A 57,671-nucleotide genomic window follows, 5' to 3' on the forward strand; every position below is an offset into this window, starting at 1 on the left:
ATTATCAGTTTTCTTGAGTCGAGGGACTCTTTTTTATCCCAATTTGTCGCACTTGTAATTACAATTCACAGTATTCATCATTGGCATAAAAGAAAAGATTTCACCGCAGAGACGCTGAGACCGCAGAGAAAGGAATGATAGGGCCTAAAAGCCTAAAAGCCTAAAAGCCTAAAAGCCTAAAAGCCTAAAAGCCTAAAAGCCTTAAAGCCTTAAATGCCTTAAATGCCTTAAATGCCTTAAAATTAAATTTCTCAGCGAACTCAGCGTCTCTGCGGTGAAAATGGATATTTTCTTTGCGTAAAGGCAGGCTTTGCGGTATATTTCTGGGATTAATATTCCGGGGCGATACATGGGATCGTTGCGGAGAGTTATTCAATTTTCCGTATGAACAGGAAATTTCATGGCCAAAGATAAACAAGTTGCCAAAACAGCGGGTATAATTTCAGGTTTCACCATGATTTCACGCATTTTTGGATATGTGCGTGATGGTCTTGGGGGCGCGATCCTGGGTGCCGGATTTGCCAATGATGCCTATCTGGCGGCTTTTCGAATCCCCAATTTACTGCGCGATCTTTTTGCCGAGGGTGCGCTTTCTTCCGCTTTTATCCCTACATTTACATCCACAGCAGAGAAAGAAGGGGCCAAGCGGGCATGGCAACTGGTTTCCATTGTCATCAATGTGATTGTTTTGATCATGCTCGGTTTGGTGCTTTTGGGGGAATTGGGAGCGCCGCTATTGGTACGCGCGATTGTACCGGGATTTGCCGCTATTCCCGAAAAAATGGAATTGACCGTCCACTTAACCCGTATATTACTCCCGTTTCTTTCATTTATCAGTATGGCGGCTGTGTTCATGGGTGTCCTCAATTCCAGGGAACGCTTTGGGGTTCCGGCTTTTGCGCCGGTCATGCTTAATTTGACCATGATATTTTTTGGTTTTATTCTTTGTCCCTTGTTCGGAGATTTGCCGGAAGAACAGGTTGTGGGCTGGGCTTGGGGTGCGCTGGCCGGTGGATTGATGCAGATGGTGATCCAAATTCCAGCCGTGTTTAAACAGGGGTTTCGTTGGCAGCCATTGATCCGTTGGAGAGATCCTGGATTGCGCCGGATTATTAAATTGATGATACCTGCGATTGCGGGTCTTTCAGTGACCCAGATTAATTTATTTATCAATACCATCATTGCATCTTTTTTAATGGAAGGTGCAGTAACCTATTTATATTATGGGAACCGAATTATGCAATTGCCGCTGGGTGTTTTCGGTGTGGCCATTGCCACAGCCCTGTTGCCATTGACATCCAAGCATATTGCCCGGGGAGAAAAAGACCAATTCATAGAGACCCTTTCGTTTGGTATGCGGCTATTGTTCATTATCACGATTCCGGCTGCCGCAGGGATTATCGTATTGGCCGAGCCGATCAACCGGCTTTTGTTTGAGTACGGCCGCTTTGATCCTTTGGCAATTAAAGCGGTGGCCAAGGTCTCGATCTTTTATACTTGCGGCTTGGTCGCGTTTGCCGGCGTAAAAGTTATCGTGCCGACATTTTATGCACTCAATGATGCCAAGACACCGGTGATTGCGGCGGCAATCGCGGTGGGTGTGAATATTGGATTGAATCTATTATTGATGAAACCCATGGGATATACCGGGCTGGCGCTGGCGACCACCGTGGCGGCATTTGTGAATTTTGCGATACTTGTCATAAAATTACGCAAACATACCGGACAGCTGGATGCGAAAAGAATATTAAACTCTTTTATCCGGGTTTTTCTGGCAGGTGCCATGATGGGTTTTTTGGTTTGGTCGGGTGCACAGGGATGGCTGCCGGATGGCGGTGCCGGTATCGCGCGTTGGGAATTGGCTTGGAAGGTTTTTACACTGATTTTTACCGGGGTTTTTGCCTATGCAGCATTTTGCTGGTTTTTTCAGGTTCCGGAGCAAGAACGTGTATGGGGAATGGTGAGAAGCAAAATCGGCCTGGGGGATACCGGGAAATAATTTATGTAGGGGCGAATCCACTTGTCCGGCGCATGCCGGATGTATTCGCCCAATGGGGTTAAAAATGGAAAAATTACGTTTTAATATCATTCAAACTGACTGGGGTTTTGTCGCGGCGGCGATTAGCAAACACGGACTGCGTCATTTGCTCCTGCCGAAGGAAACCAAAGAGAAAGCATTTGAATCACTCTGTGCCAAAGTCAAGGATGAGAAATTGGTGCCGGATAACAAGGACCTGATTTTAAAAAAACTCACCGGTCAATTAAAAAATTATTTTATGGGACGGCTGGTGGAATTCACGTACAAGCTGGATTACAATACTGCTACGATTTTTCAACGTCAGGTCTGGTGTGTGACCCGGACAATCCCCTATGGTGCGACTCAAACCTATGGGTGGATTGCTGAAAAAATCGGTGATCCGGAATCCAAACGGGCGGTAGGACAGGCGCTCAATGCCAATCCCATTCCGATTTTAGTGCCCTGTCACCGGGTGATTGCCGCTCGCGGCAGACTGGGCGGTTTCGGCGGCGGGACGGAGATGAAAAGCCGTCTGCTCAAGCTGGAAGGTACTATTTTGGCATGAAGCGTTTTCACCGCAGAGACGCTGAGGACGCAGAGGAAGATTCAAAAACTATAAAAAATCAGGATATAAGGAAAAGGAAATACTGAAAGCATTAAACTATAAAAAGATTTTTTCTGCGTACTCAGCGTCTCTGCGGTGCCCGCTTTTTGGGTGTGCGGTGAAATGAATTTAATGAAAGTGTGATAATGATTTGAAACATAAAATAATTTTAAGGTTAATTCCGCTCGCCGCTTTTGTAATCCGTCTAATCGGGTGGAGTATGCGGATTCGACTGATAGACCCGAACAAAGTTTCCCCACAAGCGCGAACTGAGGAAAAATTCATCTATGCGTTTTGGCACAATCAGCAGATTTTGTCGGCTTTTTTTTTCCGCAATTTCGGTATCCGCGTATTGGTATCCCGCTCTAAAGACGGCGATTATATTACCGGGGTTTTAAAACAATTCGGGTTTGGTGCGGTGCGCTCCTCGTCGAGCAGCGGAAAAATAAACGCGTTGCGCGGATTGGTTAAGGAATTACGTAAAGGCGCGCATACCGCCATCACCCCCGATGGCCCCCGGGGTCCGGTTTATCAGGCGCAGCCGGGGGTGGTTTTTTTAGCAGCACTTTCCGGTCATCGGGTCGTACCTTTTGGGTGTGCTGTTAACCGGGTCTGGTCGCTGCGGCGTGCCTGGGACCGGTTCGAGATTCCCAAACCGTTTAGTCGCGCGGTGATTTTTTACGGCGACCCGATCAGTGTTCCCAAGAAACTTACGGATGAAGCGGCAAAAAAAATAGTGCAACACGTGGAAAACGAAATGAACCGTTTGCGCACGGCCGCGCAGCAACAGGTTGAAAACCCGGATGAAAGCAGGCATGGCTAATGGTGTGGAAGGATGTGCGCAGTAAAATTAAAAAGACATTTGGTGAACAAGAAGTCGCTAAATTGGAGAAAGCCTACCAGTTTACGGAGAAATGTCATTTTGGGCAGAAACGTTTGTCCGGCGATCCTTATGTGACCCATAGTATTGAAACTGCGGCGATTTTGTTTGAATTGCATTCGGATTCCGATGCGATTGCAGCCGGATTGCTGCACGATTGTATCGAAGACACAGACGCCACTTATGAAGAAATCGAGAAGGTATTCGGCAAAGAGGTTGCGGACCTTGTTGACGGGGTTACCAAAATCGGGACCCGGGTTTTTCGCGATTCGGAAGAACAAAAAGCGGAAAACCTGCGGAAGATCATGTTGGCCATGGTTCGGGATATTCGGGTCCTGGTGATCAAGCTGGCCGACCGCTTGCATAACATGCGCACCCTGGAATATTTGCCGGATGATAAGAGAATGCGTCTGGCCCGTGAGACCATTGAAATTTATGCCCCCCTGGCACACCGGCTCGGTATGGCCAAGATTAAAAATGAACTGGAGGATTTGGGTTTTAAACATCTTCATTTTAGCGAGTATACCGAGCTGATTTTGCAGGTGAAGTCTTTTGAAAAGCAGCGGGAGGCGGATATCGCCTCGGCGCAGGAACAGATTGTGAAGCTGCTGAGTGATATTAAAATTAAAGCCTCGGTAAGCGGGCGTATGAAACATTTATACAGTCTTTGGAATAAAATGCGTTTTCAGAATAAAAACCTGGATCAGATTTTTGATCTGATGGCTTTGCGTATTATTGTTCCGGCCATCAAAGATTGTTACGCTGCATTGGGCATTGTGCACGCCCACTGGAAGCCCATGCCCGGACGATTTAAAGATTTCATTGCCATGCCCCGTTCCAATATGTATCAGTCATTGCACACCACGGTGATTGGTCCTTCCGGCGAGCCTTTGGAAATTCAGATCAGAACCATTGAAATGCATAAGACCGCCGAAGAGGGGATTGCCGCCCACTGGTCTTACAAAGAGGGTGTGAGTGCCGGCGAGGCCTATACTGCCAAGCTGTCCTGGTTTGGACAATTCCTTGACTGGCAGAACGATCTGCGTGATTCCAGGGAATTTATGGAAGCGTTGAAAATTGATCTTTTTGAGGATGAGGTGTATGTCTTTACTCCTAAAGGAGAGGTCAAATCATTGCGCCGCAATGCCAATCCCATTGATTATGCCTATCTCATTCATTCGAAGCTGGGGGATACATTGGTAGGCGCCAAAGTAAACGGCCGGTTGGTCCCTTTAAGATATGAATTAAAAAACGGCGACATTGTAGAGGTCATCACGCGTGCGGACGGGAAGCCTTCCCGCGACTGGATCAAGGTGGTCAAGACGACCAAAGCGAAGAACCGTATCCGGCATTATTTCCGGCAAATCGAAAAGGATGATAAGGTCAAACACGGCAAAGCATTGCTGACCGTGGAGCTGGAGCGCTGCGGCACCACACTCAATGAGATGATGAAAAAGGAACGTTTGCTGGAAGTCGCGCAAGGGATGAATCTGAAAAGCGTGGAAGAGTTGCTGCTGCAAATTGGGGATGCGAATATCGGGAGCCGGACGATTGCCGGACGATTGGGACTGGATCTTCCCAGCACACAGGCACCGGCAACAGCGCAGCCGGCGGCATCCAAAGCCGACAAAGCTGAAGCGAGCGGCGTACGGGTCAGCGGATTGGCCGGGATGGTCATTCGCTACGCACAATGTTGTCATCCCATTCCCGGAGATGCAATCACCGGATATATTACCCAGGGTCGGGGTGTCTCGATTCACCGGCAGGATTGTTCCAATGTAAAAACATTTTTAAACGAACCGGACCGCTATGTGCAGGTTAGCTGGGATGACATGAAAGATGCGGTGCATGATATGCAGATTTTTTTACGAGCTGCCGGACGTGAACGTTTGCAGACCGACCTGCTGCGTGTTTTTGATGACATCCGTGTGCATGTCAAGGAAAGCACAACGCGCATCACACAGCAAAATCATTTTGAAGCAATTTTTACGATTCAAATCAAGGGGAAGGACCATCTGCGCGAAATTATCACTGCCTTGCAAAAAGTTAAGAGCGTGATTTCAGTTTCCCGCCGATGAAGGAAAAATAGGAGGTACACCGATGCAATCAGTCATGAGCGGACGTGCGCCCAAACCCATTGGGCCTTATTCACAAGCGATTAAAACTGAAAAATGGCTTTATCTCTCCGGGCAGATATCGCTGGACCCGATTTCCGGAACCGTGGTAGGAGATAATATTAAGGAGCAGACCCGGCAGGTTTTTGAAAATCTCAAAGCGGTTTTGGCTGCCGGCGGTGCTAATTTTTCCCAGGTTGTGAAGATGACAATATATATGGCGGATCTCAAGGAATTTACTGATTTAAATGAGGTCTATGCCGAGTACTTTACCAAACCGTATCCTGCCCGGTCAACGGTCCAGGTGGCAGGGCTGCCCAAAGGTGCGCGGGTGGAAATGGATGCCGTCGCCTGGGTGGGGAAAGTAGAATAATGTTCACCGGGTGGATACGCGTCGATGTTTTTGCTTTTTACGGTAGGGAACGGTCGCGACCGCTCCCTACTACAATGTGGTGAATAAAAAAAAGCCCTGGGATGAAATCCCAGGGCCATACAGCATGCGGTCGGATTAAGAGACCACCTTTTTCACCTTGTTGGAACGCAAACAACGCGTACAGACATTGATGCGCCGGATCGTGCCGTCAATATTGGCACGGACTTTTTGAAGGTTAGGTTCCCAGCGACGCTTGGTATGCCGCATCGAGTGGGAAACTTTAAATCCGACTTGGGATGTTTTACTGCAAATTTCACATTTTATTGACATGTTGGTTTCACCTCTATAAAAAATCAGGGGTAAATTTATCATGTTCATTGACTCTTGACAAGGAAAAAAATGAAAAAAAACGAAAAAAATAATAAAAAATTATCCAATCCGGAAGCAATATTGTGGCTGCTTAAACCGCTCCGCCTGGAGATGAAGCAGGGGTGTACTGACCGGGCAGTTGCCGGAGGTATCGGGAAATGGCTTCCGCTGGTACAGGAAAAGCTGATTGCACAGGCTTTTCTTCCGGAAAAGGAGAGTGCCGCGCTTTTAAAACCTTTGCAAGGGTATGTGACAGATTCGCCGGAGGAGCGGAAGGTTAAAATTTCAGCGATTTTTTCAAGTGTGGAAAAATTGGGGACCCCGACGGCGCAAAGCCCATCTGAGGCAGCGCCGGCGGTAGAGGAACAGCCTAAAGAGGATGAGCGCGTGACTGAGTTGGGCATGCCGGTACAGTATCTCAAGGGGGTAGGTCCCAAACGGGCGGGGTATCTTAGAAAAATTAATATTGATTCAGTTATGGATTTACTTTGTCATTATCCCCGGGAGTGGCAGGACAGGACCCAACTGAGTAAAATTCATCAGGTGAAAGAGGATGAGCATGTCACCATCTGCGGGAAAGTACGCGCCAAACAAACGTTTACCATCCGCCGGGGACTGAATATCACCAAGGTTATTTTAGATGATCAAACCGGTCAGATTGCCGCGACATGGTTCAACCAGCCTTATATGCGGGAGCGATTTGAAGAAGGGCAATGGGTGTTGGCCTATGGCAAGGTCAGCTTCTCCCGCAGCTGGCAGATTATGAATCCGGATTTTGAGATTTTAGAAGGTTCCAGTGAGGACCAGATACATACCGGCCGCATTGCTCCCATGTATCCGCTGACAGAGCGGATTTCGCAGCGCGTGATGCGCAGCATGTTGTATTCACTGGTTCAGCATTTGCCAACACACTTTCCTGATGTTCTGCCGGATGCAGTTGTAAAAGATCAGGCTTTTCCTGCAGCGAAGGTAGCCTATCAGGATATTCATTTTCCACCGGATTTTCCGGCATTGGATCAGGCGCGTCGCCGCTTGGTTTTTGAAGAACTGTTTTTACAGCAAATTGCCGTCGCGCGTATGCGGGTTACTTATGGACGTGTTTTGGCCAAAGCATTGCAGACCCAAGGAGCGAAGGTGACCGCCTTTTTGGAAGCGCTGCCGTTTTCACTGACAGAGGCACAGGACAAGGCACTTAAGAAAATTTTTGAGGATCTCGGGAAGCCGCATCCCATGCACCGGCTGCTGCAAGGTGATGTGGGATCAGGGAAAACCGTGGTAGGGGCTGCCGCCATGTTGGCGGCAGTGGATAGCGGTGTGCAAGCTGCTTTGATGGCGCCGACTGAAATTTTGGCAACGCAGCACTATCTTGTGTTGAAAAAGTATTTTGAACCGCTCGGCATAACCCTGGAACTTTTAACCTCCGGTGTCAAGGCGGTGGAAAAAAAACGAATCCATGCAGGACTGGCGGACGGCACAGTGGCCGTTTTGATCGGCACCCATGCATTGACCCAGGAAATAGTTGCTTTTAAAACATTGGGATTGGTGGTTGTGGATGAGCAGCATCGCTTTGGGGTTGAGCAGCGGGCGCTGTTGCGCGCCAAAGGTGAGCAGCCGCACACACTGGTTATGACCGCCACGCCGATTCCGCGCACCCTGGCACTGACTGCCTATGGTGATCTGGATGTTACCGTATTGGATGAATCACCGCCAGGCCGGATGCCTATTTCGACTCAGGCATTGGCGCATGGTCAAAGCCGTATGGCCTACGAAAAAATGAATCAAGCGGCGCAGGCCGGACGTCAGGGATATATTATTTTTCCACTGATTGATGAGTCGGAAAAACTGGATCTCAAAGCATTAACCAGGGAATATGCCCGGCTGGAAAAGCATGTTTTTACAGACAAGTCTCTCGGCCTGTTACACGGCAGGATGACAACGCCGGAAAAAGAAATAATTATGGCGGCGTTCAAATCCGGCAAGATTCAAATACTCGCGTCTACCACTGTGGTGGAGGTCGGGGTGGATATTCCCAATGCTACGGTGATGATTATTGAAAATGCCGACCGTTTTGGACTCGCAACTTTGCATCAGCTCCGCGGGCGAATCGGCAGGGGGCGTCACGCATCCTATTGTTATTTAATTGCGGACCCTTCAACTGAGGAGGGCAGGGCCAGATTGCGTATTATGTGTGCGGTGAAGGATGGATTTCAACTGGCTGAGGAGGATCTGGCATTGCGCGGTCCGGGAGAATTTTTTGGTTTGCGGCAGCACGGGCTGCCTGATTTAAAACTGGCGAATTTGATTCGTGATGCCGCTCAAATTGAGATCGCCAAGGAACATGCTGATCGTATTATTGCCAAAGACCGTGAGCTTGAACTGGATGAAAATCAGGCTTTACGTGAAGCTTATTTTGCGCTTTATCAAGATAGGGAATCACGCGCAAGGGTTGGGTAGTCAGCTTTCTTTAATAGTCGTTATTCTAATTATTTTGTGATATATTTTTCTGTTTATTTATAAGCTTTTTTCAAAAATCCACGTATAAATAAAAAATTATGCCATCCATAGCTTCAAATTGAAACGAACTCGATTTTATCTTTAAAATTAAAGAGTATTATTGGATAATGAATTTGATATCATTCTGTGAATATGCTATATTAATTGTAAATTAGTTCCAGTCATATAATATAGAAAATATTTTTAGAATTCATGGTGGCTTACGTGATTAAACATAAAAAAGCCAAATACACTCAAAGCGGTTCAAAGCAACAAACGCTGCTATCCAGTTGGTATTGTCCGGCGCGGCTTGCTTTAGGTAAAGTGATTAGTCTGCTTATCTCTTTGACATTTATTCTTCCCTCCATTTCCTGGGCATTTGAGACCCAGACGTTTATCAACCGCAATGCCATTCAGTTTAAAAACCATTCCATTGCTGTACCGGTATCCAATGGGAAAATTGTCCAATCTTTTCAAGGTGAGAAACAGCTGGTGATTCATATCCAGGATTTGCACTGTCATCACGAAGTGCAAAAAAATATTGCTGAGATCATTGATCACTTTTCAGATAGTTTGAATTTGAAATTGGTTGCGCTCGAAGGTGCAAGCCGGCCTGTCAATGTAACCAAACTCTCCACATTTCCTGATGTTAAAACAAAAAGATTTACCGGTGATCAGTATATGCGCCAGGGGAAAATATCCGGCGCCGAATACTATGCCGCGACCGGACGGTTTCCCGTGGTGCTGGAAGGGATTGAAAATGCCGAACATTACCGGCAGGGGCGTGAGCATGTTCTTTCTTTTCTTTCTGATGAGAGTCAGGGGTATGTCTGGGACATCCGGGATACTCTCCAGCAGTTAAAACCGAAAATTTATAATGAAGCCCTCAGGGCATTTGACCGCAAGCGCTCCGCTTTCCGCGAGGGGAAGCTCTCTTTATTTCAATACTGCCGTTTTCTTTACAAAGATGCCCGCGAAAACCGCTATGATCTGGATTCTTGTCCACAGTTGGCCGGCTATGCCAAGGGGCAGTCCGACGTTTTTTCGCATACAATTGATTCAGACCGGCTTTACCGCGAAATGGACCGCGTGGATGCGGACCTGCGTGAGCTGCGTTATACACATACTGATCAGCGTAATTTGGACCAGCTTTTTCACCGGTTGGATATCATGGAAAAAATGCTTTCCATCTCGGTCTCTACCGGAGAATTTGCCGAGTACCGTTCCCAACCGTATCTTTTTAAGATCAATACATTTCAGAAATTTATTGAGCGGCATGATTCGCAGGGCGATCTTGCTCTGGAACCGGCGGTATATCAGATTGAGGGATATTTAAAAAAAGTTGAGTTGTTTTATGCCAATGCCGATGTACGCAGCCAGGATTTTGTAGAAAATGTTTTAACTAAAATGGACCGTCACAGCACGTCAGCTGCGATTCTGATCACCGGCGGCTATCATACGCAACATATTCTTGATTTGTTAAAGATGCAGAATATTTCTTTTGTTTCGATCAAACCAAAATTGACCCGGGCGGATGTGGTGAATCCTTATTTTAGCTTGCTGCGCAAGCGCCGCACACCGCTGGAAAAATTACTTGCAAAGAATCAGACGATTTTTGCCTTGGAACCTTTCTTTGCACAGTTTGATCAAGCCAACGCTTTGGTGAGTGAGACCAACCTGCCCGAAGATGTTCGTATCGGCTATCGCATGCTGGAACTAAGTCTTAAACTCAATACGATTCATTTCATGCGCCAACAAGGTATTTCGAATCTGGATAATTTACAGGAACAGTATCAAACCCTGCTGGACAAGTATGCAGCGGACAGCCGCACCGTGCAGCCGGATTTTTCGAGAGCGATCCAATCCGGGAAAACGTTTATGGTTCCGGTGAACAATGATTTCTTTGCCGCCATCTATCCGCGCAATCAGGCGCGGATGCTCGGCGGTACTGTGCTCCAGAGTTTTCTTTTACAAAATTTTGAAATAGGTTTTTTTGATCAAAGCGAGTGGACACGTATGGCAGGGATGCTTCAAAAGCGTGGTCCGGTGGCAACTGTGGGAGGGTTGGTCCGGGCCCAATTGGTTCAGGCATTGTTGCCCGGGGGCGCTGTGATTATGAACGGTGCACTGATTTTGACCGCACGTCCGGCCGGTGCGCTTGTTTTGCAAGTGGGTTTGGGACGGCAGTTGCGTACGCGCTGGCGGAATTCGGGCAGTGCATTGAAAAAGGCGGTTGTCAATCTGAACGCGCGTATTCGTACGATTGATTTGAATACAATGATTGCGGATCTGCAATTGCGCCGTGCCTGGATGGTGCCATTGGGATTCGGTATGGTGGTGATCGGAGTTGCTCTGGGCTGGGGTGCGGAGGCTTATTTCCGCATCAATGTGCTGACCCACATTTTTCAGGGAACCGGCACATTCGCCATGGCAGCCGGTATGTTCGGCATGATTAAAACGCCGAAATGGAATTTGGATAATACGGGCCGGGTCCAGGTTATGGAGCACCACCACTATATTCTTGATGTTTTGCGTGGGATCGCCAAACGCGGTCCGCCCGCTTTGGTGGTTAATTTTGACGCCCATCGCGATGCCGACGGTGCCGCACCCGAAGGCCGGTGGATCAATGACGCAAAAAAAGAAAATATTGTCGATAAGGTCGCGACATGCCCTTTGCGGCCCCGGCATTGGTCTTTGCAAAAGGATGTTATCAGCCAGGTGCTGATGCAGGCAAAAAAACAGGGCAGGCCCGTTGTGCTCTCCTTTTGTCTCGATTATTTCTCCTTGGGAAACAGATATCCCATGGGGGATCAAAATCCCTACCATCTTTCTCCCAACCAAGTCCGCGAGGAAATTTTGGAAATTTTGCAGTTTTTTCAAAAAAACGGCATTACACCGGAACAATTGGTTATCGCCCGTTCGCGGGATTATTTAAATGCTCAAGCTGATGAAGCGTATATTGCCATGTTGGAACAAAATTTGCGTAAACATCTGGCGCAGGCAATGCCGGCACCTGCGGAAGATGTTGATCGGGCTGATTCGGCAATTATGCGGAGTATTCGCGCGATGACCATGGCTGCCGGGCACAAGGGGCTGTGGTACCGGTTTAAAAAAATGCAGGACAAAAAAGCCAAAACGGAATTGATTAAAATTTATCAGGTACGCATTCGGAAAAACGCAATTGTCTGGAAGGCGCGAAGGAAAATCACGCTTACTGAAGCCAACCGCGACAAGTTAACGAATGAAAAATTTATTGCTGTGGGCATGCAGGCCCTGACGGCATTTATCAATGCATTTGATCCCTGGCAGGAGACGAATTTTTTCCCGGCATTGGATGAAGCGGTGCGAAAAGCCCTGGAAAAATACATTGCCGAGTTTGAAGGTGCAGGTCGTTCTACAGTTGCGGACAGCCGGGATGTTTTGGCAGTTGAACCGTTACGGCCGTCTCAGGGACTGAAAATTTATGACAGTTTGAAAAAAACGGGAGATGTGAAATTAATCGGCGGGCACAAGAATTTATGGCTGCGTTACAAAGGAAAGGGCGATGTGGCGGCCCGTGATTTACTGGCGGAAAAATATCAATACCGTGTCAATCGCCTGGCAGACAACTGGTTGACCTGGCTGGATACGCAAGCTGCCAAGACCGAAGGATTGATCAGCCATGAAGAACTCATCCAGGTAGGTCAATTGGCCTTATTGGAAGCGCTTGAGAGTGTGGATCCGCTCAAGGTAGTGAATGCCTATGAAAAGATGGATACAATGATTTACCGGGCCATTGAAAGTTATTTGGAACAGTATACAAAACTGGATATTCAATTTTGGGGCGCCGTCAGTACACCTGAGCATGATATTTTACAAAGTGAAAAAGGGAGGCAGATCCAATCAGTACTGGATAAATATCTCGATGCGCGCGAGCAGGAGATGTTGGCCATGTATCTCATAGATGGGATGACCATGGAACAGATCGGCGACGCCTATGGGATGAAAAGCGGCCGCAGCCGGCCGCATCAAATTATTACGAAAGCTTTGCGAAATTACGGCGGGAGGATTCGCAAGGAACTTAATACCATAGGAATCGATCTGGATGCCTTGTTGCGCGGGCCGGTTACAGGCGGTATCATGCCCTGGTTGAAAACCGGGCTGGTTCGTCTTGGGTTGCGGCCGCAGACGTATGATCGCTGGGTGGCAGGTGGTTTGGAAAACGGCTTGGCAATGCTGGGAGGATATGCGCTGGCACCTTTGGCGATTTTTGCCGCAGCCGGTTTGGGATTGGATGCAAATGTACTGACAACCGCGCACGCGGGCTGGGTGGTGTTTTTCGGTCTGCATTTTGTACAAATGCTTGCCGGTCTGACGTATAAATTCCGGGGGTTGACTATACCGGAAAGTTTACGCGCTCCTCATTGGTCAACCGGCGTTTTGGCCGGTTTGATGGCTTTGCTTGGGATTTCGTTTGGGTTTTCTCCACTGACCTGGCAGGGGTTGTTGGTTCATTATGGCATTAACTGGACCGCGGCGGTTATTCAAAGCGGTGTGGCGGATCGATTCCTGGCATGGGCGGGGATGGATAGTCATGCCGCGTTGCGGCGTGAAATTCAACAGCGGTTTCAATTGGTGTTTTCAGACAAGCAGCGTTTATCCCGCACGGTGCTGCAGGCCTTTGCACGGGGGGTAACATCCGGCAGTCTTAGTCTGACACATATCAGCCGCAAATTCACTTATGACCTGACAGTTCATCGTAATCCGGATACATACACCCGGGAGGAAGTGGAACAATTTACCTTTAAAGGGGCACTTTTTGATTATATGGATACCTGGCCCAATCGGCTGCGCCGTTCGGATATCTTGGTGGGTGATATGCTGGATCAGATTGCGAAGAATAATCCCGGCCGCCGGCTGCGTTTCCTGGAAGTGGGCGTGGGTATGGTGCCGGTGACTTTGAAGCAGACGTATAAAAATTTAAAAAAACGCATGGATGTTTCCGGACATGAGATTGATCTGATCGGTGTTGATCGGGCGGAACCAGGTGCTGTTGTCATGCTGGAGGACTGGGATTTAATTGGTATTTTTGACAAACAAGGCGAATTGCTTTCCTTGATGCGGATGGATGATACGGTCCCGATAGACCAACTGGTCGGAAATATGGGGAGGGTCTTGGGACGGCTCCGCGAAAAACGGCAGCGCTTGATAGATCAAGCCGGGCAGGCAGGCCGCACACAACATGAGTATTATACCAGGGAGGGAAGTGAATTCCTCAACCCCTGGGAAGAGATTGCGCGTGATTTTGAAAATATGACTATGCTTCGCGCCGATGCCCGTCACCTGGTATTGCCGGAACCGGTGGATGTCATCCGCGCCCCCAACATTCAGATTCACTTTTCGCCCCAAGACTGGGAACAGGTGCGCCTGCAGATGACCTCCAATTTGCGCGAGGATGGATTTTTTCTCGAACTTTCCAACAATGTTGCCGGGGACATGGATATGTATGCGGTTTATCAGAAACGCAACAACCAGCTTGTCCAGTTGACACCGGTTGAAGTTTACAGAGCGGGATTGCTGCAAGGAACTGCTTTGCAATCGGTTTCTATGGCGGTCTATGATCGGATGATTGCGGCACAACCCGGGGTCTTGAATGTGATACGGCATCTTGCCGAGGCATATGGGGCGGGTTTTACGGAATGCTTTATCCTCGGACAATGGGGACGTGCTGATTTGGGTGCGATCCACGCCGATGCAGCGATTGAGATCGGCATTGCCAACCGTTCCCTGCCCAGTGCTGAAGTACTGGCGCGATGGAAAGAACAATTTAATATTAGTGTTAAACGGATTGATGATCCGGTTGCTGCCAACCGCCGGGGAATTTCCATTCCGGTAGCCTACTTTTCCGTGCGCGGTGGATCGTTTATTGGCCCATTAATTTTGAAATACCATCAATTGTTGAAAAAACGCAATCAAGCGCAACAGGTTCTTTTTACGCCCGCCACCGGTTTGCAACAGACAGTACGCGCGGTTGAGGGAAAATCTGTTCGACCTATTGATACCGGCGGCGCGCTGGGGAAATTTGAATTCAAGGAAATATCCGTCATCACGCCTGAGTCGGTTACGATTTCCCGGGCGGAGCGCGACATGCTCTTGGGAAAAGAGAGCGCCGATGAGACCGTGATCAGTGTGCTGGCATCTCCTCGAATCAGGATTGTGGCCTATCCCATTGATGCGCAAGGCAAGGTTAACCGCAATGAGGAACTGGAATTCCATGTTACGTTGCGCGAATTAAACCAAACACAGATTTCAAAAGTCGAGCAGTCGCTGCGAAGATTCCGTCATATCAGGGACACCAAGATCGGCTGGTACGGGCGGGACCGCCGGGCACTGAATGCCATGAGTACACAGGCGGAAACATTACTCCAGGCTAGTGGGGATGCGGTCAACCTTACCTCCGGCTTGAATGGATTTTATATTATCAGCCATGTGGAAGTAAAACGCGGGCCGCCGGATGCCGTGTTTAACGGCATGGCAACTGCACAGGCGGTTTTGCTGGATGCAAAACTGTTTGACACGTTGAAGGTTTTTGACGCTGCTTTGATTCATGAACTGGGCGAGTCTCTTGGTTACAAGCATACCTTCTTACGCGGTCTGGGCCACAAGGCGAGGATTGCCAAAGGCCGCCTGCTCAAACCCAAAGAAAAAGGGTTCGTGGGCCGCATCTTGGGGAACTGGACACAAAACCGGCTTACTCAATGGCTAGCTGTTAACCGGCCGCAATCCAAAGCTGCCGGCTTGACAACACCGCTGCTGTCGCAAGGCGAGCTTGATGCGCTGAATCAGATGCTGCAGTCGGAAAAAGCGGACACGGGATTGGATGTCCTGGAAAGTATGACAGAAGACCTGCGGCTTTATCCCAAGGAACTTTATCATAAACGTGAATTAGGAGCGCATCTCGATGCGTTTGACAAAGTGCATTATGAATTTGTGGAGACTGATTCCCAAATGAAAGAGGGCTACTGGCGTTTCAAAGATTCCCGCGCGGTCGGGGTTGGTCAGGTTGAACTCGTTCTCGGAAGTTGGCAGGATGTTCAAAAAAAATCACCGGTCAATCATCAGAAAATGGATGTACATGTTGTCGAACGATTCAAACATCCCGATGGTTCGATAGTGAGCTGTTATTATTTTGATGATCACGCTTTTTCAGTTCCCTATGCAATGGAAGCGGTTGCCAGAGGGGAAATGCCCCGTAACGGTAACACGCAGTTGTTTCTTGATGAGCATTATGATTTTATGGATATACTGACAGCATCGGGATTTCCGGATGAACAAAAATTTTTCCGAGCGTCCAGGACGCTAAGAGAATGGTTTGCGGGAATCAAAAAATATATTTTCATGAATAATTTGAATTGGATTTTAGGTTCTGCGGGATTTTTAAAACGTCATATTTGGATTTTTGATTCCGAATCCCGCTATTTTATCGAGCAAAACGAACCGGATGATGTTGTTGCCATGGAAAAACAAGTGAATGATCACCGTGTTGAGTATATTGCAACCGGTTTCCTGAAGTATTTCCAGATGAAAAACCGTCCCAAAAATGAAAAGGTATTATTCAACATTGATACCGATGTGGTGGGTGACCGTTTAGGTGTTGGAGATGTTCGCCAGTCGGCCCTGATTGGCAGAGGCCAGGCATTGCGTTTGCTGGCGGAATTTTTATTCCGAGTTGCCAAAAACGATGGTGTCACGCCGCTGTCATTCCAAGCCAACACAACAGCGGATCTGAAAACCTATGGCGATGTGGCGATTGTGCGATTCCTGGCAAGGATTGCGCCGGTAATTCTCCTGGGGACAGGTAAACTGACTGCCGAACAGTTTGCGCAGATTCTTGAGAATTCCATACAAACGCATAAAGCATCAGTGCAAATTAATCCTAAGAGGTCTGATGAATTTGTCGGTGCCATCGGCAAACTGGATATCCGTGAGGTCCGGGTGATTGCCAAAGACAAGCTGCGCATCTCGGGTCATCCGCTGGATGCCAAGGGCAAACCGATAACAGATGAGACGGTTGAATTCGAGGTCTCGGTCCGTGCTTTAACAGCACCGGAAAGATCGCTGGTCGATGCAGCCCGGGATCGTATTAAAAAAATTAATACTGAGAAAAAAGATTGGCATCAAAACGACCAGGATGTGCTGGATGCCTGTCTGCGTCAGGCTGGAAAAATGGATCGCCTGACCCGGCATGAAATAAATCTTTTGCAGCGAATCCAGGGGGTCTATGTAATTACTGAGGCGAAGGTGATTCGCGGTTCACCGGATGCGGTTTTTGCGGGGATGGGTTTTTCAGAAGCTGTGTTACTGGATGAGAGTTTATTCCGTGACGGCAATGAACAGGCGTTTAGCGCTGCCTATCTGCATGAATTGGGCGAAGCACTGGAGTTATCGCGGGTAACGCATGTTTTTTTACGCGGTTTGGGTAAAAAGCAGCGGGTCGCACGGCGGCGGGCATTGAACTGGGCTGAGCTGGGCTTTGTTGCCCGCGTTTTAGGAAATGAATTCCAGGCGAAGCTGACCTCGTTATTAGAAATACAGAAACGGCACAAAAGTGTTCTTTGGGAAGCTGAGTTGGCGCGCCAGGAAGCCATGCGGGAAGCATATCCTGCGGGCTGGGAATCTGAATATGCGTCTGAGCTTGCAGCGATTGAGGCAGAAGCGGACGCAGCGTATCAGGAAGTCAAGGGGGAGCGGCCTCGACAAAATCGCGTGATGGACCCGCAGGTTCGGCGTGAAAGGTATCTCAATCAAATTCCCGACGGTTTTGATCCGACAGCCAAGGTGCAAATCAAGGGCATGGTCATGGACATTGATCTGACCATCACACCTGGATCGAAGTTGCCGATTGCCGCCAAGGCCTTGCAACAGATAAAGCGGGCGCTTAAGGCCGGAGTGCCGGTATTGCTCAACAGCGGGAGCCCGGGCCGGGTGGCGCAGACCGGAAAACTTTATACCAATCTTCGCGGGGAGTTTGAAACAGAGACGATATTGCATGAAGAACAGGCACTGGAAGTACGCATTATCAAACAAATTGTTGATGAGATGAAACGCACACAGGATCAGCGTTATCTGGTTAATCTTGAGATACAGGGTGACAGCGGAAAAGAACATTTTAATTTTAACCGGCGGGGTGAAGCAATTTTCCGTAAAACGGAAGCGGCTGAAGCGACACCGGTTGAACAGATTACCCTTGGGCGTGCCCTTGCTATTGCTTATTTGCAGGTGTTGGCAAGGCAGGGTCATGATTTTTCGAAACCGATTGAAGCACTGGGAGCGAGCGATAATTTTGTTGAGATGCGCTCGATTTTTGAATCAGCGGTGCAAGGTAAGACCAGTGCGTTTTTCCTTCGTTATAATAGTGAAATTAATATTTCCTCCCATGATTTTATTGTGGACGGCCGCGATGTCTTAAAAACTGCACAACGAAATTTAAAAGAGCAGGGGTATGTCCTGGATACTGAAAAATTTAGAGCTTCTGCCGGACGTGATTATCTTAAATACAGCTGTATTCGCAAGATTGATTCGGTCCGGCAATGGGCCGGACGCAACTCGCGTGAGGGCGTTTTGCTGGCGATGGGTGATTCGCGTACCGATGATTTTCTTTTTGAAGCAGTTCCCGGTGAAATTGTTTTTCCGGTTTTTTTAAGTCATGCAGCGGTGATTGCCGACAAACCCGGTGTTATAGTGGCGCGCCGTGAAAGCGGGTATTCCAATGTGGGGCATGTGGCTTCTGCCTTGGCCATGCAAAATTTTCTGGATGCACAGGAAGCCGGCGCGACATACAGCGAGCTTCGATTCCTGGATAACCGCTACTCGGTGATGGCGATGTTTGGGGAATTAATTTTTACGACCGGAGATATTACCGCCATTCGCAGCAAACCGGCGGTAACAAAAGCGGTTGTTGCTGAAGTTATTGAAGAACAGACGCAGGATACCGGTCAAAACCGGGATTTGAAAAAATTAAAAGGGAGCGGCGGTTTTGCTCTGAAGGGTCGGAAAAACGAGATTTTGCATCTGGCCAAGGGTACCTTTGAGACGCTGGCTGCTGAAAATTTACCGCGTGTCGCAGCGCAATCAATTCTCACGGAAGCCCGGTTGGATGAGGCTGACATGATTCCGGTCAGCCGGCAGTTCGTGACACTCTCACCAGCTGTGGTGCGGGATATCCGGCAACGGTTGCGCAAGGTCCGTGAACGGATTTTGGACGAAAAAAGTTTTAGTGAGGCGGAGTTTGATCTGGATGTTTTTATTACCCGGGCATCCTTTGTTTCAGCCAGTATGTTTAAGTCGCCCACGCGGCAGCGGCATCAGCTCTATTTGGATTGGCGTATCCTGCAAAACGAAGATTGGTTGTATATGTCGGTTAAGCGGGAACTTACCAAACTTCGCCTGCAAAGCCTTTTGCCCGACAGCGAGCCGGGTTTGGTTGAGTTGGCCGCCCTGGTATTTGTTAATCTTCGGGAATTTATTAAATTGAAAAATTGGAACCGCCGGCGGGCCGAGCAGTTGGCGGCGGAATGCCGGCGTACGACCGCAGAGCAGGCGGGCTTGACTCCGCTGTATCAGAGTATTTTAGCGGACAATAATTTAACTGATGAGTATGCCTTGCTTCCGGAAGTGATGACGTTTATGGCGGGGCGGAACATCTATACTGCAGAAGCAAGCAATCAGTTTCGCCGGGAAATTTGGCAACCGGGAACCAAGTTGCGGGACAAACTGATGAGTCTGCGGATGAATTCGCTGGACCGTTTTCTGGAGGATTCGCGGCTGATTATTGGCGAGACAGAGATGATTTCTTTAACTGAATTGCAGGCTGAAAAGGATCTTGCTCCGGTTCTACAACGTTTTTTGCCGTTTGCTGAGGATGTTTGGGTAAAACAAATTGGAGAAAATTATTTTATACGCGTCCGTTTGGAGGATGAACCCGGTCGCACGGAATTTGCTTATCTCTATTTTGGAGATAAGGATGATCCGAAAAAAGTATTGAGCGAAAGAGGCACTTTGGCCGGGTTGCGTTTCAATGAGTGGGTCAGGACGGCCAGGTCTCATTTTACTGATCCCTATGAAGGTTATGGTGTGGCGCGTGAAGAGAACTGGCAGCGTCTCCTTGATCTGCCGATTACGAAGTTGATCCAGAAATTAAATGATTATAACCTTCAGCATGGCAAGCGTGATATTACAAAATCACTACGGCGTCTGTTCCGCCGTTTGTTCGGCAATCTGGGTTTGAATGAAAACCGGTTAAGTGCACAAACCTGGAGATCCTTAACAAATAAATTGAGACGCAAGTCTAAACCAAGCGAATATAATATATTGTTAAATAAGTATCTGCTTTATTATTTAAACATGCTTTATCCGAAGCAGTTCCTGGGAAAGATCAATGTCCGGGACAAGGCAGTGGAGTTTCTCCCGCTCTGGGTTATTAATCAGAATCCGGCTATGAAGCCTGCCGCCTTAGACTGGATGTTTAAGCTTCGGTCGCCGGCGCCTCCCGGGTATTACTATCAAACCAATAAAGTCGATCTGCGCACAGTACTGGATCGTTTGGGTGCCAAGCATTTGCGGGAAGCAGAACAGTCTGCAGCCCAAATCACCGGAATTCAATTAGAGCTTCCTTTCACCGAGCGGGACGCGGCCGGCTTCAAGGTCGCTCCCAAAAAACCCAAACGCCCTATTTTCAATCTTGGCCTGGCCGGCGTTTTGAGCGGGCTGGTGCTGGACTTGATTTTTATGGCCTCGGGGGTGACTAATAACCTTGGTTTCGGCATCGGGCTCTCGTTCTTCCTGTTCGGGTATTTTGCTTATCGCTTACCGGACGTTTGGGGCTATTTGACAAAAGCGGACCGTGCCTACGAACTCCGCGACCTGCGCGAGGATCTGAAAAAACTCCAGGGCGTGCGCCTCAAGGTGCCGGTGCCTGCGGACTGGCTGCCGTGGATCAACGGCCACACCGAGACCGTTCCCGGGGACCTGCAAAAAATTCAAATTAAATCTCTGAAAATATCGCCCTGGCGCTTGCTGTTCCTGTTTGGTGTCAGTTCCTATTTCAACCCCGGAACTAAAACACTGGCGTTCCACCAAAACCTCAGGGCTTTGCCCCAAAGCCGCCGTTTGCGCGTGGTGGCGCATGAAATTACGCATTATCTGACCGATCAACAAGCGCAGGCCGAACAGAGATGGTGGCAACGCATCTCGGTTCTTGTTTGGGTCGTGGCGGAGTGGAAGTCCCTGGGCGCGGAGATGCAGCAAGCACGTGGGTCAAGGCGGGAACAACAGGCTGCCAGGACAGCAGCGCGTCTCCTCCAACAGAAGCAAAAAGCAAGTGCGACGGATCAGATGGAAAAAACCGGTCAGTTGGCCGCCCGGTCTGCGCAGGCTGAGTACTTCCCGGCTTGGAAATTTGCAACCCTAAGTTTGATGGTCTGGAGTACCTTAAATTTGCTGGGAGTGATTGCGTTTGCCCCCGGGGATGAAAACGCGCTGGGATTAATTTTTGGCGGTTTTTGGCAGAAGTTGGATTTGAAGGGTAAGCCCCGGCAGCCTGAAGTTGCGTCTGAGCGAAATACTTTGTACGTTAAGCAAGGATCGCGATGGGTTTATAAAGAAATGTTGGGCAAGAAAAAAAGAATAAATATAGATGAAGATTTTAAAAATGCGGGAAACGTTCTTGTCAAAAATGTTTATACCGATGCAGGAGGTGGGTTATCATTTGGCGGGAAAAAATTTTGGCGGACGTACGGTGTTGTGAAGAATAAAAAAGATATTACACTGGAATTTTCGGCGGGAGAATTGATTCGTGTCTGGTCTGGAGATCCATATCCTGAACATGAAATCAATAAACGAGACAGGGCTGTTTCTTTGGTTTGGGTTAAAAGCATGGGTGATTTTTTAGAACAGGATGTTTCCTTTTTAGGTCTGCGTGTGCAAGAGGTTGACCAAAAGAAATTGGCTAAGGCGATTCTTGAGAAAGTCCAGAGCGGGCTTGAAGTTGGAGACCGAGAAAAATTTATTGAAAAAGCTGCTGTTCTTGATCTGACCAATGATTCTGAATTGATTCGTCTGATTTTGGAAGTCATTGGCGGAAAAAAAGAGTTGTTGTCAACCTTGATTGAACGATTCCAAGAAAAAATATCTATGGTGCGGATTTTAGCGGATATGGATAAATTGTTGGCAATGTATAGCTTGCGAAAAAAATATAATAAGCCGATTGATTTTTTTGTTATTTTGGCAAGTCTGCAAAGACGCGGCAATTGGAATGAAAACCTGAAGCTTTTGGATGAATACCTTCCCACTGGCACTCAGGTGTTCCTGACTGCAGTAGTTCGTTATAAAAAAGATCCCAAACTGATCCGTGAAATGATTGAAATGCTTCGTGTTGAAAATATTAATGATAAAAATATTACCGTGATACTTAAAAATGTTGATTCAATGGAAAAAATATCCCGCTGTCTGGAATTGGTAAGGCCGGTTGGAAAAACACAGCAAAGTGTCCTGGTTCGGTTTTTGATGAAAAAAGGAACCTTGGACGATTTAATGTATGTTTTTGAAATTTGGCGCGCGAAAATTCGGCCGGTTGACTTAGGAACACTAAATGACATTATTCAAAATTATTTATCGGCAAGTGTGAAAAAAGAACTTATAGCGGAAGTTCGATCACTTCATGCTTTTCAAGCCGGTCTGCCGGACTTGACAGATGCTGCGGTTCGGTCTCAGCGTTCTTATTTGGCATTCAGAAGCCGGGTTCGCAAATTACGTTTCGATGAAATTGATCTGCTGATCCGGACAGTAGCACCGGAAAAGGCTTTGGAAACGGCCGGTTTTATCAAAGCAAGGAATCGCGCCGACCTTCAATTGTTGGGAGTGTATCTTGGGAAATATTCAAACTGTCGTTCTTACAAGCAGGTACGTGTTCTTGCCGGTGAACTCGACTACAAGGTTTTTTGGGAGGATATGGGGAAACTTTTGTACAGTTTGGATGCGGAGGTGTGCAGTAAGACACGGAACTTGATCACTAAACTTTATTTCACCCGATTAGCATATTTTGAGAAGCGTGGTTCAGCGGAATATGATGCTGCCATTGACAGCCTCATGCAGGCGCTCCGGAATTATGATGTTTATTATGGTTTTTTAAACGGTTGGAAGAAAGTGATTGTTTTTCCGCAATATGTGAAAAGTTATTTCAATCTGACGGGCGTCAAGGCTAAATACAGCGATGTACCTCGGCCTTTGTGGGCAATTATGATTGAAGCCAATAAAAATATTGGCCGCGCTATCCGCTTGGGTCAGGATATGGATAATGAAATATTGACCCGGGCGTTGCAGGAAAAAAAATATTCAGCGGCAAAAATTGCGCAATATTTTGAATATGTGGTTGACTATCGAAGTCAAGTGCGGACCGATAGTGAGGTTGTTTATCAAAATAAAAGAGTTGATATTTATGAGACAATCGGAACCATTCCCGAAGAATTTAAGGACGAGTTTCCGGACTGGGAAAGGGAGCGTTTTAATGGTGATTCCGTCTGGCAGGAAGCCGGCGCTATTGGTAAAATCAAACCGCATCAAATTGATGTGGTGGATAAAGATACAATCAATATTAAAGGCGTTGCTATAAATGAACAAGGTCTGCCGGATCAAAATCAACCAATTGAATTAAATGTAAAACTGCGTTGGTTTTCCGATATTGAATTAAAAAAAACGGTTGATGTCCGCGATTTGATTTTACAGGTTCAACAATTAAAAAAACACAAACTCAGCAAAAAAGATCAGCAATTAATGGAAGCAGTTTTAAATGTATTAGATAAACATCTAAGTATTCATCGTAGTGGTTCGATGGATTTACTAAAATCGTTTGATGGATTATTTATCATCGAAAGGGTGGATGTTGTTCAAGGACCTAAGGATATGGTGTTTAAAGGTTTGGGACTTAGCAAAGCATTGTTATTTGATGAGGTTTATTTTCAAGGACTTCCAGCAACGTCCTTACTCGGTGCGTTATTACATGAAGCCGGTGAGGCAACAGATCTTTCATGGGCAAATCACCGATATTTAAGAGGAATAGGTAAAAAGGCAAGAGCGGAAAAGCAAGGTGATTTAACAGATGATGAGAAAGGTTTTGTAGCAAGGATTTTTGGTAATATTGCTCAGGATAAGCTTACTGAGTTGAGTTTGAAAAATAGTGCAGTTACAGATGAAGCTGAGTTGGCGCGCCAGGAAGCCATGCGGGAAGCATATCCTGCGGGCTGGGAATCTGAATATGCGTCTGAGCTTGCAGCGATTGAGGCAGAAGCGGACGCAGCGTATCAGGAAGTCAAGGGGGAGCGGCCTCGACAAAATCGCGTGATGGACCCGCAGGTTCGGCGTGAAAGGTATCTCAATCAAATTCCCGACGGTTTTGATCCGACAGCCAAGGTGCAAATCAAGGGCATGGTCATGGACATTGATCTGACCATCACACCTGGATCGAAGTTGCCGATTGCCGCCAAGGCCTTGCAACAGATAAAGCGGGCGCTTAAGGCCGGAGTGCCGGTATTGCTCAACAGCGGGAGCCCGGGCCGGGTGGCGCAGACCGGAAAACTTTATACCAATCTTCGCGGGGAGTTTGAAACAGAGACGATATTGCATGAAGAACAGGCACTGGAAGTACGCATTATCAAACAAATTGTTGATGAGATGAAACGCACACAGGATCAGCGTTATCTGGTTAATCTTGAGATACAGGGTGACAGCGGAAAAGAACATTTTAATTTTAACCGGCGGGGTGAAGCAATTTTCCGTAAAACGGAAGCGGCTGAAGCGACACCGGTTGAACAGATTACCCTTGGGCGTGCCCTTGCTATTGCTTATTTGCAGGTGTTGGCAAGGCAGGGTCATGATTTTTCGAAACCGATTGAAGCACTGGGAGCGAGCGATAATTTTGTTGAGATGCGCTCGATTTTTGAATCAGCGGTGCAAGGTAAGACCAGTGCGTTTTTCCTTCGTTATAATAGTGAAATTAATATTTCCTCCCATGATTTTATTGTGGACGGCCGCGATGTCTTAAAAACTGCACAACGAAATTTAAAAGAGCAGGGGTATGTCCTGGATACTGAAAAATTTAGAGCTTCTGCCGGACGTGATTATCTTAAATACAGCTGTATTCGCAAGATTGATTCGGTCCGGCAATGGGCCGGACGCAACTCGCGTGAGGGCGTTTTGCTGGCGATGGGTGATTCGCGTACCGATGATTTTCTTTTTGAAGCAGTTCCCGGTGAAATTGTTTTTCCGGTTTTTTTAAGTCATGCAGCGGTGATTGCCGACAAACCCGGTGTTATAGTGGCGCGCCGTGAAAGCGGGTATTCCAATGTGGGGCATGTGGCTTCTGCCTTGGCCATGCAAAATTTTCTGGATGCACAGGAAGCCGGCGCGACATACAGCGAGCTTCGATTCCTGGATAACCGCTACTCGGTGATGGCGATGTTCGGGGAATTGGTTTTTACGACCGGAGATATTACCGCTATTCGTGCCAAAAAAGATACAGTTGCTGCCATATCCGACGTAGAAAAAATAAAAGCACTCTTGGATAAGTTGCAGACTTTACGCGCCGGAATTGCCGGCAAACAATTTAAACGAGCGGCCCATGTTTTCGACGTACATTCCGAGCCAAAGATATTGGAAGAAATCATGTCCCGTGTTGAATTAGGCATGATTGACGAAGTCATTATTCACGGAGACAGCTTTGATCGCGCTCGTAACAATCGGGCAACGTTTGCTTTGTTGAAAAAGCTAAAAGAACAATTGGGAGACAATTGCATCATCCTCTTAGGCAACCATGATGTGGCCATGCTTCGAGCATTACTTTTGAATGACGTCGCGGCATTGGTGGAATGGTACAGAATCGGCGGCAAAGAATTCATGAAAGAAATAGGTGTTAAATCGGATATTTTAAAAGAGATCAGCAAAGCTGCGGCTGCTGTCCGCCAAAACAGACCTGTTGACAAAGGGATGGAGCACCGCCTTTATTTTGTGCTGGAGGAAGAAAGAAGCTTTTCGCAAGCCAGACAAGTGGCGCACTGGATGCTGCAAAATGCCGGGATATATAATGTTGATGAGCGGGGTGCTTTGAATGTTCATGCCGGTATTCCTTTGGATGATGATGCTCAACCACTGATTGATTTTACCACCTTAAATAGTCTGCAAAAGGAATTGACGGAACTGCAGGCGGAATTCAATAAAAAGCCATCTTTAGACGAACAGCAACATGCTACTCTGGCTCGGATTTTAACAGAAGCCAATGAAATATTTGAAGTGCGTGATGAAGACTGGTTGGGAAAACTTGTGGATAGCTCTAAAACGCTTGATGAGAAAAAGCTCCAGAGTTTATTAGACGCGTTTGGTGTACAAATTATTATTTTTGGACATATGTATTATAAAGAATTTCGTGATGTTGCTAAGCGTCTGTTCGGCGGAGATACGTGGAAACAACGCGCGCTCATTCATGATTATGAAGGTATAAAATCAACTTATGCCGAAACACCGCAAAAATTCGAGTTGATACTGGATAATAAACAGTATATTAAGCGGATCGACAGACAAATTGAACAATTGCAAGCATTGCTCCCGGATTCGGAAATGGATGGAGTAACGACAGGGAAAGTGTTAGGCGGCGGGATTATGCCCTGGTTCAGGGCTGTTTTTGTCAAACTTGGCATACAACCTGAAACCTATGATCGTTGGGTGGCCGGAATAGCGGAGAATTATATTTCCGCCCGGGTGGGCACAGTAGTGCTGGCTCCTTTGGTAATTTGGGCAGCTGCGAGTCTGGGATTTGATGCCAGTGGAATAACTGCTGACCAGACCGGTTGGCTGGCGTTTGTAGGCATGCATTTTATTCAGATGCTGGGCGGTTTGGTTTATAAAATATTAGGACGCGAGGTTCCTGTAGGGCTGCGTGCGCCACCCCTGGGTGATGGAATACTGGCAGGTATTATTGCTTTGGCGGGCATGGGATTAGGAATTTCGCCGCTTAGCCTTGGCGGAGTTGCCCTGCATTATACAGTCAACTGGCTGGCTCCATATTTAAAAAATCAACTACAACTTAGTAATCAGTTAAGTGTTTTAGGTGCGCTAACCGGCATTAGTTTAGCAGCAGCGATTGTTACCGGCAATCCCCTGGTTGTGGGAACAGTATTGTTAATTGCTACCGGGATAATAACTAATTGGGATAATTATTTAACACAGCGTTTTGCGCAAGTAATGCCTGGAATACGTGTTGTATTTCCGGATTGGTTATGGCAGCCGTCCATTGTGATGATGGCCAAAGGGAAGCGCCGGGGCGGCGGGAAGACCGTCACAACTGAGGACAGACGTTTAAGGAATCAGGCCTATCAGGCCAGGCAGTTCCGGAAGGCTTTGCAGCCCGGGCAGGTATGGGTGGATTTTGATGAAACAATAGAGTCGTCTGTGCGTTTGAACAGTGAAGAAGCCGGTCAATTGATCAAAAATGGGGAGTGGAGCTGGCGCCTTTTGAATGACCGGGTAGTGGTTCAGCCCAAAAAAGGCAGTGTACAGGATTTTATCAATCGTTTTGAAGATGATCGGGCAGCCAAGGCTGCGGAACTCTATGATTGGATGTCTGATCAAGGCATTCACCTGGCGGCACTGGAAGGATTGGCGGACGAAGTATCGCTGTTGAATATGGATGAAATTATTGAGGGGATTGAAAACGGCGGCATTACAACGGTCTATGATCCTGAAAGCGGGCGGATAGAACTTCGTGCTGTAGGTATTTCTGCGGAAATCTATATGGAAACCATTCTTAAGCAGCGCATTCGTCTGGCCCAGGATTTCCTGGATGAATTCAGGGAAGATGAAGTGATTCAGATGGGCTTTGATATGACCGAATCGGAAGCAGCGGCGATTCCTGAATTTTTCCGACTGGGTCTTCCCAATACAGCGGAGGTGGCGCAAGGGATACGCGCGGGACACTTGACATACCGCCTGCAGGCCGATGGTGAGATCCGACTTCGTTTAACCGGCATGACTGTACAGGACTATTATGCTGCTTTGCAAAAATCGCGGACTGAGTTGGTGGCGGCTTTTGAAAAAGCACTCCCCGCTAATCCACTTTATATTGATTTGGAGAGTGATACCGGACGTGAAGTTTTTACGGGTTTTAATCGTCCCAATATTGTTGAAACCATTGCCGGATTGACGCAAGGTAAACTTAATTGGCGGATGAATGAAAAAACCAATCGGCTAGAGGTTTATGTGGTTGATATGGGTACTGCTGAATATATGGCCGAAGTGACGGCTGCCCGAAGTCAGGCGGCGGATGACTATGCTAAAACCGTGCAACCCGGTCAGATATACCTGGTCCGGAGCACTGCGCAGGAAAAACAGATTTCCGACAATGTATGGCCGACGGTGGAAGAGGTGGACCGGTATCTGCGCGAGGGCCGGCTGGTGTTTTCGGAACAAAACGGTGTAAAAAAAGCCGGGGTGGTGGGCAAACCGCAATTGTTTTTTAGCTTAATTGAGAAAAACCGGAAAGCCCTCGAACGCTTGCTGCTAAGTCCGCTGCCGGAGACCGGTGTCATATTTATTGATTTGATGGACAAAGACGGTCAAGTGATTCAATCAGAAACACGTCCGAATGCTTTTGAGACGGTCCGGCATATAAGGTCCGGTCGTCTGGTCCCGGTCATTACCGACAGCGGTTATGGTGTGCGTGTGGCGGGGATGGATGCCAAAGACTATGCCGAAGAGATCAGACAAACCCGGTTGGCAAGTGCGGATGAATTTTTAAAGACATTTACGGAATCACCTTTGGAAGATATTCGCAACGGCAGCATCCGCGGATCAGTGAGTGAAGATGCGGCCCTCGTGAGGGCGGCAATTGCGCCCTTTGGGTTTGCCAATCACCGCCGGGAATCTTATCGCGCTATTGCGCAAGGGCGGATGGTCTGGAGTTTTGAAAATAAAGTGCTGGCCCGTCATGTGGTGGGATTGAGCATTGTCGATTTTGTGGAAGACATGATTGATGAGCGTCAGACCATGGCGGATGAGGTGCTGGCATTTATGCGGGAGAATGCTTTGGAGCGCATTGCGGTGGCTGAGGCGATACAGCCGGCCGGGGAAAAAGGTGTTCAGAAAAAAGTATTGCCCAAAAAGAAAAAAGGGAAAAAAGTTAAAGTCAGCAAGAGTGAGCGGGAACGGCGCAAACTTGCCCGGCAGGCTGAGATGCTTACGCTGTTTGAAGCTTACCGCAGTATTGTGATGGGACAGGTCGTGCCCAAGCGTTTGCGTGACGGGCGGCTGGAATTAGAACCGGTCGATTTGGAGAAAAAGGAACTTATCTTTGCAGTTAAAACAGGCAGGAAAGGCAAACAGATACCTGCCATCGCCGCTATTTTGGAAGATGATACAAAGCTTGCGATGGGCGGTGTGACGCTGACCAAAGACGAGATTATCCGCGGGCTTGCGATGAATGCTTTGGAACTGGATCACAGTGTTGAACCTTCAGGTTTGAAAATAATGGCCGGATTTCCGGAATCTGCTTTTGTCTCAGCAGTTTTAGCGGAACGTGAGGCCCGGGAACAAGCGGGGAAGGAACCTTTTGGCACGAATAAGACGATTGCGGTTTTGGGCCTGCTGCCGACAGCGTTGGCAGTTGTGCTGGAAATTTTACTGGTGGCAGGCGGCAGTCATTTTGATATCGCATGGGGCGCCGGTCTGTTTTTAATGACAGTTGCCTATTTCGCCTACCGTTTGCCCATGGTCTGGGGTTATTTCCGTCAGGCGGTGCAACCGTACGCTCTGCGGGATTTGCGCGACGATTTGCGTAAATTGCAGGGTGTACGCCTCAAGGTGCCGTTGCCGGATGAGTGGTCCGGGTGGTTGGATGGCCGTACCGCAGAAGTGCCGGCTGTTTTGCAGCAATTAAAAATCCGCAGTCTGAAAATCACACCCTGGCGTCTGCTCTTGTTGGGGGGGATTTCTTCATATTATAATCCTCGAAATCATGAAATGGGATTGCATGAAAATCTACTCGCGCTTTCCACCCCGGCCCGCCTGCGGGTGGTGGCACATGAAGTGACCCATCTGCTTATTTCAGAAACACAACCGGTTGCGCGTACCTGGTGGACTGCCATTCCCGGAATGGCATGGCTGGTGGAGGAAGTGCGTGTTGTACTGGCCGAACCGCGCAGACTGTCTGTATCGGTTTGGGAAGAAGACAAACCGAGCAGTTTGCCTGATTATGATGTGATGATTGCCGATGCCTTTCAGGCAAATCAACCGGGCCGGGCCTTGGAGCAGGTGCAAGCAGCCTGGGCACAGGATGAGGGAGCGCTTGATCTGACATCACTGATGATCGCCCGGAGTTCTTTGCAACAAGTCTTGAAAAATCCGGAACTGTTTCCAGCCGAGGAGGTGGCCCGGTTGCTGCGTGTGATACCTCAAGCAGTTGAAGATCCCACGCTGACAGAGGCTTATGGCAGAATCACACAGGCGGGGCTTGACTATCTGGCAATGAATCGCGCCCGGATGCTGCTAACCGGTCTGCTAAGTGATGAGACCATTGCCATTGCGAAAAAAGTCAACTGGCTTAATTATTTACTGGCAGATCCGGATAAATATCAGAGCGCTTCCCTGATTCTTGACTGGTTCCGGAAATCAGTACGTCAGGGTTTGGTGAGTATGGACACTTCGTGGATCACAACAGGCGATGTTGTCCAGTTGGTCCCGGCGCTGCTGCGGGCAACCGGCATGAAACTCAAATTGAATCTTTACGAAACCGCTTCGGCGCATGCTTTTCAGGGCTTGGTGCGTGCGCTGCATCTTCTGCCTAAAGACGGCATTGTCGGCATTAATGAGGAACGCGAATCAGGTATGCGTGGTTTGGCTGCGCGTGAATTGCCGCAATGGCAAAAAGAAGCGCAGGCGGTTGTGGATAAACAGACAATCGCTTTGACATTCCGCGACAATCAGTTTGTAGCCACACCTTTTGAAAAAGGCGATGCCCGCTGTTTGACCATGGATTATACGCCATTGAAATACGGTGTTTCCGAAGAAGTGCCGACAGCGGTGATTGATAAAATCCGGGCGGATATGCGGCTGGATGGCAGGCAGGTAATTGTGCTTGGGTCGCCCGCACGCCGTGAACTTGATGTATTTATGGCTGAATATAATACACTCTATGGCGATCTGCCGATTGCTGAACGTCCGGTGGTTATCGCAGGGCTGCGCCATGATTCAGTGGATTATCCTGAGACTCCGCTGGATATTCTGGAAGGTCACCAAGGCCTGGTCAGACGGTCTGCTGATGAGGCTTTTCCGGATATGACCGGGAAAAATATTTTGGTTTTGGAGAGTGTCGGCGAACTACCGGCTTTTTATGGTGCCGGGGATGTTGCCGTTGTCGGTCATGACCGGAATGTTTTTGAGCCGGCGGTCCAAGGTAAACCGGTGCTGTTTTTTGGAAAACAATGGGAATACAACCGTGATGCCTGGCAGGGATTGCAGGATGCGGATGCAGCCCGTGTATTTGAGGGTTGGGTTCTTAAGAAATTTTTAGATGATCCGGTGCTTGCCCGTGAAATAGGCGAAAAAGGCCGCATCTATTTTAATACGTTTAAGGAGACGTATATTCCTCAGGCAGCGCAGAAGAGCGCTCTGCGCATTATCAGCAGTGTGCTGTTACAGGCACAGGTCCGGTCGGCGGATCAGCCGCGTCAAACTGTCTGGCAGCGCCTGGTCGGTTTTGCTATCCGTTTTTTATCAGCCAAACAATCAGTTGCAACTGCGCCGATGTCCGGGGAAGATCAGGTTGGGATCAATGGCGACCAATTTACCTTTCAAGCGCGGGGACGTCAAATTGAGACAGTACGCGGAAAGCTTCGTCCGGATACCGGTCTGGGTTTGGTGCTGAAAAATAATCAGGGTGATGAATGGGTGGATCTTATGGTATACAGCATGCCCCTGCCGGGGATTGCCGGACGGGGTATACGCGGGACCTATATCACACCTGCGCTTCGGGAACAAGGTTTGTTACGCCCGCTCTTGAATGCCTATTTTACTGAATCCCCGCGTGTTCGACAGACCCATCCAAGCATGATGAATCTCCTTTTACTTGATTTTCTCCAGCAGGAATATGGTTTTGGTCCGCAAAAGGATACCGCGCAGCCTGCAGCATGGATCAAAGTTGAAACCCGAATGTCAGTGGAAGGAAAACCGGAAAAAGAGCTGCTGGTTTATATTGAAAACAAATCATTTCTGGAGCAATTTCAAGAACTTGTGACAGAGGATATGGATGTACAGAATACCTATGCAGAACAAAAAGATGCTTCCTTCCGGCCGGTTTATGTCGGGGAATCGCTGGTGGTCAGGGACCAGGCAAAATTTGATCAGGCCATGGCAAGTGTGCCGGTCATTGATCAAGCGGAAACAGCCCGGTTGCAATCAGTGGACGTACCGGTTTTGTCCGCAGAAGCGCAGCGCCAAGTTAATGATTTGGAGACGCTGCGTGACCGTATTGCCAATAAACGGTTTGCCCGCGTCGGGCACGTCTTTGATCTGCACAGTGATCCGGCTGCTTTGGAGCTTGCGGACGCCAAGGTGAAGGCAGGGGAACTGGATGAAATTATTTTTCACGGGGACGCCTTTGATCGCGGCAGGCGCAATCAGGAGACATTGCGTACCCTGCAGCGCCTGAAACGGGAATTGGGTGACCGCTTTGTCATGATCCTGGGTAATCATGAATTTATGCTCATCCGGGCGTTGCTCTTGGGCGAGGTTTATTATTTTTTGAAATGGTATGGCAATGGCGGCCGGGAATTTTTAGAGGAGCTTCAGGTACGTTCCGGTGACTTGGCACAAATTGAGCGGGCCATGCAATACCATGTGGCGGGAAAATCGGTGCCTGAGGAATTGGCAGCTTACATTAAAATGATGATGGGTGATAAAGAAATCATGCGTGCTTATCAGGCGGCCCGTTGGGTGCTTATGAACAGCCGCCTGTATCATAAGGATGAACGCGGTTCGCTTAATGTGCATGCCGGCATGCCGCTGCACCCCAATGGGGAACCGGTTCTCTCACCCCGACAGTTGCAGCAGTCGCAGGAAGTGTTGAGGCGGCTCCAGGATTCGCTTAAAGAAAACATCACCTTAAATGCCGATGAACGCGGCGAGCTTTTGGTTCTGCTTACCGAGATGGAGGAATTGGTCTGGGTGCGTGATGCAGGTTGGATAGATATGCTGCGCGATGATCAGGAAAATATTGATTCTGCGAAATTGCAGACGTTTCTGGATTTTTACGGGGTTCAGACGGTGACGTTTGGACACACCACGTATCATGCGCTGAAAAATATAGAGCAACGCTTGTTGGGTGCCGATCTCATGGATGAGAATGCTCTGGTGATTCATGATCATGCCGGTATTAAACTGGTGACGGATAAACGGGCTGATGTTGCGGAAATGATTCTTAGCAATGATGATTTTGTTGAACGGCTGAACCGGCAGATTGCCCGGCTAATCCGTCCGGTCAAACAGGCGGAAACCCCGGTCTTTGCCACTGTTTCGGAGGCCATGCGGCAGTCGTTCGATGCCTTTTTGCAGTATCGCTTTGGCAGCCGCAAGACCATTCGTATTGTTGATCTGGGGTCCGGCCCCAAGGCGGAATTCGGACAAAATCTTACACAGCGTCTGGCACAACTGGGTATACAGGTGGAAAAAAGCGTTAGTGTTGATAACGGTATTATTGACCGGGCGGTTTCCGGGCAACTGCGTGTCACGCCGATTGATGCCCAATCGTTAAGTGAATTGGCAAAGGCCGGGATCGCGGAAGCATCCCTGGATATTGTCAGTATAAATAATATCGTGGACCGCGACCTGCTTGACAACGCATTGCGCCTGCTTAAACCGGGTGGTGTGCTGCTGGTAACTTTTGCAGCGACCGAAGAAGGAGATTTTGTCGCCAATACAGTGGAGAAACTTTATCAGCTCGTCTCAACCGATGAGACGCTTAGCGTACATCCGGTTGAAATACCGGATGATTATCCGCAATCAAATGCGTTGGAAAAAGTTTCTTATGCTTCACAAGAAGTTATGACCGTGGTCACCAAAGCCGCAGTACCGGTCAAAGATACTGCCAAGCGCCCTATTTTTTATTATGGTTTTTTTGTGGTGTTCAGCGGGTTCCTGCTTGATGCCGTTGCCGCTGCAATAGGATTTGACGCAGGTTTCAGTTTCGGGACCGGCATAAGCTTGGTGTTACTGCCATATTTTCTTTATCGATTGCCGCTTATGCTGGATTACTTCAAACCTGCCGAAAGCGCGTATGGACTGGAAGATCTCAGGCAGGATTTACACCTGCTGCAATTATATCCCCGCGGGTTCTCATTGCCCGGTCATTGGATGCCCTGGGTGAATGGCGACACGGATGTGGTGCCGGACGATGTCGCCAAAATAAAACTTAAAACATTACATTTGTCTCCGGTGCGCATGGTATTGCTGGGCGGGATCAGCTCTTATTTTAATCCGGGAAAAAATGAACTGGCATTTCACAAAAACATCAAATCTTTACCGGAAATGCGGCGGCTCAATGTGGTGGCCCACGAAATGAACCATTACTTGTGGGACCGCCAAGCGCGTGACTTGGGAAAATGGTGGAAAAAAGTTCCCGGTCTGGCCTGGTTGGTTGAGGAAGTGCAGGTGTTGCGTGCCGAGTTCATTCTTTGGCTGGAACGGGAGGTGGCGCATGCACGGGTGTCAAAAGTTAAGCCCCTGGACCAAAAAGGAAAGATGCAGTTTGGGAAAATAATAAAAAATACGGCACGCGGTAAGCTCTTGCTGCTCACGGCAATTGTATTTATTCTGCAAATGACCCTGACCGGATCGCCTTGGTTTAACACCATGATTCTTTCCAGTACCGCCTTGTTTGAAGCCGGTGCAGTCTGGCAGCTGGTAACCCACATGTTTTTGCATGGCAGTTTGATCCATTTCGCGATTAATATGCTCTTTTTATGGCAGGTGGGTGCGGAGGTTGAGGAACGGATCGGTCAACGTATGTTTTACCTGCTTTATTTCTTTAGCGGTATCGGAGCCGGACTCGTGGGTGCGCTGATTCCCTGGTTGACCGGGAATCCCAGTCTGATTGTAGGCGCCTCGGGAGCGCTTTTTGGCCTTTTGGCCGCCTACAGTATTCTTTTTGCCAATCGGGTTGTGAAATTATTTTTGTTTTTTATTATCCCGGTCAAAGTCAAAGCCAAGTATTTGGGTATGATTTTCGGCGGTATTTCCATTGCCGCCATTGCAACCGGTTTGCTGCCTTTTATCAGCCACTGGACCCATCTGGGCGGCCTGTTGTTCGGGACTTTGTTTTTTATTGTGGGGTGGCCTGAATTATTGAAAAAATTTAAATTATGGCGCCGGGCTTCACAAAGGGACAAAATCCGGGAAGTTTTCCGCAACCGGAATAAACGACCTATTTTTAATCTGGGTGCCGGAATGGCTTTTGCCGGGATTGCCATTGATGCCGTGTTACTGCTCACCGGGGTTCATACCGGCTTGGGCTGGGGCACCGGGATTTCCATGCTGGCAGTTCCATACTTTGCTTACCGGCTTCCGACTATGCGCAATTATTTAAAAAAAGCGGAGGAGCCATATGGGTTGCCGGATTTGCGCAATGACTTGCGCAAGCTGCAGGGTATAAGGCTCAAAGTGCCGCTGCCATCGCAGTGGCTGCCCTGGATCAATGGGCAAACAAATGAGCTTCCCGAAGATATTCAAAAACTGAAATTGCACACCCTTACGACGTCGCCCTGGCGGATGCTGTTGTGGGCAGGCACTGGATCTTATTACGATACTGCCAGGCATGAACTGGCATTCCATGAAAATGTTAAATCCTTGACACCCCAACGCCGTCTGCGGGTGGTGGCCCATGAAATCAATCATTTGCTGATGGCTAAAAGTGCAAAGTCGCACCGTGTCTGGTGGCAAAAAATCCCGGTACTCGGTCTGGTGGTGGAAGAGATTCAGGTGTTTTGGTCGGAAGTACAGATGAGCAACCGTCATTTGCGCCGGGTGATACGCACGATGGGTGATCTGCCGGATGTTCTGATTGATCGCGCACCTTTGCGGAAAATTGCTGTTGGGAAAATTTGGACTCAAAAACAAATTGAGGCATGGATTGATCACATGCAGGCAAGCGGCAACACACCTGATTGGAGAGCGCTCCAGGATGCGGCCGATGCGACCCGCATGGCGGTTTTTTTAAATATGCTGGGTAAACAGCCTGCGCTGGCGTATGCCAATTACCCGGAATTCAGGCTTGATTTAAGCCGTCTGCCGCAACGTTTGGAAGAATTTGGTCATGATTTTGGAAATATTATTAATCAAAGTATGATTGTGACAATTGCGGAGAAATTGTCACATCTTCCGAATTATCTAAAAATCAAGCAGTTGATCGATTCAATCCAAATGGCATGGGCGCAGGATTTGGGAATGATTATGGATATTGTTTATGAGGCAAAACGGCAGGTTTATCAGGAAATTGCCGATACCCAAGGTGAAATAGCGGCCAATGAAGCGGTCAAAGCCGGGCAGGTTGAATTGGTGCGCAAGCATATTGAACTTTTGAAAGCGGGAGGAAAAAAATATCAGCAAGACTTGATCGAAGTTTATACGACCTTTTTAGAGAAAGACAGGCACTCGCAGGCTGAGTTTCAAGTGCTTACCCAAGTCGGTTTGGCAATTGCTTTTCGGGAATTGTCACGGACAGTCACTGCGGTGAAGGATGACTATAAAGATTTTTATACAGGCTTACGTGATCCGGTGAGTGCGGAGCAGGAGCAGACAAAGGATATTCGGGAAGGGTTGCTGCTGCTTTATCCCCGGTATATCTTTTTGGCGGAAAATCTCTCGTCAGCGGAAATTTTCGATCTGGATGAGGGCGCATGCTTTATGTGCTGGCCCGGGAACATCTGCATATTGTGAGCACCACTGCTTTGGAACATTCCGTGGATGTTGAGATTTTGGAACCTACTCGAAAAATCCTTACGACAGAACATCTGGTGCAAGGTGATCACGGCCGGATACTGATATTGGTTTTGAAAAATCTGATCACCAATGCGCAGCGCGCCATTAGCCGCAAAGCCGCCGCCATGCCGGAGGAATTGCGCGAAGCCTATCTGGCTCAGACGCGTGTGGTGGTACGGTTTACTGAAGATGGTTTTGAAGTCGAAGACCAAGGTGACGGCATTGCGCCGGAAGTGGCGGAACGTCTTTTTGAACGGGGCGTCACTGAAGGTATGGGCCAGGGATTGGGTATGTTCACTCTGCGCCGGATACTGGATAAATTCGGCATGCATCTTCACGGTGAATCAACGTTCGGTCAGGGAACGGTATTCAAAGTAACCCTGACCCCGGCAGTTGTTACAGATATTTCGCCGGTGGCCCAACAGCATCATGCGCGTTTGCAGGAAATTCATTCGGATGTCTTAAAAACCATGTTTGTCGGGGAAACCGCAGCTGAGACCGGGGAAGCCATGGATAAGGTGCTGGCAGCTGAAAAGGCGGCAATGCTACTTGTAGAAAAAGTCGAACCGCAAGTTGCTGTGCAGCAACGGTTGGATGACCTATCAGTTGATTTCGAAGAACTTCAGTTTCAACATCAGAAGGCGGATGAAATCATTACGGCCATGCAGCAGGCATTACGCAGGCACGATATGCAGATTGGGATAGAGCGGGGTGAAGTGCAAAATGTATTAGCTGATAATATTTTTTGGCAGTTTCGCACACAGGATTTAACTATCACGGCTTTTAAAGTTAAATATGTTTCACACGAGGAGCATATTCTCTCCATTCGTGACCGGAAATCAGGCGAAGTGATAGGCCATGCCAATATCCAGCGCTACAATGAGAAGTCCGAATCGTGTTCACTTAAATTTACCGTCTATCCGGCACATCGCCAACCCGAAAGAACGCAAAATGTTTCAGATCTGCTGCTCAAGATAATTAAGGAATCAGGGTTGCTTTATAAACAATCTACTGTCCGGGAAGTGAGTTTTATTAAATCTCAGGATCCGGGAATGGCAGAGGAATGGGATCGTACCCAGGCTTTTTTGAAGAAAAATGGGTATAATATATTGAATCAAAATGCCGCCCAATTCAGGTTTATTGAAAAAAAGATTGGGAAACGTTTTGATTTGATGACGAATATCCTGGCGTTTACCGGGTGGACCGCGCTGACGTTGGGGTATGCCGCGTTATTACTGCAAGGCAATGGCGGTTGGTTTGCCCAGGGATGGCTGGCGATATTCAGCACAGGTGTCCTGCTCTTTGGGACGCGCAGCATCAGTGGTTTATTAGGTGCTGAAGTGATCAACCTGAGCCGTCGTTTTATTCGACCTGGACGGTTGGTGGTGAATCAGCTGCTGCAAGAACAAATCAGTCTCCAATTTGATCGGCAGGTTGATTTTGAGATGCTGGATCAGATTGACAGGCGTTTTGCGCAAACCACCTCGGACACGGTTTATTTTGCCAAGTGGCTGGTTCAGGATATCAACTGGCGAAGCGCGCCCACACGGATGCAACAGATTGGATTGGCCGCGTTGCAGGGTGTGAACCGTTTGCTGCGCATGCTGCTGTTGCCGCATGTATTGGCTCAGGAGCAGATGCGGGTTGCGGGCAAAAGTGATCGTGCGATTTATCTTAATCCTTTTATGCCCCTGTATTACTATTTTGCCCAGATCCTCGAATCTTTCCGCGTGATGGCTTTCAAACTCCGCATCCGATTTAGTGCTGATTACCGTAAAGTTATTCCAGAACAAAAAAACATCCCGGAGGGGATAAGTACAAGTACGAAGATAAAAACGCTTCCGGAAGAATTTAGAGAAGAAAATATTTTACACACAAAATCCGGTATTCGTATGAATGAAGGTCTGTTGATCCGGCCCTCGCGTTTGCTCCAACGCTGGCGTTTACCGCGGTTGATGTGGATGCTGATACTCTCTTTCGGATTTTCTGTGCTGGATCGTATCGCGCTGGTAATGAAATTAAGAGTCGCTGTGAATCAAATAAATCATGAAAATGCAGGACGTTTTTTTAATACAATGAAACGGCGCTATTTCCCTCACAATGATATTGAGTCGCAAGCTTTTCGACCTGACATGATTGTTGAAGAGACCTTTTTGGGTCAAGCCGGTTTGATGGACGTTGTCGCCGGAAAGTACCGGGAATTACCGGATGGCCGTGTTGCATTGGCTGTATACCAACCATTGCTGGCGGCACTCACATCTGATAACAAGCAATCCAGACTGATGCAATGGCGGCAGAAAATGGCTTTTGAATTGCTCCGGCACATGCTGCGTTACCGCAGCGCACAGTATTATCGCACCACACTGGCTCAGCGCATGGCAAACCAGGTGCGTGTCGGATTTTGGCAATGGGGAGAACGCCAACCGGCCCGCCTCGGCAGATGGCTGCACCGCGGACTACAGATGCTCACTCCAACAGGATATTTGAACCGGGTGCAGGCTGAATTGGCTCGGCAGCATGCCGACCTGGACCGCAGTGCACAATTGGCGGAGATGCTGCAAGATCAGACCACGGCAATTGCCCGCGCCTATCATACGATGTCACGTAATCCCAACCACCGGACGCGGTTGCATTTTACCAAGACAGTCATTCAATGGATCAGCCGGGTCAACAATGTCCGGCAGAGAAGTGTTGAGTTGCAATACTTCTCACAATTGGTCAGGAATATGCGTGCCATCAAGAGTGCCCCCGTTGCCGAATGGACCGGATTGCGCAGAAAACTGACAGCACCCAATAAACCGGTGCTTTATGTTCCGGTGGAGGTGCTGAGTTACAGGCACACGGCCGGGACGCTGCTTGATCTGCTCAGGCCCATGCCCTATAAAATTAGAGAAGTGTTTAAAAAACCATTTGCGCCCAAGCGGATCCGCACATCACCGGCCGGCGCCGCCTAGTCAATAGTAGGTATCACTTGCACTAAACATGAAAACAGACAGAATAGGCTTGCCAGCATAATTCGAACCCCTTATAATATTTGATGAATGATGGGGAGGATTGTACATGGCGGCAATGGGGAGAAAATTTAAAATTTTGATTGTTGAAGATGAGCCCGATATTATGGAGTTGATTGACGTGACCCTTGATTCTGATGATTATGAATTGATGAAAGCGACGGACGGAGAGCAAGGGTTGAATATGGGCATGACCGCGTCCCCTGATCTGATTGTACTGGACATCATGCTTCCGAAAATGGATGGGTATGAAATATGTCGCCGTTTAAAGGGCGATCGCAGAACAGCTGGAATTCCGGTGGTGATGCTTACCGCCTTTGGCCAGAAGCGGGAGATTGAAGAAGGCTATAAAGTCAAGGCGGATGATTATATTGTCAAACCATTTGAACCTGTAAAACTTCGGCAGCGGATTAAAAAATTTCTTGTTGCCCAACCATCTGCTTGATTCCACTGAGTCGTCCTATGCGTATTATTGCCGGTCAATATAAAGGGAAAATATTGCAATCCCCATCCGGTTTGGACAGTCGTCCGACATTGACCAGGATTCGTGAGTCCCTCTTTAATATTTTAATGCCGCGTTTCCCCGGGGGGGATTTTCTTGATATGTATGCCGGTACCGGCAGCATCGGTTTGGAAGCTGTCAGCCGGGGCGCTGCAAGCGTTGTTTTGGTTGAACAAGACCACGTGATTGTGAAAACTCTGGAAAAAAATGCCGGTGCACTTCAGGAATCCCGAACAGTTATTCATGTGCGGCGCAATGATGCGTGGCTGGAAGCCGGCCGGTTGATTGCGCATCATCGGGAATTTGATATTGTGTTTATGGATCCGCCGTATCAGCAGTCTGAAATTGCCCGCTGGGAAACAGGCATACAGCTTGGCCGGTTGCTCAAACCGGACGGTCGGCTGATTCTTCAGCATAGCAGGCATTTGCCGGTTCCGGAACCATGGGCCGGATGTAAACGCCTGCAAACGCGTTTTTACGGGAAAACCGCGTTAAGTTTTTTTGCGGTGTCAACACCGATTGAAACAAGAGGGGATTAAGATGAAGTGTTTAACGATGTTGGTAATGACACTGTTTCTTTTGACAGGGGCCGGCATGCCGCCCGGATCGGCAGGGGCGTTGGAAAAAAAAATGACTGCGGTTGAAAAGCTCGCCAAGAAAATGAGCAAGAGTGTGGAATATAAACGGATGCTCCTTTTAGAAAAATTATCCGCCATGAATACCGAGGAATCACGCGGACTGATTATACAGACCATGCTGGAAGATAGATCCAAACCTGTACGGCGTACGGCACAGCGGCTCTTGTTCGGGTTGGATGATCCGCGTATTGCCGGGCAGATACATGCGGGACTGCGTGCTGAAAAACGCAAGATACGGTTGGCGGCGGTTGATGTGGCCGGGATTGTGCGCGATCCTGAAATGGCCAATAAGTTGATTGCGGCGGCAGCGGCCTATCCGAAGGACACGGAATTAATTTTGTTGGTTATGGAGTCGTTGCGTGAATTGGTTTACCGCATGGAACCTCCCAAGGATTTTGAAGTACAAGTGCATCCTTTTCTGGATCACCGTCATCGGAAAATTCGGCAGACCGCCGTATTGGTTCTTTCGGTCATGGGCCGGCCGGCCAGCTTGCAGCCTCTCATGGCAGTATGGCCGAAGGCCGGGAAAAAAACCAAAGTTCATTTAATTGATGCGTTTTCCAATATGGGGCGCATTGCTCCGGTCCCGCTGCTACTCGGCGTTTTACAGGAAAAGGATAAACGCCTGATGATGCATGCGCTTTATGCACTCGCGCAGATTCAGTCTTTTTCAACTGTCCCGGATATTCATCGGCTTTTACAGACACACCAGGACCCGCGGGTTCGCATGGCTTGTTTATATGCATTGGTGGAAATACCGGATCCGAAAAGTATTCCGGTTATACTCGATGTGATGGAGAGTCAGGATCCGACTGTATTGCACTGGGGAACGTATGCGCTGGCCCAACTCGGCGCAACGTCTGCCGGGCCAAAACTGCTGGAAAAATTGGACCATCCATCCAATCTGGTCCGCGCGACGGCTGTCATGGCACTGGGAGAATTAGGTGTTTTGCAGGCTAAAGAACCGCTTCGCAGCCTGATTACCAATCAAGATGAGGCGTCTGAAGTCAAGGTTGCTGCGGCGCGTGCACTGATTAAATTGGGAGATTCTCAGGGTGCGGATGTTTTATGGCAGGAGCTCCAAAGTCTTGAAGTACCGTTGGATTCCCGTCTGGCGTATGCAGTGGCTATTGGTGCCATCGCTAAGCCGGAGATGAAGGCGGCGGTTTTCAAAGACCTGACATCATCCCAGTTTACGCGGGCATTTACGGCTGCACTGATTTTGGGTGTGATGGGAGATCCGAGTGGTCGGGTAAAACTTATCACAGCACTGGAACATGGTTATTCCGATATTCGACGCTTTGCGATTATCGGCTTGGAAGGTATTTTGGACGATAAAAGCATTCGCGCGCTGGCAGATACAGCCAATGATGACCGGGACCCTTTGGTGAGAATTTTATGCGCTGCCGGTTTGGTGAAGGCGGGATACAAAGATTTCCGGCAGGTTTTGTGGCATACGCTGGATACCCGGGATGAGGATATTCGCTCGGAAGTCATCGCAGGGTTGGGGCGATCTGCGGACGACGAGATTCTCTATCAATTGAAATGGTATCTTAAACGCGAACCTTCTATCCCGGTACGTCAAACCATTCAGCGGGTTATTCGGGAAAACCGGGATCGATAGGAAAAACAGCAGGATGGATGCATTTTAGGGTACCTATTTGCTATTGACACGGCCCTTCCAATAGTGTATATTTTCCCAAATCTGTTTTATTTTCAATCATTTTATTAAAACAATTCATTTGCAGGGAAATTCATGAATTGTCCTGCAAATGTACCGATGAAGGAGGAATTTTCATTATGCGTTTACGCCAATGGTTAACCGCCCTGACAGTTGTGCTGGTGATTGCCAGCATCTGGGCTGTTTATCCGCCTTTTGATGTTAAGGATACTGAGGGTGGTTTGGTAAAAAAAGGAAAGATTCATCTTGGTTTGGATCTGCAAGGCGGGATGTATCTCAAGATGGAAGTAGATACAAAAGAGCTGCCTGGGGATGTTGATATTAATGAGGCCCGAGACCGTGCTATCGAAGTTTTGCGTAACCGGGTGGATGCATTGGGTGTTACGGAACCACTGATTACACGTGAAGGTCAAGACTGGATTGTGGTACAGCTGCCCGGAATCAAAGATCCGGAACGCGCGGTTAAAATTATCGGCCAAACTGCATTACTGGAATTCAAACTGGTGGATGACACCCATAGTCTTACGGATATGATGGATGCGGATGGCAATACGGTGGCAGCTAAAGTTCCTGAGGGGGTCCAGATTATCTCTGGACGGGATGGCGAACTTTTTGTCATGGAATCCAAGCGCTTAATGACAGGCTCGAGTCTGACCGACGCGAAAGTCCAGATGGATGGATACGGCCGTCCGATTGTTTCATTCAAAATGGACAACGCGGGTGGAAAGAAATTTGCCGGGATTACCGGCAGCAATGTCAATCGTCGTCTGGGAATTATTCTTGACAACCGGGTCTATTCGGCGCCTGTGATTAAATCACGCATTGGCGGCGGGAGCGGCATCATTGAAGGTCAATTCCAACTCCAGGAAGCCAAGGATTTGGCACTGGTACTCCGCGCGGGTGCACTGCCTGCGCCGGTTACGATCATCAATAAATATGTTGTCGGCCCGACGCTTGGCCGCGACTCCATTGAAAAAGGGAAATTATCCTGGATCGTGGGCGTTATTATGGTTGTGCTGTTTATGATTATTTACTACCGGTCTTCCGGTATTATTGCCGATGTGGCATTGGTGCTCAACTTTCTTTTTCTATTGGCGCTTCTGGCCGCCATCCAGGCCACACTAACCATGCCGGGCATTGCCGCAATTATTTTAACCATGGGTATGTCCGTGGATGCGAATGTGCTTATTTTTGAGAGGATTCGTGAAGAACTAAAAGGCGGTAAGACCGTGCGTGCAGCCATTGACTCCGGTTACGCCAAGGCGCTTTGGACCATTATCGACGCCAATGTGACAACTTTGATTACAGCGTTTATTTTGTATCAGTTTGGTACCGGACCGATCAAGGGTTTTGGTGTAACCTTGCTTTGCGGTATTGGTATTTCGTTGTTTACCGCCTTGGTGGTAACCAAGCTTATGTTTGATTCACGTAAGCACTATAAAAAATTATCCATTTAGGATTTAATCGCTGAGGAGGATATAAAGCCGATGTTTCAAATTATTCGAGATACTCATATTGATTTTATGCGCGTACGTCGCAGTGCTTTTTTAATTTCCATTATGTTGTTGGGAATTGGTATTTTTGCATTTATTCAAATTTTAGGAAATCGTGCCAATATGGGTGTGGATTTTTCCGGCGGTACCAGCATGGAAATTGAATTTGAGAAAGCCATCGGGTCGGAGCGGCTGCGTGAGGCGTTGCGGCATCCGGATTTTCAGGATGTGAATCAGCAATTTATCCGTGAGGCGGGACGGTATAAATATATGTTGCGCGTTTTTGCTCCCAAGCTGCCAACCGAGCGGGTCAGTACACAGGTGCTGGAGGTTCTCAAGGAGAAAATCTTGGATAATCCTGTGACGCTGCTGGCTTCGGAAGATGTCGGGCCTTCTATTTCCGCTCATCTTCGTCAGCAGGCGATTTATGCAATTTTTTGGGCAGTGATTATGATTTTGCTCTATATTTGGTGGCGGTTTGATTTTCGGTTTGCCGTTGCGGCAACCTTTACAACGTTTCATGATGTTATTGGTATTCTGGGTATTTTTGTTCTGATGAAGTATGAGGTGAGCTGGATTTTAATTACCGCACTTTTAACGGTGGCAGGGTATTCGCTCAATGACACCATTGTTGTGTTTGATCGTATTCGGGAGAATATGCGTCATCGCCGCAAAGAGGATATGTTGACGATTATCAATTCCAGTATTAATGAAACTTTGTCACGGACCATTATTACTTCAGGGACCACTTTTTTGGTGGTGCTCTCACTTTTTATTCTTGGCGGTGAAGTGATACATGCATTTTCTTTGGCCCTGATGATGGGTATTGTTATCGGTACATTTTCCTCGATTTTTGTAGCTTCAAGCATCTTGGCGGAATGGCATACGCGAGATCCTTTGCCTCGGTAATGAATCGGAATAATAGATTGTTTTTGAAGCCATCTCTGGGGATTCAGGGATGGCTTTTTTTGTATAAGAGAAAAGTTCGTTTTTGATTCGGATGAAGAAATAAGGTATACTCAATAAAGATAATCAATGCGCAAAGTCTGTGTAGGATGTGATTTTTTATGAATCGACTTTGGATAGTCAGTATAATCGTGCTAATGGCCGTGTTGCCCGCCTGCATGCAGGGGAAAATACCGCAACGAAGTATTGATTATCAAAAACCGCAGGAAGTCGTGAAGTCTTATTATGATTACCGGCGTTTGGAAAAGGCCGGTGTAGAAACCATCAAAATTAAGACGCGCTATTTTGACCGAACTGTTTCGCTGGCTTATTATTTGTATACCATTGCCCGGGCTTTTGAAAGTTTTGGGAGGGAAACCGATGCCAAACGCCTATATCTCCGGCTTTTGATGAATTATCCGCTGCTTTACCAAGGCGGGCAGTTGGGTATTATGACGGAGAACCGGTTGATCTGGCTCTTGGGGGATAAGAGCTGGGTCGTGACTTCGGTGGATGAATTAATTCTGCGTTTGGAAAGAGCGGTGATCAAACAGGATGCCCCGGCGCTGCGAAAACTAATTTCACGCGACTTTGGGTTTGGGCGTGATTACAACGAGCGATTTGCCGTAAAATATAAAGACGGGCTGGAAGTGATTGTCTCGGAATTCGGGAATTTGGAGCATCCGCAGGTGGAAATTGTATCCAAAATTGAAGATGATACAATTGTCTTAAAAACCACTGGTTGGGAATCAGGGAACAAAAACTGGTTTTTTTCACTGCATAAAAATCATCGTCTTCAGGGATGGGAATGGGATCTGGCGTATTGGGAGATGACCGTTCAGGCGCAATGATTTTCAGCAAATCAGAAAATAGTTTTTCAGTGGCTATTCTGATGCGAATAAGTTACACTGAATTTAAATGATATCGTGTTTGGAAAAAACATAGTGATACCTGGACGTAGCATGAATGATCAACCAGCGGAGGGGAACGCTTGCTTTTTATAAAAGGATGTATATGGGCAGGACTTTTTTATGGTGGACATTTATTGATCAAGAAGAAAATCACCCTTCCTGTTATCAATGAAAAAATTATCCTGGGTTCTTTAGTCGGCATTTATACATTGCTTTATTTTTTTTACAATTTATTCCGTCACGACAGTTTTAATTCGTTCGCCGTGGATCTTTCCGTCTACCTGCAAGGACTTTCACATGCTGCGCTTTTTGCGCCCATACTTGGGAAAAGCCTTTTAGCAGATCATTTTTCTCCGATTTTATATATGCTTTTTCCAGTGTTTAAATTTCTTTCGTTTCCCGAATTGCTTTTTTTAATTCAAGCGATTTTAATTGCAGGTGCGGCAGTGCCGTTGTACCGGATTGCCAGGAAGTTTGAACTCGCCGTCTGGCCGGCATTGATGATGGTGTTTATTTATTTAAACTATATTTATACTCAAAATATAGTGTTCTCGGATTTTCATGTAGAAAATTTCATGCCGTTGCTTTTGTTTTTATTGGTCGATTTTTATCTGTCGGGATTTGGCCGGCCGTATTGGGTCATGTTGGCGCTTTGTTTGACAATCAAGGAGGATATGGGTTTTTATCTTTTTGCCATCGCTTTGGCAGGCGGGATATTGAAGCGCGGCCAGCGACTGCCGCTGTTGATAACCGCCGGTGTTACATTGCTGGTCGGGATTGTTTCGCTGATGGTTTTATTGCCGGCCCATCATGGCGTTTACCCCTATTTTTCTCATTGGTCCCAGTTTGGCAAGGGTCTTTTTGGCATTGTGGGGGGCGCCTTTAGCCAGCCGGTCGTATCGCTGGCAGTGTTTTTTAAGGCCCAGTTTTTTCAGATGATTTTTTCCATGGCACTGCTGCCGTTTTTTTCCGGGTGGGGATTAATAGTGTTGGTTCCGCTCTGGGTCCAATTGGCATCCTCGCATTTACCCCAGGCTAATTTGGAACTCTATTATGCAGCGCCGATTTTGCCATTCTTGTTTATTGCGATAATTGCCGGTTGGCGTAAAGTGTCGCAATTGTTTGCCAGCAGCCCGGATCGGAACCGGATTTTGATGGGATTGGGGCTTTTTCTTGTGGTGTTTAATTTTTCCTGGATAACACCGTTGCGTGTGACACCGGAACATAAAGCAATTCAGCAATTGTTGGATAAAATTCCTGCCAAAGGGAAGGTGCTGGCACAGGCAAACATCGCGCCGCATATACAGAAACAGAACCGGGTTAAAGTGCTGGGGGTCAATCCGTTTAACCAGGACCTGCCGCATTTTGTTATTTTTCATATGAAGGGTAATATATGGCCTTTTTCCCGAACCAATTATTTGCGCGCACTCGACCAAATGCGTATGGATACACGTTATCGCACCTGGAAAGAAGAATCAGGTATTTTGATTTTTCTTAAGAAACCTAAAGATACCCCCCCGGCAGATTCGAAATAATCTTTTTTGCGAAAATGGGATAAAAATGCCACGGGTTTATCGTGTTCGCGCTGGCACGATAAAGTAGCTGCGCTGCAGGAAATGCGCTAAGTGTCAGTTGTTTGTCGTCGAAATCTGTGGATGGACCTGCAACCTAAAAATAAAATAATTGTTTTCAAGGACTTTGTTTTGTGGTATTGGTGACAAGTAATTTAAATCCATTTAAGGGGGACGTAACATGAAAAAAGGGATGTGGGTAATGGCAGTGGTACTGACAGCTTTGCTGGCTATTAATGCGCAGGCAGTGGAGACCAAGGCCGTTGGAGCGGAGACCAAGGCCGCCGGAGCGGAGGCCAAGGCCGCCGGAGCGGAGGCCAAGGCCGCCGGAGCGGAGACCAAAGTTACCGGAGCAATGGAGGCATCCGTGCAATCCGGCATACAGGTGGTTGAAGGCGTGATTGCAACGGGTATTGAAGCGCGTCAACCAGTCGGTGAGAATACATCCTTTTCCAAGGATGTCGTGAAGGTTTATTGTTGGACAAAAATTTCAGGTGTTACTGATCCGGTCCAGGTTATTCACCGCTGGAAAAAAGGGGAGCAAGTGATGGCGGAAGTCTCTTTAGGAGTAGGTGGATCGCCATGGCGTATTTATAGCTCAAAAAATATTATGCCTGAATGGACAGGCACCTGGTCCGTCGATGTTGTTGTGGGCGAGAAAGTGATTAAAACCCTGGAATTTATGATCGCGGAATAAGGTGGATGGTTCCAAAAAAAAGGGGGGGCTCAAAAGCCCCTCTTTTTTTTGGTGGTAGGAATAAAAAAATGTCTACGGCTCAACAAGTTCATTAATGATGGCCAGCAATGTCCGGCGGTCATTTACAGAAAGGGCGGAGAACGACATTCCAAAATAGAGCATGTTTTCCGCTGTGTTTTTATCCTGCCAGACAATGGCGCCTTGGCCGGTGAGGGTGTGAAACGGTTCTGGAAGCGTGAGGGAGTAAACTAAGGATGTGGCGTTGTGCAGTTCAGGCGGGATCGGTACGCGTACTTTCATGCCTCCCAGGCTTAAATCATTGACGTATCCGGTTGCTTTGATGTCTTTGCCCAGGTCGTTATCCGTAAAAACACAGATAACCGGATAATTCATGTCCACTCTGGCGAATTTTCTTTCAAGACCCATCGGTTGGCTCCTTTTTTTATCATGTTGACGTGAACACAATGGGCAGCTTGCCCGGCGGACTTGCCCGGCGAATGCCGGGTGCCGGGTAAGCCTGTGGATTTTTATAATTCTGTTAATAGTATATAATGAGTGAATGAATAAAAAAATTGAATAATAAAAAATAACCCCAATACGTTGTTGGGAAGCACGTTTGCCAATTTAGTGAATCAGACTGAGTTTGCCTTTTTTAAGCAGTTTGTTGTTGTGCGAGATGGTAAAAATATAAATACCCGGCGAAAGGGAGGCGGCATTCCAGATTATTTCCGGTTGAAGACCGAAGAGCGTACCGGATAGGCGGGCAACCGTTTCACCGAGCATGTTATAGATATGAATTGTTGCTGTGCCGGATAAATTGGCTGCGAAGAGGAAATGGACCTGATTCTGTGCAGGAATGGGGAACACGATCACTTCATTGTTCTCCATTTGTTGCGAATAGACGATGGCAGGGTCTTGCGCCAATACAATGGACCTGGAAAGGGTCTGGTCGAGTGCCAGCGACATGACCGATGTGAGATAACCGGGCCGGTCGACCGTGATTTGAAAAGGATTGCGTGATTCGGTTTCAATGATTTGCGGATCTGATCCGGTTTGGGAATAAATCAGGGATGCCAAAGGAATGGCTGCCTGGCCATTTTCATCGGTGCTGCCGGTATAGACAATTGCAGATGAACTGTCTGTGATGTTGATAATTGCCTGAGAAAGCGGCAGTGCGGATTGGTCTGCAACCAGCAGGTTAAGCAGCCAGCCGGTAGGAATGTTCTTGAGGCCGCTGCCTGACCAGGCGACCGATGTGGCGGCGCTATCATACTGGGTGTCAATCAGACGGATGTCGTGCGCCGCATAAATCCAATAACCGATCTCGATACTTTGGTAAGCCATGACAGCGCCTTCCGTGCTACGACGAATGGTATTGGAGATGAAATCGGTATCATACGTATCCCCGCCATCGGAATCTAAAATTTTTAGAGAGATATGATTGCTTTCAAAGACGTTGTTGCGCAACAGCGCATTGATGTTTTGGGCGGCGCCATCAAGAACAAAAGCTTTTGCAGTATGCGTTACAGCATACGCGACCGCCTTAAAGGTGTTGTTCTCAATAAGTAGATTGGCGTTATTCATCTGGTTGTTCTGGTTGGTCCAACTAACCCGGCCGCCATAGGCACTTTGGCCCTGGCCGCTTGCGGTTGTGGCGATAAACGTATTATCGTAAATATGCAGGTTGCGGTGCGGGCCCATGGCATCGACATTATTGCGGATGCGCAATGCCCGGGCAGTGACGATATCAAGGGTTTCACGGTTGCCAAGTTCCTGGACCGCGACATGGTTGTTGTAGATGCGGCCGTTTTCTGTCGCAGCAGCAGTATAACCGTCGATGCAGATACCGCGACCATGTGTGGTAATAATCGTATTATCATGAATATCAAAATTTTGAATTCCCGCCAGACCGATTGCATAGGCATTGAGTGCGACGGCGGTATTGCGGATATCATTATTCCGAACGATATAGGTGTGATCCTCGGAGTTGCCGCCGTTGATGCCGGATTGCGGTCCATCGCGGAGTGTATTGTTTTCGATTAAAATATTGCAGTCGCCGGAAAGTGCAATCACACTGGGTCCGTGCATGCGGTTGGCGACCAGGTCAATTGTGTGATTGAGTGTGCAATTGCGTACGATGGCATCCAGAGTCGATGTGCCGGCCAAGCAAGCCAGCGCAGGTGCGCGGAGTGTGGTTGTGTCCGGGCCATTGGCATTGAGCGTGATGTTTTCCACCAACAGGCCGTGGATGCCGCCAAATTCCAAAGGTGAGCTTTTATAACCCGTGCCATTACCCTGGGTGACAGTGCCGTTTTGCAAAGTGAAATTTTCAATACCGCTGCGGGCGCTGTTATAGATCACGGTAAGTGCCGGGTCAAAATTGGACATGGCGGGAATATCGCCGCTCCATTGCTGGGCTGCGATGATGCCGCTGTCATAAGCGGATACCACCCTGGCATCATCAAGATCCAGTGTGGTCGCGATCTGCGGATCAATTTCTATTTCAAGCCGGATCGGATGGGTTGTCTGGGGTCTGAATTCAGCAACTGCGGAGAAACCGCGTTCGACATTGTTGCTGACACCATAGGCTAATATGGTATTGGTAATATGGTCAACCACTTTGAGGGTCAATTGTGTCCGGTAATCAGCGCGATTGCCGGGCGTGATGACGGCCACATAGGTATGGTCCGTACGCAGGAGGCTGATGGGATCGGAGATGATGGTTTCTGTGGTATTAATATTTGTGAAACGCAGTACTTGAGAACCAAAAAGATAGGTTGTATTGGTGGCGATCGCTGCGCTGGGTGCAGAGGAAAGGTCCCAGCTGGGAACTGATGTCCCGCTGCCGGTTTCAAAACTGCCATTGTCAACCACGACCGGTGTGCATTGGTTATAGGTCACGGTATGATTATTTAAATCCAGGATGATATTTTCTTCCAAAACCAGGAAAGCGGAATTCTCCACCGAAATATCCATTGCCAACGAGTAGGTGGTATTCGCTTGGTCAAGCGGATAAGGAGGCGGCCCCTGGGACGTAATCCAGGCGGCATCAATGGTAATCGGGGTTGCTGAAATACCGTTTTTTGCCCAGAGACTCATGAATACCAGCAGGAGGATCAAAAGTGTTTTTTTCATAGTGCCGCGCCTGTAGTTTGAATAAAATCATATATAGTATACCATGTGGCATTGCCGTAAAAAGAGTTATTTGATAAAACGTTCTTGGTGGATTTGATACTGCAAAATTTATTATAGAGGAACATTTGGAATATGCAATTTTAATTTGGCGGTAACCGGCGGTGTTTGAATAGATTTTTAAACCTGGGATTGACAAAGCATTCGGCCGTTGATAGACTATGCCATTATTTGTTTTATATATAATATAGTAGTGATTTCTTGCGGTTTGGACCAGGAGGGTTGTTTGGTGGCCGCAAAAGGAGAAAATTGTGTCGGAAAAAGAATTGATCCAACAAAGATTGGAAAAAATCCAGTCATTACGTGATTCCGGTGTGGAGCCCTATGCGTATCACTATGCTCGCTCCCACAGTACTCAGGCGATCACAGCCACTTTTGAGCGTTTGCAGGGAGAAGACCAATCGGATGTGAAGGTATCATCTGCCGGAAGAATAAAGGCTTTGCGTATGCACGGTAAGACGGTTTTTGGCCACCTTCAGGATGAGAGTGGACAGGTGCAGATTTATTTACGTACGAATGAACTGGGTGAGGAACTATTTGCAGTTGTGAAGCGTCTGGATGTCGGCGATTTTCTTGGTGTCAAGGGGCCGGTTTTTAGAACCCGCACCGGCGAGCTCACGATTCGGGTGGAAGAATTCACTTTATTGGCCAAAGCGGTTCGAGCCATGCCGGAAAAATGGCATGGGGTTAAGGATGTCGAAGTGCGGTACCGGCAGCGTTACCTCGACTTGCTTGCCAATGAAAAATCCCGTTCGGTTTTTCGGACTCGGTTTCGTATTGTGAAAGAAATCAGAAATTTTCTTGATCAGTTGGGCTTTTTAGAGGTGGAAACACCGATGATGCAGGCGATTCCGGGCGGCGCGGCAGCCAAACCCTTTATGACCCATCACAATGCCCTTGGTCGTGACTTGTACTTGCGCATTGCGCCTGAATTGTATTTGAAGCGTCTTTTGGTAGGTGGCTTTGAAAAGGTTTTTGAACTTAATCGTAATTTCCGTAATGAGGGAATCAGTACAATGCATAATCCTGAGTTTACCATGCTGGAGGTCTATCAGGCGTATGTGGACGGAAAGACCATGATGGAACTGACGGAAAAACTTTTTTCTCATCTGGCTAAAATTATTCACGGCAGTACCACCATTGTTTATCAGGGCAAGGAAATTCAACTGGCCGCGCCCTGGCGCCGCTTGGGATATATTGAAGCAGTGAATGAACAGACCGGCGTGGATGTCTGGAACATGACACTGGAAAAATTACAGGCACTGTGTAAGGAACATCATTTGGAATCTCCGGAAAAAGCCTCCAAAGCTGAGTATGTTGAGATACTGTTTGAAGGGTTGGTTGAGCCTAAGTTAATTCAACCGACATTTGTGATTGATTTTCCCATTGAGCTTTCACCGTTGGCCAAGCAAAAAGAGGGACGGCCGGAATTGGCGGATCGTTTTGAGCCTTACATTGCCGGGCATGAATACGCCAATGGTTTTTCCGAATTGAATGATCCGGTGGAACAGAAAAATCGGTTTGAACTACAAGGCAAGAAACGCGATAAAGGTGATGAAGAAGCTCAGATGATGGATGAGGATTATATTCGTGCCTTGGAATATGGATTTCCGCCGGCCGGTGGATTGGGGATTGGGATTGATCGTCTCGTCATGCTCTTGACCGATTCGCCCTCGATCCGGGATGTTATTCTTTTCCCTCAACTGCGGCAGATCAAACAGGTAAACCAGGATGATGGTGAGCCGGTGGCGGCTGCGCCGGATATCGCAACCCAACCTTAAAGAACTTACCGCAAGGGGATGGGGTCAATGACTGAATCGTTATTTTCCGAGGAGACAAAGCGTGGTATTGCCGTTTGAATATCAAATAGGGTTGCGTTATTTAAAGGCCAAACAAAAGGAGACTTTTATCTCGCTGATTTCTGTGATCTCGGTTGCCGGGGTTGCATTGGGTGTGATGGCCCTGATTATTGTCATGTCCGTGATGAATGGATTTCGGGATGATATTCGGCAAAAAATTATCGGCTCGCAGGCGCATGTGATTTTGGCTACCTATGATCAAAGTGGTATTGATAATTGGGAAACAGTCCTGAAAAAAGCCGAAGCCCATCCGCGCGTTTTGGGTATTTCACCTTATTTGGCCAACCAGATAATGCTGAAAAAGGATCACCATGTTGAAGGGGCCATGGTCTGGGGAATTGATACAGCCCGAGAGACCAAGGTTACCAGACTTTCTGAGAACATGAAAAGCGGTTCCTTGACGAATCTGGATGTTAAACCCGATAATGCCGCCAATGCACTGAATGGACGCGGGATTGTCCTGGGAATAGAGATTGCCCGTAAACTGGGTGTGCTCATTGGGGATGAAATTATCGTGGTGGCACCGGTCTTTAAAGTGACGGCAGCCGGAACCATGCCCAAAGTGACGAAGCTCAAGGTTGTCGGGATTTTTGAGGCGGGCATGTATGAATATGATGCGACGTTTTCCTATATTTCCCTGGAAACCGCCCAGATACTCTTTGAACTTCCCGGCACCGTCAATGGCATGTCCGCCAAAGTAGATGATTTGGATGAGGCGCGGCATGTGGCGCAAGATTTGCAAAAACTCGGGAATGATTTTTGGGTAAGGGATTTTATGTCGATGAACAAGAATTTAGCGACTGCGCTGGAGACGGAAAAACTTGTGATGTTTATTATTCTGATTATGATTGTGACAGTCGCTGCGTTTAATATTGCTTCCACCCTGATCATGGTTGTGATGGAGAAAAAAAAGGATATCGGTGTCCTCAAGGCTTTGGGTGCCGGCCGCCGGTTTATCCTGCGCCTTTTTCTGGTGGAAGGCGCGGCAATTGGTGTTGGCGGGACCTTGCTGGGGCTGGCCGGAGGATTGCTTGCCTGCCTGGCACTGGAATTTTATCCGCTGCATATTCCCGGCGGCGGAAGTGTTTACTATATTGAATACTTACCCGTGAATATGCAGGGAATGGATGTTTTGATGATTACGTTGTTTTCTATGGTGGTTTGTTTGATTTCTGCGGTCTACCCAGCCTGGCAGGCTTCGAAACTTGACCCGGTGGAAGCGATTCGTTATGAGTGAACAAATTTTGCAGCTGGAAAATATAAAAAAAGAATTTGTCATGGGCAAGAGCCGTCTGCCGGTTTTACGCGGAGTGAGTTTGGATGTGACCAAAGGGGAATTGGTATCCATCATGGGTCCGTCGGGTGCAGGTAAAACAACATTGCTCAATATTGCCGGTGGTCTGATGCATCCCTCTTCAGGCAGCGTGACGATAGACGGAGATAATCTTTTTGTGAAGTCGGATGAAGGGATTTCACAGAGCCGGAATAAGAACATCGGATTTGTTTTTCAGATGCATCATCTTTTGCCGGAGTTTACAGCAGAAGAAAATGTGATGATGCCGGCGAGGATTGCCGGTGTTGGGGTATCTGCGGCATTGTCCCGGGCGCGCGAGTTGCTTCGGGAAGTCGGATTGGGAGAACGCTTGAACCATCGGCCGGGAGAACTCTCCGGTGGTGAGCAGCAACGGGTTGCCATTGCCCGGGCGTTGATGAATCAGCCCAAATTATTGTTGGCGGATGAACCGACCGGAGATTTGGACGGACCTACGGCCAGAGAAATCCACCATCTGTTTCGACAGATTAATGAGCAGCAAGGGCAAACAGTAATCATGGTGACGCATAATCCTGAACTAGGTGCATTGGCCGGCCGGACGATTACAATTGAAGATGGGCGTATTGTCTAGGAAAGGGGGATCGCAGCGATGTTGTGTCATTTGTGTCATCAGGAAGAGGCTTCGGTCTACCTGATTGAAACGATTGAAGGCAAGCAAACGACCATGCATATTTGTGAAACGTGTGCGCAAAATAGGCATTTGGGTGAAATGCTTTCCAAACCGGCCATGGTAATTCATGAACTTTTGGCCTCGATTTTAGAGCTGGGATCCGCCGCTTTGACCGCGAAAGGGCTGCGGTGTACGCAGTGCGGGATGACATTTACGCGCTTTCGCGAAGTTGGCCGCTTGGGATGTCCGCAGTGTTATGATGCTTTTTATGAAAATCTTCTTTCATTGATGCGTCAATTCCATCAGTCTGAGGAACACCGGGGGAGAAAACAATCGTCTGCTGCTGAGAATAAAAAGAACCGGCATGAAGAATTAAAAAAATTAAAGGAACAACTGCACGAAGCAGTCACGACGGAAAAATATGAAATGGCGGCCAAGCTTAGAGACCGCATCCAGCAGTTTGGAAAAGCGGGGGATGCATCATGAAAGGGAAGAAACCGGCATTTCCAGCCTGGTTGAGAGCCAAGACCACAGATGATAATAAAATCGTGATTTCGACGCGCATCCGGTTGGCGCGTAATCTTGCGCAGCACCGGTTTTTAGTTACCTCGGATAAACCGGAACGCAAAGTGATTCTTGGAGAATTCGAAAATTTTTTTTCCAATACCACGCTGCGGCCTGCCATGCATTTTTTGAGGTTGCGCGATTTAGACAGTGTTATGCGGGGTGTTTTTGCGGAACGCGGTTTGGTACACATGGATTCGGCACGGGAACCGGATTTTACCGGATTGGCGACCGGGCCGGGCCAAACGCTTTCCCTGATCGTTAACGAGGAGGATCATATTCGGATTCAGTCCATCCAAAGCGGGATGAATCTGGAAAAAGGGCTGCAGTCGGCCCGTCAGCTGGATGAAGTGATTAATAGTACTTTTGAGGTGGCGACGCACAAAGAATTTGGTTATTTAAGTGCTTGTCCAACCAATGTAGGCACCGGCTTGCGTGCATCGGTGATGCTTAATCTGCCTGCATTGACCCTCACACGAGGTATTGTTCAGGTTTTGCAGGCTGTGCTCCATATGGGTCTTGCTGTGCGCGGATTTTACGGAGAAGGGACGGAATTGAAAAGTGTTTTTTTTCAAGTAAGTAACCAAGTGACCCTGGGACGGACAGAAGAAGAGATTGTTCAGCATCTGGCCGGTGTGACCCGTCAGATTATTGATCGTGAAGAAGAAGCGCGTCGGAAATTGCTTAAGGAAGAACGTCACTTACTCGAGGATAAGGTTGGGAGGGCAATTGGTATTCTTGCCCACTGCCATTTACTCGGTTTGGGAGAAGCGCTTGATTTGCTTTCCGCCATCCGTTTGGGTTCGGAGCTGAAGTTGATAAAAGAAGTGCCTTTGAACAGCATTCATGAACTTCTTTTGTTGATACAACCATCCCATCTTCAAATGACGGCCAAGCAGTCGTTGGGTACTGCGGAGCAATTAAGGCAACGTGCTGAATTGGTCCGGAAGAGACTTTCAGTCGATTTCTTTAAATAATTGAATACGCAGCAAATTAATATTTAGAAAATGGATTAAAAATTGTAAAATGATAGTTTATTTCCTAACGATTCCCTAAGATGTCTAAAGGAGGCGCACAATGGATATGTTTGATAAATTTACAGAGCGGGCAAAAAAAATCATTAATCTGGCGCGTGAGGAAGCAGCGCGGTTGGGCCATGATTATATCGGTACGGAGCATTTACTGCTCGGGCTTATTAAAGAGGGCGGCGGCGTTGCCTCGGCAGTCCTGGAAAATTTAGGCCTGGATCTGGAGCGGATTAAACTAGAGGTGGAAAAATCCATTAATATGGGCGGCGGCACCATGACCTTGGGAGAAGTGCCGTTTACACCGCGGGCAAAAAAAGTGCTTGAGTTGGCATTGGAAGAAGCCCAGGCACTGGGGCATAACTATATCGGTACCGAGCATATTTTGCTGGGTCTGATCCGTGAGGGTGAGGGTGTGGCCTCCCGGGTTTTGGAACGATTTAATCTTCGTATTGAAAAAGCCCGCGAAATGACAATTTATCTGCTGGGCGGCAATCTTCCGAAATATATGCAGAGTCAGGCAAGGACCAATACACCGACCTTGGATGCATTCGGCCGTGATCTTACGCAATTAAGCCGTGAGGGGAAATTAGATCCGGTGATCGGACGCGAAGAGGAGATTGAACGGGTTATTCAAATTTTATGCCGCCGCACGAAGAATAATCCGGTTTTGATCGGCGAGCCGGGTGTGGGTAAAACAGCCATTGCCGAAGGATTGGCGCAAAATATCGTGACAGGGAAT

Annotated in this window: 25 protein-coding genes (1 of these 25 running past the window's edge); 22 read left to right on the forward strand and 3 right to left on the reverse strand. The window is 47.9% G+C overall.

The features are described from left to right. Window positions 1-400: 400 nt before the first annotated feature. The 5 genes from murJ (at window position 401) to K8S19_02215 (ending at window position 5,988) form a co-directional block, all read left to right on the forward strand. Entirely contained in the window at window positions 401-1,999 is a 1,599-nt protein-coding gene (gene murJ, locus K8S19_02195) for a murein biosynthesis integral membrane protein MurJ (protein MCD4812495.1), read from the forward strand. Window positions 2,000-2,063: 64 nt separating this feature from the next. After that, window positions 2,064-2,582 carry a methylated-DNA--[protein]-cysteine S-methyltransferase gene (locus tag K8S19_02200; protein ID MCD4812496.1) on the forward strand — a complete coding sequence of 173 codons (519 nt, stop codon included), beginning with the start codon at window positions 2,064-2,066 and terminating at the stop codon, window positions 2,580-2,582. 259 nt (window positions 2,583-2,841) lie between these two features. Beyond that, window positions 2,842-3,444 carry a lysophospholipid acyltransferase family protein gene (locus K8S19_02205; protein ID MCD4812497.1) on the forward strand — a complete coding sequence of 201 codons (603 nt, stop codon included), beginning with the start codon at window positions 2,842-2,844 and terminating at the stop codon, window positions 3,442-3,444. Continuing rightward, window positions 3,444-5,579: a bifunctional (p)ppGpp synthetase/guanosine-3',5'-bis(diphosphate) 3'-pyrophosphohydrolase gene (locus tag K8S19_02210; GenBank protein MCD4812498.1), complete on the forward strand. Its 2,136-nt coding sequence runs from the start codon at window positions 3,444-3,446 to the stop codon at window positions 5,577-5,579. Before K8S19_02205 ends, K8S19_02210 begins: the two co-directional genes overlap by 1 nt. A 22-nt stretch (window positions 5,580-5,601) precedes the next feature. Beyond that, entirely contained in the window at window positions 5,602-5,988 is a 387-nt protein-coding gene (locus K8S19_02215) for a RidA family protein (GenBank protein ID MCD4812499.1), read from the forward strand. Between the two features lie 135 nt (window positions 5,989-6,123). Here K8S19_02215 and rpmB read toward each other — a convergent pair whose 3' ends face one another. Beyond that, on the reverse strand, window positions 6,124-6,318 hold the full coding sequence (gene rpmB, locus K8S19_02220; protein ID MCD4812500.1) for a 50S ribosomal protein L28: 195 nt from the start codon (window positions 6,316-6,318) through the stop codon (window positions 6,124-6,126). A gap of 69 nt (window positions 6,319-6,387) precedes the next feature. Here rpmB and recG point away from each other — a divergent pair, with 69 nt between their 5' ends. From recG to K8S19_02275, 11 genes are all read left to right on the forward strand, one after another. Further along, the gene (gene recG, locus K8S19_02225) at window positions 6,388-8,811 is read left to right on the forward strand and encodes an ATP-dependent DNA helicase RecG (protein ID MCD4812501.1); all 2,424 of its coding nucleotides are present in this window, start codon (window positions 6,388-6,390) and stop codon (window positions 8,809-8,811) included. Between the two features lie 264 nt (window positions 8,812-9,075). Next, the gene (locus tag K8S19_02230; GenBank protein ID MCD4812502.1) at window positions 9,076-36,855 is read left to right on the forward strand and encodes a rhomboid family intramembrane serine protease; all 27,780 of its coding nucleotides are present in this window, start codon (window positions 9,076-9,078) and stop codon (window positions 36,853-36,855) included. Then, a complete protein-coding gene (locus K8S19_02235; GenBank protein MCD4812503.1) occupies window positions 36,816-39,851 on the forward strand; it encodes an ATP-binding protein in 3,036 nt (1,011 codons plus the stop codon). Before K8S19_02230 ends, K8S19_02235 begins: the two co-directional genes overlap by 40 nt. Window positions 39,852-39,957: 106 nt before the next feature. Continuing rightward, on the forward strand, window positions 39,958-40,353 hold the full coding sequence (locus K8S19_02240) for a response regulator (GenBank protein MCD4812504.1): 396 nt from the start codon (window positions 39,958-39,960) through the stop codon (window positions 40,351-40,353). A 17-nt stretch (window positions 40,354-40,370) separates the two neighbouring features. Then, window positions 40,371-40,949, forward strand: a complete 579-nt coding sequence (gene rsmD, locus K8S19_02245) for a 16S rRNA (guanine(966)-N(2))-methyltransferase RsmD (protein ID MCD4812505.1) — start codon at window positions 40,371-40,373, stop codon at window positions 40,947-40,949. A 1-nt stretch (window position 40,950) separates the two neighbouring features. Then, entirely contained in the window at window positions 40,951-42,672 is a 1,722-nt protein-coding gene (locus K8S19_02250) for a HEAT repeat domain-containing protein (GenBank protein MCD4812506.1), read from the forward strand. 176 nt (window positions 42,673-42,848) lie between these two features. Then, window positions 42,849-44,186: a protein translocase subunit SecD gene (gene secD, locus K8S19_02255; GenBank protein MCD4812507.1), complete on the forward strand. Its 1,338-nt coding sequence runs from the start codon at window positions 42,849-42,851 to the stop codon at window positions 44,184-44,186. 30 nt (window positions 44,187-44,216) lie between these two features. Then, a complete protein-coding gene (secF, locus tag K8S19_02260) occupies window positions 44,217-45,131 on the forward strand; it encodes a protein translocase subunit SecF (GenBank protein MCD4812508.1) in 915 nt (304 codons plus the stop codon). 158 nt (window positions 45,132-45,289) lie between these two features. Beyond that, window positions 45,290-46,018 (forward strand): hypothetical protein, encoded by a 729-nt coding sequence (locus K8S19_02265; protein ID MCD4812509.1) that lies wholly within the window; start codon window positions 45,290-45,292, stop codon window positions 46,016-46,018. Window positions 46,019-46,212: 194 nt separating this feature from the next. Beyond that, complete coding sequence (locus K8S19_02270) at window positions 46,213-47,613, forward strand: DUF2079 domain-containing protein (protein ID MCD4812510.1); 1,401 nt, start codon at window positions 46,213-46,215, stop codon at window positions 47,611-47,613. 217 nt (window positions 47,614-47,830) lie between these two features. After that, window positions 47,831-48,346, forward strand: a complete 516-nt coding sequence (locus K8S19_02275; protein MCD4812511.1) for a DUF2914 domain-containing protein — start codon at window positions 47,831-47,833, stop codon at window positions 48,344-48,346. A gap of 72 nt (window positions 48,347-48,418) precedes the next feature. On the opposite strand, the gene K8S19_02280 is transcribed toward K8S19_02275, so the two are convergent. Continuing rightward, the gene (locus K8S19_02280) at window positions 48,419-48,772 is read right to left on the reverse strand and encodes a PilZ domain-containing protein (GenBank protein ID MCD4812512.1); all 354 of its coding nucleotides are present in this window, start codon (window positions 48,770-48,772) and stop codon (window positions 48,419-48,421) included. Window positions 48,773-48,970: 198 nt separating this feature from the next. Beyond that, window positions 48,971-51,481 carry a T9SS type A sorting domain-containing protein gene (locus K8S19_02285; protein ID MCD4812513.1) on the reverse strand — a complete coding sequence of 837 codons (2,511 nt, stop codon included), beginning with the start codon at window positions 51,479-51,481 and terminating at the stop codon, window positions 48,971-48,973. A gap of 308 nt (window positions 51,482-51,789) precedes the next feature. Here K8S19_02285 and lysS point away from each other — a divergent pair, with 308 nt between their 5' ends. From lysS to K8S19_02315, 6 genes are all read left to right on the forward strand, one after another. After that, entirely contained in the window at window positions 51,790-53,319 is a 1,530-nt protein-coding gene (lysS, locus tag K8S19_02290) for a lysine--tRNA ligase (protein ID MCD4812514.1), read from the forward strand. Window positions 53,320-53,380: 61 nt separating this feature from the next. Beyond that, window positions 53,381-54,634, forward strand: a complete 1,254-nt coding sequence (locus K8S19_02295) for a lipoprotein-releasing ABC transporter permease subunit (GenBank protein MCD4812515.1) — start codon at window positions 53,381-53,383, stop codon at window positions 54,632-54,634. Beyond that, window positions 54,627-55,301, forward strand: coding sequence for an ABC transporter ATP-binding protein (locus K8S19_02300; GenBank protein ID MCD4812516.1), 675 nt, complete (start codon window positions 54,627-54,629; stop codon window positions 55,299-55,301). Before K8S19_02295 ends, K8S19_02300 begins: the two co-directional genes overlap by 8 nt. 18 nt (window positions 55,302-55,319) lie before the next feature. Then, a complete protein-coding gene (locus K8S19_02305; protein MCD4812517.1) occupies window positions 55,320-55,826 on the forward strand; it encodes a UvrB/UvrC motif-containing protein in 507 nt (168 codons plus the stop codon). Next, a complete protein-coding gene (locus tag K8S19_02310) occupies window positions 55,823-56,881 on the forward strand; it encodes an ATP--guanido phosphotransferase (GenBank protein MCD4812518.1) in 1,059 nt (352 codons plus the stop codon). The genes K8S19_02305 and K8S19_02310 overlap by 4 nt, the downstream gene beginning before the upstream one ends. A gap of 106 nt (window positions 56,882-56,987) precedes the next feature. After that, window positions 56,988-57,671 carry the start of an ATP-dependent Clp protease ATP-binding subunit gene (locus K8S19_02315; protein ID MCD4812519.1) on the forward strand. 1,749 nt of this gene lie beyond the right edge of the window, so 684 of the gene's 2,433 nt are visible here — the first part of the coding sequence; the start codon lies at window positions 56,988-56,990; the stop codon falls past the right edge of the window.

The sequence above is a fragment of the bacterium genome (genome assembly GCA_021108215.1).
Taxonomy (GTDB): Bacteria; Oederibacteriota; JAAXVQ01; order JAAXVQ01; family JAUVAV01; genus JAIORK01.

Coding starts and splice junctions, on each gene's coding strand:
- murJ (MCD4812495.1), top strand. CDS start 401: ATGGCCAAAGATAAACAAGTTGCCAAAACAGCGGGTATAATTTCAGGT.
- K8S19_02200 (MCD4812496.1), top strand. CDS start 2,064: ATGGAAAAATTACGTTTTAATATCATTCAAACTGACTGGGGTTTTGTC.
- K8S19_02205 (MCD4812497.1), top strand. CDS start 2,842: ATGCGGATTCGACTGATAGACCCGAACAAAGTTTCCCCACAAGCGCGA.
- K8S19_02210 (MCD4812498.1), top strand. CDS start 3,444: ATGGTGTGGAAGGATGTGCGCAGTAAAATTAAAAAGACATTTGGTGAA.
- K8S19_02215 (MCD4812499.1), top strand. CDS start 5,602: ATGCAATCAGTCATGAGCGGACGTGCGCCCAAACCCATTGGGCCTTAT.
- rpmB (MCD4812500.1), bottom strand. CDS start 6,318: ATGTCAATAAAATGTGAAATTTGCAGTAAAACATCCCAAGTCGGATTT.
- recG (MCD4812501.1), top strand. CDS start 6,388: ATGAAAAAAAACGAAAAAAATAATAAAAAATTATCCAATCCGGAAGCA.
- K8S19_02235 (MCD4812503.1), top strand. CDS start 36,816: ATGCTTTATGTGCTGGCCCGGGAACATCTGCATATTGTGAGCACCACT.
- K8S19_02240 (MCD4812504.1), top strand. CDS start 39,958: ATGGCGGCAATGGGGAGAAAATTTAAAATTTTGATTGTTGAAGATGAG.
- rsmD (MCD4812505.1), top strand. CDS start 40,371: ATGCGTATTATTGCCGGTCAATATAAAGGGAAAATATTGCAATCCCCA.
- K8S19_02250 (MCD4812506.1), top strand. CDS start 40,951: ATGAAGTGTTTAACGATGTTGGTAATGACACTGTTTCTTTTGACAGGG.
- secD (MCD4812507.1), top strand. CDS start 42,849: ATGCGTTTACGCCAATGGTTAACCGCCCTGACAGTTGTGCTGGTGATT.
- secF (MCD4812508.1), top strand. CDS start 44,217: ATGTTTCAAATTATTCGAGATACTCATATTGATTTTATGCGCGTACGT.
- K8S19_02265 (MCD4812509.1), top strand. CDS start 45,290: ATGAATCGACTTTGGATAGTCAGTATAATCGTGCTAATGGCCGTGTTG.
- K8S19_02275 (MCD4812511.1), top strand. CDS start 47,831: ATGAAAAAAGGGATGTGGGTAATGGCAGTGGTACTGACAGCTTTGCTG.
- K8S19_02280 (MCD4812512.1), bottom strand. CDS start 48,772: ATGGGTCTTGAAAGAAAATTCGCCAGAGTGGACATGAATTATCCGGTT.
- K8S19_02285 (MCD4812513.1), bottom strand. CDS start 51,481: ATGAAAAAAACACTTTTGATCCTCCTGCTGGTATTCATGAGTCTCTGG.
- K8S19_02300 (MCD4812516.1), top strand. CDS start 54,627: ATGAGTGAACAAATTTTGCAGCTGGAAAATATAAAAAAAGAATTTGTC.
- K8S19_02305 (MCD4812517.1), top strand. CDS start 55,320: ATGTTGTGTCATTTGTGTCATCAGGAAGAGGCTTCGGTCTACCTGATT.
- K8S19_02310 (MCD4812518.1), top strand. CDS start 55,823: ATGAAAGGGAAGAAACCGGCATTTCCAGCCTGGTTGAGAGCCAAGACC.